This is a genomic window from Dictyobacter alpinus, from assembly GCF_003967575.1.
GTDB classification, from domain to species: domain Bacteria; phylum Chloroflexota; class Ktedonobacteria; order Ktedonobacterales; family Ktedonobacteraceae; genus Dictyobacter; species Dictyobacter alpinus.
The window spans coordinates 4,556,047-4,613,717 of the sequence record NZ_BIFT01000001.1 but is presented as its reverse complement, the minus strand read 5'-3'; the positions used below and the strand labels follow the sequence as shown (position 1 = coordinate 4,613,717).

At 51.5% G+C, this 57,671-nt stretch carries 43 protein-coding genes (2 of these 43 only partly in view); 23 read left to right on the top strand and 20 right to left on the bottom strand.

The annotated features are described in order from the left end of the window. On the top strand, positions 1 to 822 hold the 3' portion of the coding sequence (locus tag EL633_RS18275; RefSeq protein ID WP_126628562.1) for a peptidoglycan recognition protein family protein. The gene continues 330 nt to the left of window position 1, outside the view; the window shows 822 of its 1,152 coding nt (coding positions 331-1,152); its start codon lies off the left edge, out of view; the stop codon is at positions 820 to 822. 403 nt (positions 823 to 1,225) lie between these two features. On the opposite strand, the gene EL633_RS18270 is transcribed toward EL633_RS18275, so the two are convergent. Beyond that, positions 1,226 to 1,897 carry a peptidase C39 family protein gene (locus tag EL633_RS18270; protein ID WP_126628561.1) on the bottom strand — a complete coding sequence of 224 codons (672 nt, stop codon included), beginning with the start codon at positions 1,895 to 1,897 and terminating at the stop codon, positions 1,226 to 1,228. 346 nt (positions 1,898 to 2,243) lie between these two features. After that, the gene (fxsT, locus tag EL633_RS18265) at positions 2,244 to 4,637 is read right to left on the bottom strand and encodes an FxSxx-COOH system tetratricopeptide repeat protein (RefSeq protein WP_126628560.1); all 2,394 of its coding nucleotides are present in this window, start codon (positions 4,635 to 4,637) and stop codon (positions 2,244 to 2,246) included. Between the two features lie 454 nt (positions 4,638 to 5,091). Here fxsT and EL633_RS36600 point away from each other — a divergent pair, with 454 nt between their 5' ends. From EL633_RS36600 to EL633_RS18230, 8 genes are all read left to right on the top strand, one after another. Continuing rightward, on the top strand, positions 5,092 to 5,241 hold the full coding sequence (locus EL633_RS36600; RefSeq protein WP_161982232.1) for a hypothetical protein: 150 nt from the start codon (positions 5,092 to 5,094) through the stop codon (positions 5,239 to 5,241). Between the two features lie 74 nt (positions 5,242 to 5,315). Then, entirely contained in the window at positions 5,316 to 6,659 is a 1,344-nt protein-coding gene (locus EL633_RS18260; protein WP_126628559.1) for an ABC transporter substrate-binding protein, read from the top strand. Between the two features lie 83 nt (positions 6,660 to 6,742). Continuing rightward, on the top strand, positions 6,743 to 7,681 hold the full coding sequence (locus tag EL633_RS18255) for a carbohydrate ABC transporter permease (RefSeq protein WP_126628558.1): 939 nt from the start codon (positions 6,743 to 6,745) through the stop codon (positions 7,679 to 7,681). 1 nt (position 7,682) lies between these two features. Further along, on the top strand, positions 7,683 to 8,606 hold the full coding sequence (locus EL633_RS18250; protein WP_126628557.1) for a carbohydrate ABC transporter permease: 924 nt from the start codon (positions 7,683 to 7,685) through the stop codon (positions 8,604 to 8,606). 201 nt (positions 8,607 to 8,807) lie between these two features. Further along, positions 8,808 to 9,407 carry a dihydrofolate reductase family protein gene (locus EL633_RS18245; RefSeq protein ID WP_126628556.1) on the top strand — a complete coding sequence of 200 codons (600 nt, stop codon included), beginning with the start codon at positions 8,808 to 8,810 and terminating at the stop codon, positions 9,405 to 9,407. Positions 9,408 to 9,814: 407 nt separating this feature from the next. Continuing rightward, positions 9,815 to 11,587, top strand: a complete 1,773-nt coding sequence (locus EL633_RS18240; RefSeq protein ID WP_126628555.1) for a serine/threonine protein kinase — start codon at positions 9,815 to 9,817, stop codon at positions 11,585 to 11,587. Positions 11,588 to 11,589: 2 nt separating this feature from the next. Further along, entirely contained in the window at positions 11,590 to 13,269 is a 1,680-nt protein-coding gene (locus EL633_RS18235; RefSeq protein WP_126628554.1) for a serine/threonine protein kinase, read from the top strand. A gap of 50 nt (positions 13,270 to 13,319) precedes the next feature. Then, the gene (locus tag EL633_RS18230; protein WP_161982231.1) at positions 13,320 to 15,002 is read left to right on the top strand and encodes a serine/threonine protein kinase; all 1,683 of its coding nucleotides are present in this window, start codon (positions 13,320 to 13,322) and stop codon (positions 15,000 to 15,002) included. Between the two features lie 192 nt (positions 15,003 to 15,194). Here the strand turns inward: EL633_RS18230 and EL633_RS18225 are convergent, their stop codons facing one another. Next, positions 15,195 to 15,614: a nitroreductase family deazaflavin-dependent oxidoreductase gene (locus EL633_RS18225; protein WP_126628552.1), complete on the bottom strand. Its 420-nt coding sequence runs from the start codon at positions 15,612 to 15,614 to the stop codon at positions 15,195 to 15,197. 360 nt (positions 15,615 to 15,974) lie between these two features. Then, complete coding sequence (locus EL633_RS18220; protein WP_126628551.1) at positions 15,975 to 16,787, bottom strand: cyclase family protein; 813 nt, start codon at positions 16,785 to 16,787, stop codon at positions 15,975 to 15,977. 244 nt (positions 16,788 to 17,031) lie between these two features. Between EL633_RS18220 and EL633_RS18215 the strand changes: the two genes are divergently transcribed. The 4 genes from EL633_RS18215 (at position 17,032) to cutA (ending at position 22,395) form a co-directional block, all read left to right on the top strand. Continuing rightward, the gene (locus tag EL633_RS18215; protein ID WP_126628550.1) at positions 17,032 to 18,360 is read left to right on the top strand and encodes an amidase; all 1,329 of its coding nucleotides are present in this window, start codon (positions 17,032 to 17,034) and stop codon (positions 18,358 to 18,360) included. Next, complete coding sequence (locus EL633_RS18210; RefSeq protein WP_161982230.1) at positions 18,357 to 19,226, top strand: FAD binding domain-containing protein; 870 nt, start codon at positions 18,357 to 18,359, stop codon at positions 19,224 to 19,226. The genes EL633_RS18215 and EL633_RS18210 overlap by 4 nt, the downstream gene beginning before the upstream one ends. 175 nt (positions 19,227 to 19,401) lie before the next feature. Continuing rightward, positions 19,402 to 19,968 carry a (2Fe-2S)-binding protein gene (locus tag EL633_RS18205; RefSeq protein WP_246039165.1) on the top strand — a complete coding sequence of 189 codons (567 nt, stop codon included), beginning with the start codon at positions 19,402 to 19,404 and terminating at the stop codon, positions 19,966 to 19,968. A gap of 24 nt (positions 19,969 to 19,992) precedes the next feature. Next, positions 19,993 to 22,395, top strand: coding sequence for an aerobic carbon-monoxide dehydrogenase large subunit (gene cutA / locus EL633_RS18200; RefSeq protein ID WP_126628548.1), 2,403 nt, complete (start codon positions 19,993 to 19,995; stop codon positions 22,393 to 22,395). Between the two features lie 156 nt (positions 22,396 to 22,551). Here cutA and EL633_RS18195 read toward each other — a convergent pair whose 3' ends face one another. The 3 genes from EL633_RS18195 to EL633_RS18185 all read right to left on the bottom strand — a co-directional run bounded on the left by EL633_RS18195 (position 22,552) and on the right by EL633_RS18185 (position 25,942). Continuing rightward, positions 22,552 to 23,574: a CHAP domain-containing protein gene (locus EL633_RS18195; RefSeq protein ID WP_126628547.1), complete on the bottom strand. Its 1,023-nt coding sequence runs from the start codon at positions 23,572 to 23,574 to the stop codon at positions 22,552 to 22,554. 1,085 nt (positions 23,575 to 24,659) lie between these two features. After that, positions 24,660 to 25,184, bottom strand: a complete 525-nt coding sequence (locus EL633_RS18190) for a DinB family protein (protein WP_161982229.1) — start codon at positions 25,182 to 25,184, stop codon at positions 24,660 to 24,662. Positions 25,185 to 25,393: 209 nt separating this feature from the next. Further along, the gene (locus EL633_RS18185) at positions 25,394 to 25,942 is read right to left on the bottom strand and encodes a hypothetical protein (RefSeq protein ID WP_126628545.1); all 549 of its coding nucleotides are present in this window, start codon (positions 25,940 to 25,942) and stop codon (positions 25,394 to 25,396) included. 629 nt (positions 25,943 to 26,571) lie between these two features. Between EL633_RS18185 and EL633_RS18180 the strand changes: the two genes are divergently transcribed. Both EL633_RS18180 and EL633_RS18175 read left to right on the top strand, forming a co-directional pair. Continuing rightward, entirely contained in the window at positions 26,572 to 26,892 is a 321-nt protein-coding gene (locus EL633_RS18180) for an alkaline phosphatase family protein (RefSeq protein ID WP_126628544.1), read from the top strand. Between the two features lies 1 nt (position 26,893). Beyond that, positions 26,894 to 27,322, top strand: coding sequence for a hypothetical protein (locus EL633_RS18175; protein WP_126628543.1), 429 nt, complete (start codon positions 26,894 to 26,896; stop codon positions 27,320 to 27,322). A gap of 96 nt (positions 27,323 to 27,418) precedes the next feature. On the opposite strand, the gene EL633_RS18170 is transcribed toward EL633_RS18175, so the two are convergent. Beyond that, positions 27,419 to 28,099, bottom strand: coding sequence for an IclR family transcriptional regulator (locus EL633_RS18170; RefSeq protein ID WP_161982228.1), 681 nt, complete (start codon positions 28,097 to 28,099; stop codon positions 27,419 to 27,421). Between the two features lie 315 nt (positions 28,100 to 28,414). Here EL633_RS18170 and EL633_RS18165 point away from each other — a divergent pair, with 315 nt between their 5' ends. The 6 genes from EL633_RS18165 (at position 28,415) to EL633_RS18140 (ending at position 37,349) form a co-directional block, all read left to right on the top strand. Then, positions 28,415 to 29,710 carry a formimidoylglutamate deiminase gene (locus tag EL633_RS18165; RefSeq protein WP_126628541.1) on the top strand — a complete coding sequence of 432 codons (1,296 nt, stop codon included), beginning with the start codon at positions 28,415 to 28,417 and terminating at the stop codon, positions 29,708 to 29,710. Between the two features lie 35 nt (positions 29,711 to 29,745). Continuing rightward, the gene (gene hutU / locus EL633_RS18160; RefSeq protein ID WP_126628540.1) at positions 29,746 to 31,401 is read left to right on the top strand and encodes a urocanate hydratase; all 1,656 of its coding nucleotides are present in this window, start codon (positions 29,746 to 29,748) and stop codon (positions 31,399 to 31,401) included. 90 nt (positions 31,402 to 31,491) lie between these two features. Then, a complete protein-coding gene (gene hutH, locus EL633_RS18155) occupies positions 31,492 to 33,051 on the top strand; it encodes a histidine ammonia-lyase (RefSeq protein ID WP_126628539.1) in 1,560 nt (519 codons plus the stop codon). A gap of 196 nt (positions 33,052 to 33,247) precedes the next feature. Beyond that, positions 33,248 to 34,507, top strand: a complete 1,260-nt coding sequence (gene hutI, locus EL633_RS18150; protein ID WP_126628538.1) for an imidazolonepropionase — start codon at positions 33,248 to 33,250, stop codon at positions 34,505 to 34,507. 513 nt (positions 34,508 to 35,020) lie between these two features. Continuing rightward, positions 35,021 to 35,677, top strand: coding sequence for a TetR/AcrR family transcriptional regulator (locus tag EL633_RS18145; protein ID WP_218027515.1), 657 nt, complete (start codon positions 35,021 to 35,023; stop codon positions 35,675 to 35,677). 1 nt (position 35,678) lies between these two features. Further along, positions 35,679 to 37,349 carry an FAD-dependent monooxygenase gene (locus EL633_RS18140; RefSeq protein WP_161982227.1) on the top strand — a complete coding sequence of 557 codons (1,671 nt, stop codon included), beginning with the start codon at positions 35,679 to 35,681 and terminating at the stop codon, positions 37,347 to 37,349. Between the two features lie 99 nt (positions 37,350 to 37,448). Here the strand turns inward: EL633_RS18140 and EL633_RS18135 are convergent, their stop codons facing one another. Continuing rightward, complete coding sequence (locus EL633_RS18135) at positions 37,449 to 39,050, bottom strand: cellulose-binding protein (RefSeq protein WP_126628535.1); 1,602 nt, start codon at positions 39,048 to 39,050, stop codon at positions 37,449 to 37,451. Between the two features lie 379 nt (positions 39,051 to 39,429). Between EL633_RS18135 and EL633_RS18130 the strand changes: the two genes are divergently transcribed. Further along, complete coding sequence (locus EL633_RS18130; RefSeq protein WP_126628534.1) at positions 39,430 to 40,821, top strand: DUF2252 domain-containing protein; 1,392 nt, start codon at positions 39,430 to 39,432, stop codon at positions 40,819 to 40,821. 127 nt (positions 40,822 to 40,948) lie between these two features. Here the strand turns inward: EL633_RS18130 and EL633_RS18125 are convergent, their stop codons facing one another. From EL633_RS18125 to EL633_RS18080, 11 genes are all read right to left on the bottom strand, one after another. Further along, positions 40,949 to 42,370, bottom strand: a complete 1,422-nt coding sequence (locus EL633_RS18125) for an alkaline phosphatase family protein (RefSeq protein ID WP_218027514.1) — start codon at positions 42,368 to 42,370, stop codon at positions 40,949 to 40,951. 21 nt (positions 42,371 to 42,391) lie between these two features. Further along, a complete protein-coding gene (locus EL633_RS18120) occupies positions 42,392 to 42,889 on the bottom strand; it encodes a hypothetical protein (protein ID WP_126628533.1) in 498 nt (165 codons plus the stop codon). A gap of 316 nt (positions 42,890 to 43,205) precedes the next feature. Then, entirely contained in the window at positions 43,206 to 44,117 is a 912-nt protein-coding gene (locus EL633_RS18115) for a CPBP family intramembrane glutamic endopeptidase (protein WP_126628532.1), read from the bottom strand. 196 nt (positions 44,118 to 44,313) lie between these two features. After that, positions 44,314 to 45,741 carry a cellulose binding domain-containing protein gene (locus EL633_RS38370; RefSeq protein WP_161982226.1) on the bottom strand — a complete coding sequence of 476 codons (1,428 nt, stop codon included), beginning with the start codon at positions 45,739 to 45,741 and terminating at the stop codon, positions 44,314 to 44,316. Between the two features lie 498 nt (positions 45,742 to 46,239). Beyond that, positions 46,240 to 48,036, bottom strand: coding sequence for a cellulase family glycosylhydrolase (locus tag EL633_RS18105; protein WP_161982225.1), 1,797 nt, complete (start codon positions 48,034 to 48,036; stop codon positions 46,240 to 46,242). A 20-nt stretch (positions 48,037 to 48,056) separates the two neighbouring features. Beyond that, positions 48,057 to 49,997 carry an ArnT family glycosyltransferase gene (locus EL633_RS18100; protein ID WP_126628530.1) on the bottom strand — a complete coding sequence of 647 codons (1,941 nt, stop codon included), beginning with the start codon at positions 49,995 to 49,997 and terminating at the stop codon, positions 48,057 to 48,059. 34 nt (positions 49,998 to 50,031) lie between these two features. After that, positions 50,032 to 51,318 (bottom strand): glycosyltransferase, encoded by a 1,287-nt coding sequence (locus EL633_RS18095; RefSeq protein WP_126628529.1) that lies wholly within the window; start codon positions 51,316 to 51,318, stop codon positions 50,032 to 50,034. Between the two features lie 10 nt (positions 51,319 to 51,328). After that, on the bottom strand, positions 51,329 to 52,918 hold the full coding sequence (locus EL633_RS18090; protein ID WP_161982224.1) for a glycoside hydrolase family 44 protein: 1,590 nt from the start codon (positions 52,916 to 52,918) through the stop codon (positions 51,329 to 51,331). Positions 52,919 to 52,933: 15 nt separating this feature from the next. Continuing rightward, entirely contained in the window at positions 52,934 to 55,159 is a 2,226-nt protein-coding gene (locus EL633_RS18085) for a serine/threonine-protein kinase (RefSeq protein ID WP_126628527.1), read from the bottom strand. 601 nt (positions 55,160 to 55,760) lie between these two features. Beyond that, on the bottom strand, positions 55,761 to 55,910 hold the full coding sequence (locus EL633_RS36595; protein ID WP_161982223.1) for a hypothetical protein: 150 nt from the start codon (positions 55,908 to 55,910) through the stop codon (positions 55,761 to 55,763). A gap of 161 nt (positions 55,911 to 56,071) precedes the next feature. Further along, positions 56,072 to 57,166, bottom strand: a complete 1,095-nt coding sequence (locus EL633_RS18080; RefSeq protein WP_126628526.1) for a hypothetical protein — start codon at positions 57,164 to 57,166, stop codon at positions 56,072 to 56,074. A gap of 377 nt (positions 57,167 to 57,543) precedes the next feature. On the opposite strand from EL633_RS18080, the gene EL633_RS18075 reads away from it, so the two are divergent. Next, positions 57,544 to 57,671 carry the 5' portion of an SGNH/GDSL hydrolase family protein gene (locus tag EL633_RS18075; RefSeq protein WP_161982222.1) on the top strand. Its footprint extends 691 nt past the window's final position, so only the first 128 of its 819 coding nucleotides appear in the window; the start codon lies at positions 57,544 to 57,546; the stop codon falls past the right edge of the window.

The window sequence follows — 57,671 nt, the reverse complement described above, 5'->3', positions numbered from 1 at the left end:
GACCTGCACATGGATACCAATGGATGGATCGATACGGGCCAACACTTTACGGTGACCCGTGGCGGCTATATCCTGGAGGGACGCCATCGCAGTCTGGAGGCCCTGCAGAACGGCAACGAGCACATCGTCAGCGCGCACTGTCCCGGACTGAACACGGAGGCCATCGGTATTGAGAACGAGGGCACTTATTTTACCGAAACTCCACCGGACGCGCTGCTGGACTCACTCGAAGATCTCTGCGTATACATCTGCCAACAATACGGCCTCAACGCCAATAATATTTTCGGACACTGGGACTTCACTGATACCGACTGCCCTGGCCAGAGATTCTATTCGATGCTGCCCGCGTTCCGCCGACGTATCGCGTGGCGCCTGAAGCAGATCCAGAATATTCCGGCGCGCACCTGGCCCGATCATCGCGAGCGCACCAGCGGAGTGGTAGTCCAGACCATTCAATATCTGCTCAAAAATAAGGGCTATACCCTCGATGTCAGTGGAGACTTCGACACCGACACCGATACGGTTGTACGCCAGTTCCAGACCGATCAACAGATCGCGGTTGACGGACACGTCAATAACCAGACCTGGGAGGCGCTGGTCGAGCCTTTGCACTTTGGCAGCACCGGGGACCTGGTAACCGCCCTGCAGAGTCTGCTCAAGCGCAACGGCTATGACGTGACCGTGAGCGGCACATTTGATCAGGCCACTATCAAAGCTGTGCGCAAACTGCAGTTGATGCACTTCATCCTGCCTCTGGGCAACGTTGATCTCAACACCTGGTGCGTCGCCGTCGGCGGCAACCTGCACCGCGAATTCATTTAAATAAAAGCCCACGGCGAATTTCGTGGCGCCACCGTTCTGTGGCAAGGCGGAAGCGGCTCTAACTATGTAGCTGCATCCGCCTTACCTTGCATCCCTGCTTCGATGTGAGAACCCCTCACTCAGTGATTTGCTTCCATCATGTATGTTGTGATCTCTGGCTCGAAACAGTGGATTATCCCTTCCTTATCCTGCATAAAAGATAAGCTTTTGCTGGATTTGAAAGAGCGATAAAGAATACATTGTTAAACTAGCTGTAGATAAGAATATACAGATCCCTTGTTATTCATCTCCCAGGTATTTCGTCATGAAAGATGGATAACAAGGGATGCATGCCGGGAACCGTCCACAATGTTTTGTACGCTAAGGACTTCAGATCATCAAAATTTTCATAGTAGCGTTTCTGCTAGTTATTCACAATGATCCCATAAGAACCTGTAGGAGCATCATATAAGGCTTGACTAACAGTATTATAAGCTACCTGGATGGGGCCACCGACAATCCAGTTGCTAGATTTTGCAGTCTGATCATCAGGGTCATTGATATAGAAGATATTTCTGGTGGGATTGTAGCCAGTAATAACGATCCAATGCCCATCGTAGTTACGGCCAAAATCATATGCATTGATTAAGGCAATTACTGGATGACCTGACTTTGTCGCATTCTGGATCTGCAGAATCTGCGCAGCCGGCTGGGGTGATTTAGCATTCGTAATCTCTGTATAAGACGATTTATAGTAACTTATCGCTCTTTCAAGATCCGCAAAGCCAGTGTCACCAGAGCCACCGATAACACTGCGCACCGCAGCAATATTGGTGTGGGGACCCTTATGAAAAGCTGCTTCAACCATAGCTACTGCGGCCGGCCCACAATCATTGTTCTGGGTCAATTGTCGCTGATACTGGCTATAATAAGGGACCTGTACAGAGTAGTGAGGCACGACACTTGATTTAACTGAGGCTGAAGCTGCATGCGCTGGTGCATGGACGGCAAAGATGTTGCCCAAAACAAGTAAACCTAATAAAAACGTGAATAATCCTGCTTTGCACCGCTTCATTGTAACGATACTCTTATTCATCTACATGCCCTTTACATTTTTGCCTCTTTCACTGTATATATTTTTAAATCAATATATATGCATTCACAAATGCTCAAGAGGCGTACGACACGCTAATGTCTTACTCCATCAGTATGCCCGCTCAGCCATCCAAAACAAATAGCCATTGGGTATCCATTAATGGATCCATTAATGGATACCCAATGGGATGTATATACATAACATATTCTCATTTTCTGTTCTCCATGTTCATTCATCATTCCATCCAAAAATACAAAGAAAAACAGCATTTACAACATAGATGGTAAATGCTGTTTTTATTCCTTAGATATATTTGCCGCTTTTACATATATTTAATCTTTTGCTCTTATTCCATACGCTGAAGTACCTCAAAATAGTCAGCACGAGTAGCTACTGTTTCCTGATGCTGCATACCAAAGATCTGCTCCTTTATGGTCAGAGCACGTTGGTACAATGATTTCGCCTCCATAAGATTGCCTTGCTCTTGCCGCAATGCCGCCAAATCACACAATAATTGCGCCAGGTCAGGGGAATCTTGTGCTCGAATATTTTCTTTAATGCGTAAAGCTCGTAGATAGAATGAATCCGCTTGCGGATATTTCTGCTGTTTACGGTAAATATTTGCTAACCCATTCAGCGGGTAGGCCAGGTAAGGATGATTGACTCCTAATGATTGCTCCCAAATGTGCAGTGCCCGCAGAAAGAATACCTCTGCATTCTCATCTTGATTCTGCTCTTCATAAAATGAAGCAATATTATTAAGTGAAGCAGCCATATCAGGATGTTCAGTTCCCAAAACTTGTTCACGGATATTCAAGGCCCTATGGAAAAGGGGGCCTGCTTGCTCGTATTTCTTCTGGGTGGTCCAAAGGATTGCTAATCCATCAATAGGAATTGCCAGTTCGAGATGGTCAGATCCCAACGCCTGTTCAAACGTGTGTATGGATTGCTTGAACAAGGGCTCTGCTTGCTCATATTTCCCCTGCATCGCAAAAAGTGTTGCCAATCGATTGAGTGAAGCTCCTACATCAGGATGATCCAACCCCAAACATTTTTCTCGGATCTGTAAGGCTCGCTGGCAAAGTGGCACTGCTTGCTCGTATTGCCCTTTTTGGCTGTAAAGGCTGCTTAAAAAGTGGCAAACCTGAGCGATCTCAGAATGGTTCGGCTCTAAACTCTGCTCTTGAATACGCAGGGCTTGCTGGTACAAGGGTTCAGCTTGCTCATAAAGCGCATGATCCTGTAAATAGTTTGCAGTACGAAGGAGCAAAGATGGCGCCTCCTCTAACATAACCTGGTAGCTTTGGATCAAGCCTGCACAATTCTGAGCCTGGGAAAGATAACGCAGACAATGTGACCAGTTTGTCGCCTCCACACTCGCAGGAAATATGGCATTCGTCATCCTTATCGCTCGCTCTGCCCATTGCTGTTGTTCTGAGGCTTCCATACCATCTTTGAGAACCGCTTGCACCAGGCGATGGATACGCAATGTCCTGGTTCCGGCATCCCTTCGTAGCAGAGAGAATATACGCAATTCTTTGATAGCCTCATCCAACAACAGCGGATTTAAGGCTGAAAAAGCGGGATCTCTACCTTCGCTAACGAGTTCTTCAGGGATAGCATCAGGCTCCAAAAAAGCACAGAGGCGTAATAGATTAGCCGCAATAAGATTCGCCTGCTCAACTTTCTGAAAAGAGAGAGACAACGTCGTTGTCACCGACTCAGGGTGATCAGTTGGTATGTGACTTCGCCGCCCCAGGAGTTCCTTACGATGTACTCGATAAAGCTCCAGGTAGGCAGCGAGGCTACATCCAACTTCTTCAATATAAGCTCCAGCTTGATCAAGCGCGAGCGGAAGAAAATCCATTTCGATGACGATAGCTTCGGCTGCTGCAAGGTCTGCTTCAGCCACTTGATCAAGCGAAGCCTCAGAAGACAGGAACTTGGCTCGACGCAATAGGAATAGCGTTCCTTCGACCATCCCCATCGTCTCAATCTCGATCCGTTGTGCCAATGATCCTAACGCTTGTGCGCGGGTAGTAAAGAGCAGGTGTCCCGGTTGTCCGCTTGGTATAACATCATAGATAGCGGTAATATCATCCGCATTGTCCAGAATTAACAGCCATCCTTTATGGGAAACAAACCATTGCTTGACCGCTTGAATTACCCGATTTTGATCACGCTCTTCCTTCTCTGGAAGTTGCAAAGTCTCTGCAATAGTTACCAAACCAGTGCGAAGGCTTTCCTGTGTCGCAGCACTTACCCAAAATACGAAACGATAATCCTGGCGATGTTGATACGCATATTCAAGCGCTACCTGAGTTTTACCAATGCCACCTAGTCCACTAAGAGCCCAGGATTGTGTAAGTGCCAGTGTATGATCCTGGTTGAGCCGTTCATGAAGAGTCTGTAAGATCTCCGCTCGACCAGTAAAAAATGGATTGCGGCTGTAAGGGATATTCCAGATAGGTAAATTCGCCACTTCTGCGTCATCTTGTGGGATAGTTGCTTGCGTTACCTCAACCTGCAGCCCTAGCTCAACAGCAGTTTTGCCAAACAACTCACACAAGCGAGTCCAATAGAAACGCCGAGGGGTACGTTCTCCGCGTTCCCAGCGCCCTACGACGAGCTTTGTGGTTCCAAGAGCATCTGCCACCTCTAGCTGCGTCCAATTGCGTGCTTCACGTGCTTGGCGCAGCTTCAAATTTGGTGCATGGTGCCTTTTCTGCTTTAACATCATTTAAACCTTCCTCCTTCCCTATTTAGACTGCCATGAGTATAACAAAAGCCGCAAAAAAATACAAGAGCAGTACATTGGGATGTAAATTGCAAAGAGATCCTGGAATGGATATACGTTGGCTATCTTTTGGGCAGGTTCATCCATGGCGGCTTCCCAAACAGTAAGCATACATTGGCCAGTCCAATGGTAAGGGCTGGTCACCCCAAACGATAAGCCCTTAAACTCAGACATCGCCAACTTCATCCAGCAAAGTAATCTCAATGAACGCTACGTTCAAGCAACTCATTTGTTCTATGTACATACCATAAACCCATCAATGCATTAAAAAATCCAACATTGACTCATTTATCTTAATCTGGTATAATTTATATATTCTGTATTTCATGTTCAACAATGTTGTTGTCTACGTATTTCGTCGCTTCATCCACGGTGGCCATTACTGGTGGAGGTATACATGACGACGATCTGTACAGTGCTGGTTGGTGGTCATATCTTTGCAACCGCCTCCTGCCACAATAAGTGTCCGGTTCAGCACTACCTCGACGAACCACGCTCTCATCATGTGAATGGTATCTTTTCTCTCTCTGAGGTACCCTTCCAGTAAAAACCCCCCATCTTCATCCATACTATGGTTGTAATTCAGTTTGCCCATACGCTCAAAGGTGAAAGGAAATCACCATGCCAGATCATTTTGCATTTTCAAAGCTGAAAGTTGTACCGTTAGTGTTACTGGCTGCGTTACTGCTCGGAATACTGTCTGCGTGTGATAGTAGCCCGAGTACCAGTCCGGGATCAGGTTCTACTGGTAGTAGCACGTCTGGAGGCCCGGTCACCCTGACGTTCTGGAACTGGGTTGCCGGTGTCGATAAGGCGGCCGCCCTGTACAATAAGCTCCATCCAGATATACACGTGAATGTGGTCAATGTAGGCGGTGGTGCAAACGAATACAATAAGCTCTATACAGCGATCAAAGCCAATAACGAACCTGACATGGCGCAGATCGAGTATCAGATTCTACCAACCTTTGAAACAACTGGCGCCTTGATCGATCTTTCCAAATATGGTGCGAACTCGCTCAAAAGTCAGTTTGTGCCCTGGACATGGAATCAGGTATCGCTAGGCAATTCAGTCTATGCCATCCCGCAGGACACCGGCCCTCTGGTTCTGTACTATCGGGCTGACCTCTTCCAAAAATATAACCTGCCCGTGCCTACCACCTGGGCTCAGTATGCCGATGACGCCGTCAAACTCCATGCCGCCGACCCCAGCGCATATATTACCGATTTCCCGGCCAGGGACCCTGGATGGTTCAATGGGCTTGTGTGGCAGGCTGGCGGCCAGATGTTCAGCATTGATGGCCAGTCCTGGAAGGTTGCCGTTAATAATCCCCAGGCCCAGAAAGTCGCATCTTACTGGCAGGGTCTGCTCAGCAAGAAACTCATCAAGACCGAGCCGGACTTCGCGGATGCCTGGTATCACGATCTGGGAACCGGCACCCTGGCGACCTGGATTTCTGCTGCCTGGGGTGCGGGTACCATCAAGCCTAATGCTCCACAGACGGAGGGCAAATGGCGCGTAGCTCCCCTTCCGCAGTGGGAGGAAGGCCAGTATGCCAATGGCAACTGGGGCGGGTCAACGACCACCGTGTTCAATAACACCAAACATCCGAAAGAGGCCGCCGAGTTCGCCATGTGGCTCAATACCAATAAACAGGCCGTTGAAGAGATGATCAAGGGAAATGCCATTTATCCCGCCAGCGAAGCAAATCTAGACTCGCCCCTCGTGAACGGCCCCCAGGCTTTCTTTGGCAATCAGAACGTTGGTGCTATGTTTAAAAGTGCCTCAGAACATGTGAATGCCACCTATCAGTGGGGACCAACCATTAACCAGGTGTACAACGATTTCGGTGATAATTTTGCTGGTGCTGTCAATGATCAGGATACTCTGCCGAACGGGCTGAATTCAGTTCAGCAGAGCACAATTCTGTTCATGCAAAACCAGGGCTTTAATGTCCGTTCCTGAGCAAGGAACGCTGCTATCTCATAGACAACTGCCGCGCCTTCTGAGCTGAAGGCGCGGCACGCAAAGGATAGGAGAAAAAAGCAATGGCACTCGCAACAACTTCCCGTGCGTCCACTCGGGGAACGGCACATGCTACCCCCTGGAAACGACGACTGACACCCTACCTGTTTATACTTCCATTCGGACTACTCTTTATCCTGTTCTTTATCGTCCCTATCCTCTATGCCATCGTCCAGAGTACCTTCCATTTCCAACGTACCGGACTGGGACTGAGCGGGGCCAGCGTTGGCTTCAGCGGCTTGAGCAACTATGGGGCGGTGCTCAGCGACACAAAATTCTATTCCAGCCTCGGTCGCATGCTGCTTTATGGCATTGTCCAGGTCCCAATTATGTTGCTTTTAGCACTTGTGCTGGCTCTGCTGCTGGACTCAACGGTGGTACGCCTCAAGTCCTTGTTCCGCCTGGCCTTCTTCGTACCCTATGCGGTACCCGGCATTATCGCCGCCCTGCTGTGGGGCTACCTCTATGATCCAGCCCTCTCACCCATTGTCAAAGGATTGCAGGCGCTGAATTTACCGGCACCGGACTTCCTGGGCTATAGCACTGTGCTCTGGTCAATCGCAAACATCGCCATCTGGTCCTGGACCGGCTACAATATGCTGATTATCTTTGCGGCCCTGCAGGCCATCCCCCAGGAGATTTATGAGTCCGCGCGCCTGGATGGCTGTTCGGGATTGAACATCGCCCGGTTCATCAAAGTCCCCCTGGTAGCCCCGGCCCTGGTTCTAACGGGCGTTTTCTCGATCATCGGCACCCTGCAACTCTTCGCAGAACCACAGGTACTCTCGGCGATCTCAATTAACATTTCAACATCCTTCACGCCGGTACTGTATGCCTACAATGCCGCTTTCTCTTACAACAATTACTATTATGCGGCCGCGTTATCGGTAATACTGGCCCTGATAACCTTCGTCTTCTCTTTCGGCTTCTTGCGCGTGACACGACGCCAGGCAGGAGTGTAAAATGAGTCAACAAACCTCTTCAATTCCTGTGTCCATCGGTCAGGAAAAGGCAGCCACGCAGGTCAAAAGCCCGGGTTCGCGCCAGTTTTCTGGCAGCAGCATAGGGGCAATGACATTCCTGATCATCTGCGCGCTCTACTTCCTGATTCCTTTCTTCTGGTTAATCGTCTCGGCAACCAAGAACACGGGAGATCTGTTCAACACCTTTGGCCTCTGGTTCTCTTCCAGCTTTAATCTGTGGAGCAACCTGCAGCAGTTGTTCACCTACAGCGATGGCCTCTATGTACGCTGGCTACTCAATACCTTGCTCTACGCAGGAGTAGGCTCGATTGTCGGCACGTTCCTGGCGGCCATGGCTGGCTACGCCCTGGCAAAATATGATTTCCATGGTCGCGACCTTATCTTCGCGGCGATCCTGGGATCTATCCTGATTCCGGCAACAGCGCTGGCGTTGCCATTATACTTGATGATGAGCGGAGTAGGCCTGACCAACACCATCTGGTCGGTCCTCTTACCCAGCCTCGTCAGTCCCTTTGGGGTCTATCTCTCACGCATCTATGTAGCGTCGTCCGTACCCGATGAACTCCTGGAAGCGGCCCGCATCGATGGAGCGAGCGAGTTTCACACGTTCTTAACGGTAGCGATGCGACTCATGGTCCCTGCACTGGTGACGATCCTGCTGTTCCAGTTCGTAGCGATCTGGAACAACTACTTCCTGCCATTGATCATGCTAAGCAATCAAAATCTCTTCCCGATCTCGGTCGGCCTGGAGACCTGGAATATCACCACGGGTGGAGCGAATAACTTCCTCTATCCCCTGATCGTAACCGGGGCCCTGGTCTCCTCAATCCCATTGCTCATCGGCTGTATCCTCCTGCAACGCTTCTGGCGCGGCGGCCTGGGTGCTGGTAGCGTCAAAGGATAATTCTTCAACCATCCTCTATCCACCCTCAAAACCTGGCAAGAGACAGGCTACCTCTTGCCAGGTTTTGCGCTTCGTAGCTCTTCTTTTCCCGCGCGCAAAAAGAGAGGTTGAGCTTTTACCATATTTGCAAGAACGACAAAGAATACGTTGCCAGAGCCTATTTATTGTGCAGCTAGATCAATTCATAGAGGAATATGGCAAATGAGAAGAATCATCGTCCTGACGTTCGTCACACTTGACGGCATCATGCAAGGACCTGGCGGTCCAACAGAAGATACCAGTGGAAACTTTAGCTATGGCGGCTGGACAGTTCCCTATTTTGATGAGTTCCTTGGCAAGATCATGGAAGAGCAAATGGGCCGGCCCTTTGATCTGCTCTTAGGCAGAAAAACGTTTGAGCTATTTGCCTCATATTGGCCAGATCATGAGGAAGAAGGCCCGGGCATCAATAAAGCCACCAAATATGTGGCTTCAAATACACTTACCTCACATGAATGGAATAAATCAGTCTTTTTAAAACATAACATCGTAGATGAAATCAAGCATCTCAAACAACAGGATGGTCCAGACATACAGGTACATGGGAGTAGTGATCTCATCCAGACCTTATTAAGTTATGACCTGATCGATGAATTCTGGCTCAAAATATTTCCAGTGACAATCGGTACAGGAAAACGCCTCTTTCACAGCGGGACGCTGCCAGCATCCTACACCCTGACTGATTCTCAAATGTCACCACATGGAGTGATAGCTGCGACCTTCAAACGCGCAGGCAAAATACAAACAGGATCATTTGCCTGAACGCTCACAATATAACAAGCCCAAACGTAGTACAGAATCGCGCACAAAGAGGCGCCTCATCCTGAAAAGTAGGATGAGGCGCCTCTTTGTGCGCAGGGCTTTTTCATTTTCAGCCGGGAGTAACTGTCAGGCAAATCATATACAGAGTATTTCTGGTGTGGTGTGTGTTCTATGGGCGGCCGCGGCCGCCCATAGAACACACACCACACCAGACTCCGGCGCCGTAGGCGCCAGGAAGAGGAAAATTAAAAAACCCTGCTGTGTGCGCAGAAGTCTTGACGGGATTAAAGTGCAGACATACAATAAGAGTAGAGGAATTTTTCATACATAGCAGGTTCCTTGCGCCAGAAAACTTGTAATTCTCTGTTTCCTTGAAATCCTCATATGTAATAGGAAAAGAGGTTTTGATGGCCAGTTCAACTGGAGATCTAACGGGTCAGCGACTCGGCAACTATCAATTGAAACAGGTCATAGGGCAGGGCGGGTTCGCGGAAGTGTATCTTGGCGAACATGTTTATCTCAAAACGTTGGTAGCGATCAAAGTCTTATCGATGCAACTTGCCAGAGAAGATCAGCAAGATTTTCTGTACGAGGCACGTACCATCGCTAATCTTAAACATCCCAATATTGTCTCAATACTTGAGTTGGGTGTGCAGGAGGGAACTCCTTTTCTGGTCATGGATTATGCAGCCAATGGGAGCTTGCGAGAGCGTTATCGCAGACATACCCATCTCACACCCATCACAGTCTTACCTGCGATCAAGCAAGTGGCGGCCGCACTACAGTTTGCCCACCAGGCGCATATCATGCATCGCGATATAAAACCAGAAAATATGCTGCTGGATACTCATGGTGAGGTCTTGCTCAGTGATTTTGGTATGGCACTGGGAACACAGAGTTCGCGCGCACAAAATATGCAAGCTATCGCCGGCACGGTTGCTTATATGGCGCCAGAGGTTTTGCAAGGTAGACCTGTGGCCGCCAGCGATCAGTATGCCTTAGGCATCGTGCTCTATGAATGGCTTAGCGGAGATTATCCATTTCACGGTACCTTCACCGAGATCGCCAGCCAGCAGGTTATGGCCCCACCACCAACCATAAAAACGCCCGCCGTCTCTCCCGAAGTTGAGGCGGTTATTCTACGTGCTCTGGCCAAGCGTCCTGAACAACGTTTTGAGAGCGTACAAGCATTCGCAGATGCCTTTGAGCAGGCCATACTGGATGTAGCAGGAACCTTCAGAGCCCCCTCAGGCTGGCGCCCATCCGGCGCCTACCAGCAGATCAAACCTGTCTCCTCTCCCATAGAGCCACAACCAACGTATAGAGAGGAACAACCAACACTGCGTACTGATCATCGGCCAGCACAAAAGCACGTGTCTCAATTATCAATGGAGGTTATCACACAGCCACCAACAAAAATCGTAAAAAACCAGCGGCGGCTATCGCGTGCTCTGCTGATAATGCTCTCTCTTCTCGCACTACTGATAGTTGTCAGCGGACTTACTTTTGCCTATGTAAACATCAGCACCAACCAACCAGATCGCAAGGTACATCCTCAAGGGCCAATCCTGACCAATAATGCCCTACCCAATGCAGCAGCATGGCAGCGCAAGTATGAGCAGGTAGCGAGTAGCAAACCAGCGCTTACAGATCCACTCAAGCAGAATGTAAACGGATGGGCCAATGATACAAGGAAAGATCGTAGCTGTCTGTTTGCAAAAGGCGCCTATCATACAAGCGCGCTGATCCCATATGCCGAGGGATTCTGTGGCAGCAGTGTGAACAGCAGCTTCCACAACATTGGCTATCAGGTCCAGATGATCATTCTACGTGGTAATGAAGGTGGACTATACTTCCGCTTCAGTGCCGCAAATCAACAGGTCTTCATGTATATTTTTAGTGTAAATCGCAATGGATCCTATAATCTATGGGCCATTAATGGCCATCACTATAAAACCCTGCTCTATAGAAGTAGTCCAGTCATCAAAACTGGTCTGAATCAACCCAACCTGCTGTGTGTGATTGCGCAGGAAAAACAAATCGCACTCTATATAAACAAACAGTATATTGCCAGTGTTGTCGATTCATCCGCGACAAGCGGCTACATTGGCCTGCTGGCAAGAAGCTTGCCTGAATCCACAGAAGTGGCATTCAATAACCTGACAGTTTGGAGTTTATAGCGATGTCGGAAGAGGTCAGCGTAAATACCTACATAGGACAGGAATTTGGCAACTATCGCCTTACCAGACTGATAGGAAGAGGAGGCTTTGCCGAGGTCTATCTTGGTGAACATATCTATCTGAAGACTCAGGCCGCCATCAAAATCTTGCAGACCCGCTTATCAGATGACGAACAGGAAAGATTTTATGCTGAAGCACGTACAGTGGCGCATCTGCAACACGAATACATTGTGCGCGTGCTGGAATTTGGTCTGAAGGATGGCAATATTCCTTACCTGGTTATGGAATACGCCCCTGATGGAACGCTGCGTGAACGCTTTCCCAGGGGAAACGCCATGCCGCTGACACACATTTTACCTTCATTTAAGCAGGTAGCCGCGGCATTACAATATGCCCATGAGCAGCATCTGGTGCATCGCGATATCAAGCCGGAAAATATGCTGCTAGGTACGCATGGCGAAGTTCTACTCAGCGATTTCGGTATCGCTCTGATGATCAAGGGGTCACAACGACAGGATGCGCAGGAGGTCGCCGGGACGGTCACATATATGGCCCCTGAACAGCTGATGGGACAGCCGACGCAGGCTAGCGACCAGTACGCACTTGGCGTGGTTGTCTATGAATGGTTATGCGGCCAGCGCCTCTTCACTGGATCATTTACGTCTATTGCTACCCAACATATGCTTGCGCCTCCCACTTCATTGAAAGAGCGCAACCCTGACATTCCAGCTAGCGTCGATCGCGTGGTCTTAAAGGTCCTGGCAAAAGACCCACAACAGCGCTTCTCCAGCGTCCAGGACTTTGCGCATGCCCTGGAGGCCGCTGCGCAGGGTGACAGCAACGATGGTGCCGACGCAACTTGTTCTACCGCTGTACGCGCAAGTACGGCCTATAAAACACCGGTGCTGACAGCACCGGTTCAGCAGCAAGGGTATGCGTCCAGCAAATCACACGTTCAATCTTCAGCACGCAAACTCAAAATTATATTGCCTGTTGTGGCTCTGCTTCTGGTCATTGGAAGTATTCTGGCATTCTCGTTATTGCATAACAACCAGCCCATGAAGACAAACACACCACCAGACATGTATGCATTGTATAGTAACGCGACCCGGGGAGAGCCGCAAATACAGGACTCTTTACGCGCAGAGGGCCCCCTGGCATGGCAGAATGGCACCGCTAATACCTGCAAGTTTCAGGACAATACCCTTCACGTAGCAAACAAGGGGGTTGCACTCTGTAACACAGCCTATACAAACCTCAACGACTTCGCTTATCAGGCGGAGATGACCATTATTCAGGGGACCAATGGCGGCCTGATTTTTCGCAACGAATTATTACCTGACCCGAACGGTGGCGTCTACTATTTTACCGTCACCGCACAAGGCCAATTCAGCCTGAGTGTGAGAAAGATAACCTATATTGATGGACAATTCTCTTCTTCTCCCTTGAAGACATTGCTCCAGCATCAGAGCACGGCCATTAAGACGGGCCTGCATCAGACCAATCTTCTGACGGTCATTGCACGCGGCTCTACGATTGCCTTATATATCAACAAACAATTCGTTGGTAGCGCACAAGACACAACTTCCCTATCTGGCACCATCGGCCTGTTTAGCCAGGGCAATGCGGCCAACCAGGTTCTTGAGGTCACGTTTAAAAATCTGCAGGTATGGAATCTATAACGCCATACAGGTTTTCCACCAGTCACAAGCATTGTAAAGGATCTACAGCTATGGCCGATTTGGTAGAAGAGCGCATAGGAAAACAACTTGGAAATTACCGGTTACTCCGTCTGTTGCGTCATAATCTTGCGACGGATGTGTATCTGGGAGAACATATCTTTCTAAAAACATTAGCCGCGATTAAAGTGTTGCGCGCACAACTCCAACCGGAAGTGCTAGAAGAGTTCCTTGCAGAGACGCGCAGATTTGCACAGTTGAAGCATCCTAATATTGTGCGTGTGTTGGAATTTGGCGTGGAGGACAAGATTCCTTTCCTGGTCACCGATTATACACCTGACGGCACATTACGCCAGATCCATCCCAGAGGCACACGCGTTTCAGAGGTCCATGTTAGCTCCTATGTCAAACAAATCGCCACGGCACTACAATACATTCACGATCAAGGCTTAAGCCATCGCGCGGTCAGACCAGAGCATATGTGGCTCGCATCCAGGATTCGTGTGCTACTCAGCGACTTCAGCCTGTCCATTGATACCCTGGACCAGGATCTCAAGAACCGCGAAGAAGAATCCGGAGAATTGATGTATGTGGCACCGGAACAACGTCAGGGAAATCCCGGTCCAGCTAGTGATCAATATGCCCTGGCCGTGGTTGTCTATGAATGGTTAAGTGGAGAGCTTCCTTTTCAGGACACTTCCGGCCAATTGTCGCAACAGACAACCTTTACACCAATCACACTGGACACAAAAATGTCCTCCGTCTCAACCGAGGTCATAAGGATACTTACAACTGCACTGGCCCAGGAACCTGAACACCGTTTCAGTAGTGTAACGGCATTCGCCCACGCATTAGAACAAGTCCTTGAGCCAGTACCATCACCGGATACTACTACCCGGAATAACGTCAACCAGATAGCACTTACACAGCCACTATCACCAGATCAGCAAACACGCAAAAAACGCAGCCTTACTGTATGGCTGACCATTAGCCTGATCCTGCTTGTCCTGCTCACGAGTGGAGGTATCCTCAGTTACAATACCGGGCTCTTCCCTTTTACCCGACAAGCTACCTCCACGCTTAGCACCAGCCGAGCGGCCACACAGACCATGAGTGTCAGAGGCACACAACATGCGGTTGCCACCTTCACAGCCAAATCGCCACAAGGAATTTACACAGCCGCGACCAGTGGCAGTCCATTCATTAGCAATGCACTCACAAGTACATGGCAAAATACACAGAAAAAGACCTCTAGCTGCACCTTTGCTAACGGCACCTATCATATGCAGAACTCGGGCGTTTACTCTGACCTCATCTGCACTGAACGCCAAAATACGTTGCATAATTTTGCCTTTGAAGTCGAAATGAATATCATCAAAGGCAATATGGCCGGTATTGCTTTCCGTTCGAATAACGCCGGGAATCATTTTTATCTGGCAATATTGACAGCAAATGGTTCATCATCTTACCTGGATATGGCCATCTATCATGATAATAACAATCAAAATCTTCTAGAAGATTTGCAGGATACCGTTGCACCCGTCAACGCACATACGTATAATCTGCTTACCATCGTTGCCTATGAGCAAGCTTTTTATCTTTACTTGAATAAGAAATACATGCTGACGGTCCAGGATGCCACATTGACTACTGGCATCCTGGGCCTCTACATGTCAAATAACAACAATGTCGCAACGCAAGTAAACTTCCGCAATGCCAGAATATGGAAGTTATAGCACGTAAAAACAAAAAAAGCAGTAGCGGCAGGTCTTGTACCTGCGACCTGTAGACGTACGATCATGCACACGATCACGTGTCTGAGGGCGTTTCGTACGTGAAGTGGTCGCAGGTACAAGACCTGCCGCTACTTTGTATTATCTGCCGACCAATATGTTTTGCTGGCTACGAATGTGTCCTCACGAGCAGGATTATTTTATACGCTCCAATACCACGACTGGAATGATACGTGTGGTATTTTTCTGATACTCACCGAAGCCCGACATCTGCGATACGATGTGGTTGAAGAGGCGATCCCGCTCCTCCCCCTGGGGTACCGTAGCCTGCGCCTCAAAACGCTCGCTCCCCAGTTCAACAGTAACGCGAGGATTGGCGACCAGATTGTGATACCAATCAGGATGAGTTGGCGCCCCCGCTTTAGAGGCCACGATCAGGATACGGTCGCCATCTGGAATATAGGCTACCGGTGATGTATGTGGCTGGCCGCTTTTGGCGCCTACGGTGGTAAGCAAGATCAAGGGCGCTCCGGCAAATTGGCCCGAGGTTATTTTCCCGCCGTTGGCACGGAACTCAGCAATCAATTGCTTGTTGAAATCTTTATACTCATTCATGCAAACACTCCTTATGCACGGATAGATGACCTGCTGCTCAATATATCTCACCGTAAGAGAAAATATATCTCGTTACACCATGTATCCTACCACATAGTGCTGAGCTGCTGCGCTGTTAAATGGTGTTTGTTGGCGATGCTCGGTAAGGAACATACAAGCAGTCACACTCGGGCCCTGACGGGCACACGCAAAAGCGTTAGACCTCCTTCGGAGCGTCCAGAAATTTTTAACTGTGGTGTGAAATTGTGCGCACCGCGCACAATTTCACATCACAGTTAAAAAAAATATGGGCCCGTCAGGGCCCGAGTGCGGCTGGCTGTACGCTCCACGGTGAGAGTAGACAACAAACACTTATTGGGTTCATTGCTGATGCTCAACGAAGGCGACAAGGCGACAGAAGGCTGCTTCACCGCCGTTGAATTTCCAGGGGAAGCAGCCAATCCATACGCGTTGGTCGAGGACTTCGTCGATCATGCCACCGGCATTTTCTACGTGGAAGACGCCATGGGGAAACATAGCATAGTGCATGATTTGCAGATCGTCGTCGGGCCAGATCTCTTCAAGGGGTTGGCCCAGTTTCTGCGCGCACTTTATGGCCAGGTCGGGGCGCACCTTGCGAATAACGGTGTTCATTGGATGATCCATTGAACCGGCATCAATGGCAAACCAGGAGATCTGGCGCTCCAGGACCCAGTTAACGAACTCGCGGGTTGGGCCAGGATGCTTGATGAAGTAGCGGGTCTCATCCGCTTGCGTTTCACCATACCAGTTGCTGGGATAGTATTTGTGATAACCGGTGTGGACAACCACGATATCGTGGGGCTGAATACGTAGTCCGGTTTTGCGCTCCCATTGCTCAAAGTGGGCCGAGGTATAAATATCGTAATCACCAAGACCCAGCGTTTCAAGGTCCACTACTACCGCAGGACCAACCAGTTTATCCAGGGGAATACTGCCAATATCCTGTCCATTTGTCAGAAAGTGCAGCGGCGCGTCCAGGTGTGTGCCCACGTGCAGTGTGGATGAGATATGCTGACCGCCTACTTTATCAAAGGCAACCCGTTTGATCCATTTAATCGTTGGGCCTTCATAGGTTGCAAAGCCAGGTGTATGCATGTCCCAGTTCTGTGAGAGATCAAGCACACGCATGTTACTCAGATCAAGCTGCTTCATCTCGGGTCCTCCCCTACTACATGATTGAACGCCATAGCTCTTACGTTGATAGCAGTGTTTTTTACTGTTGTATCTTTCGGCATGAGTGGTATACTTTTTATTATATCATCTCAGCCATTATTTTAATTCTCTTATCTTATAATATATTGCATTTTTACGTATTTAAACACTATTGAAACGTGCGTAGACTATGCGCTTTTCTGCCTTTGTATGCTAGATGTAGTAGTAAAGAGGAGGTTAGCTTTTGATTCTTCCGACATCACTGACGGCGACCGCCGCTGCACTTCGTAGTGGTCAACTGGATGCGTTTGCGTATATCGCTACCATCTGCGAACGGCTCGATGAGGTTGATCCACAGATACACGCGCTCTTGCCTGAGCAGGATCGCCGTGGTCGCTTGAAAGCTGACATAGCTGCCTTGCAAAAGCGTTTCCCTGATCCCGGTAGCCGCCCGGCACTTTATGCTATTCCTGTGGGCATCAAAGATACCTTTCGTGTCGATGGCTTTGCGACCAGAGCAGGATCACGATTGCCGGAAGAATTATTCGCAGGAGCCGAAGCTTCGTGTGTCAGTATGCTCAAAGCGGCCGGTGCCTGTATCCTTGGCAAGACTGTCAGCACTGAATTTGCCTATTTTGAGCCAGGAGAGACACGCAATCCTCATAACCTCAAACATACTCCAGGTGGCTCCAGTAGTGGCTCGGTGGCAGCGGTCGCCGCGGGATTGTGTCCGCTGGCGCTGGGAACCCAGGTCATTGGCTCAACGATTCGGCCGGCGGCCTTTTGTGGTATTGTGGGCTTCAAGCCAACGTACGGCCGCATTCCTATTGATGGCCTGGTACAATGCGCTGACTCCGTCGAGCATGTCGGATATTTTACGCAGAGCGTCGCCGACTGCTCCCTGGTTGCCCCGATCCTGTGCCGTGACTGGCGCGGTGAAGATAGCCTCCCGCTTGAACGTGTACCTGTACTCGGTGTCCCTGAAGGACCCTATCTTGCCCAGGCCTCAGATGAGGCTCTGACGGCCTTCGAGGATCAGTTGACGCTCCTGAAAAACGCCGGCTATCGCGTCTGTCGTGTATCCGTTTTCCCCGATATCGAGAGGATCAAGCGTCTACACATGCGTATGGTTTTCGCTGAAATGGCTCAGGTACATGCGCCATGGCTCGCGCGCTACAAAACGCTCTATCGACCGCGAACGCTGGCCGCGCTTCATGAAGGGCAGACGGTAAGTGACGAAGAACGTGCGCAAGGGCGGGCCGGTCGTGCGCTATTACGCGAGGTCTTAGAGGCTCAGATGAAGGAGGCAGACATTGATCTCTGGGTCTGTCCCGCAACGCAGGGCCCGGCACCCGAGGGATTAGCATCGACCGGTAGTCCAATGATGAATCTGCCCTGGACCTATGCTGGATTACCTGCGATTACTGTTCCGGCCGGACTGGCGGCGAATAAGTTGCCGCTTGGATTACAGTGCGTGGGCGCGGCCATGACGGATGAGCAGCTATTAGCATGGGTCGCGCCCATGGCGGATATATTGGCCAGCCAGTTATACATCGAGGAATACACAACATGAAACCACCACCATTTCAGTACTGCGCGCCAGGTGTACTGGATGAGGCGCTGGAATTGATAGACCAATGTGGCACGGATGCAAAGGTGTTAGCGGGCGGACAGAGTCTGATCCCGCTCTTGAATATGCGCATGGCCGCCCCGCTTTATCTGATCGATATCAACCGTGTTAGCGCGCTGGATTATATTAGCGCCAGAGAGGACCATCTCGCGGTCGGGGCCACCGTGCGGCAACGCAGCGTTGAACAATCGGCACTGGTGCGGCAACGACATCCACTCCTGATAGAAGCCATCGCACATATTGGACATATGCAAATCCGTAATCGCGGCACCCTGGCAGGCAGTATTGCCCATGCCGATCCTGCCGCAGAGTTGCCGGCACTCCTTGGCTGTCTGGATGGTGAGGTGGTAGCCCGTAGTAGCGCTGGTGAGCGTAGCATCAAAGCCGAGCAATTTTTTATAGATTATCTCACAACCACATTGGATGCCCGGGAGATCCTCACGGAAATTCGTTTTCCCTGGCTACCGCCACAGGCGGGTTGGGCCTGCATCGAGTTTGCGCGCCGTGCTGGCGACTATGCACTCGCAGGCGCTATTGCCGTCGTGATACCTACACCCGAGGGAACGTGCCAATCGGCACGCATCAGCTATTTTGGCATCTCCACAACACCTGTGCGCGGCTATGAGATTGAGCAGATGCTGGCAGGTACAACACTTGATGACACAATAGTGCAGGCCGCCGCGGAGGCCGCCGAAGACCTGGTCAATGATGAACTCAGTGATATCCATGCGACCTCTACATATCGTCGCGCCCTGACAGCAGAGGCAACCAGACGCGTCCTGAAAAGCGCCTGGCAACGCAAAACGTAACGGCAGGGCTTGTCCCTGCGACCGGTACACGTATGATCTGCCGCTCAAACACGTGTTCCGGAGGCTGGCAGATCGAAGCGCGCCCCGTGTATGGCTTGGACTTGGTCGTACGTTGGGCAGGTAGCAGGGACAAGCCCTGCCGCTACTGTGAATTATGTTTGAGGAGGTCTGTATTATGGTTACGATCAAGCAAACGCCCAGAGCAGCTTTAAGTGATATGTGCCCACTTAGCCTGACCGTGAATGGTCGGTGCTATGAACGGCTTGTGCCCGCTCGCTTGCTGCTCTCGGATTTCTTGCGCCACGAACTGCACCTTACCGGGACACATGTCGGATGTGAGCATGGTATCTGTGGCTGCTGCACCATCCTCCTCAATGGCGAGCCTGTCCGTTCCTGCCTGATGCTAGCGGTGCAGGCCAATGATATGCAACTCACCACCATTGAAGGTTTCGCCGGACCACAAGAACCATTGCATCCGATCCAACAGGCATTCCAGGAGAAACATGGGCTGCAATGTGGCTTTTGTACACCAGGCATTATTGTCTCAGTACATGCACTGTTACGTGAACATCCGATGCCAACAGAAGAAGAGATTCGGCATGGACTCTCCGGCAATCTCTGTCGCTGTACCGGCTATCAAAATATCGTGGCGGCAGTCAAATGCGCGGCCGCGTCTATGGCGGAGCAAGAAACAATGGATTCCAATGAGCATGAAAATAAGCAGCCGGGCGAAAACCCGTAGATTGTGATGAAAGGCAAGGGAAACATGGCTACACGTTGGTTTGGCGCTCCTGTTCAGCGTAATGAGGATCCCCGGCTTCTCCGTGGGCAGGGCGTCTATGTCGATGATATTGACTTGCCGGAGATGCTGCATGCGGCAGTGTTACGTAGTCCTTATGCGCACGCCAGGATTGCGCGTATCGACACGCAGGCGGCCAGCAGTTTGCCGGGTGTACATCTGGTGCTGACCGCGGCTGATCTGGGTGATGTACTGGAACCATCGCCGCTGCTGATACCACATCAAGCATTAACGCAGCCCAGGACACAGCTTCCGCTGGCCCTTCACGAGGTACGCTATGTGGGAGAAGCCATAGCTTTTATTGTGGCGGATAGCCGCTATCTTGCCGAGGATGCACTGGAGTTGATCGACATAGAGTACGAACCGTTGCCGGTGGTTCATAGTCTGACAATAGCCTCGGCTCCTGATGCTCCACTTGTGCACGAAGGTGTTCAGGGTAATATCGCGGCCCACCTGGTACAAAGCGTGGGCAAGCCTGATGAAGTGCTGGCCAATGCTCCCCATGTCATCCGCGAGACATTCCAGATAGAGCGGGGCGCGGCCATGCCAATGGAGTGTCGTGGCATCGTGGCACGCTGGGACCAGTATGAGCAGATGCTTACCTGCTGGATATCCACGCAGGCCCCCATTCCTATTCGCAATGGCCTGTCCGCAATTTTCCATCTGCCAGAACACAAAGTACGCGTGATTGCCCCCGATGTTGGTGGTGGGTTTGGCGCGAAAATCATGCTCTTCTATCCCGAGGAGATCCTGGCTCCATTTGCTACCATGCGCCTGGGGCGGCCCGTCAAGTGGATTGAGGATCGGCGGGAGAACTTTATCTCGACCAACCAGGAACGTGGTCAACGACACGAGGTGGAATACGCTTTTGATGAGCAGGGATTATTGCTGGCGGTACGCGACATATTTCTACACGATACGGGTGCCTATATTCCTTACGGCATTATTGTGCCCGTTATTACTGCTTGCTCTTTGCCAGGTCCCTATCGCCTCAAGCACTATGCCAGCGACTGCCGGGTCGTCTATACCAACAAAGTTCCGGTCAGCCCATATCGCGGCGCCGGTCGCCCACAGGCTGTTTTTGTGATGGAGCGTATCATGGATCGTATCGCCCTTGAATTGCAGCTGGATCGCCTGGAGGTACGCGCACGCAACTTTATTCGCCCCGATGAGTTTCCCTGGGACGTTGGGCTGGTTTACCAGGATGGCGGACCTACACGCTATGATAGTGGAAACTACCAGGCGGCCCTGGATAAACTCAAGCTGGCCCTTGATTATGGCAGCTTTGCAACGCGACAGGCACAGGCTCGCTTGCAGGGACGCTACCTTGGAATTGGTATAGCCTATTACGTTGAAGGAACATCGATTGGTCCTTACGAGGGAGCCCGTGTGCGTGTCGAGCCCGATGGTCGTGTCCTGGTTGCTACTGGAGTGACGTCACAGGGACAGTCCCACCAGACGGTTTTCGCGCAGATTGTGGCCGACCAGCTCGGGATTGAGCCACAGGCTGTGCTGGTAACAGCCGGAGACACGCAGGCCTTCAACTGGGGTGTAGGCACCTTTGCCAGTCGTGCCGGAACGGTGGCTGGTTCAGCGGTACATCTGGCCGCCGTCAAAGTGCGTGAAAAAGTAAAGGCGCTGGCCGCAGAGCTGTTTGAAGCCTCAGCCGCTGATATAGAGCTGGCTAAAGGCAAAGTGTTTGTCAGGGGAGCCCCTCAGCGCTCGCTGACATTGGGACAGATGGCGATTAAAGCGAATCCTTTGCGCTACACATACGGTGAAAGCGCGCGTACGCTGGCCGCCATGAACCTGGCTGCCGCTCGACCAGGGCCAGCCCTCCCACCGGAACGTGGTGCCCCTGGACTGGAGGCCGATGGATTTTACAGTCCAGCCCATGGAAGCTTTGCCAGCGGTGTGCATGGAGCGATCATTGAGGTTGATCTGCCCACCGGAATGGTCTCGTTCATAAAGTATGTCGCGGTCCACGACTGCGGACGACTGATCAATCCACTGGTCGTCGAAGGACAGGTCCATGGTGGTGTGGCACAAGGCATCGGCGGTGCCTTTTATGAACGCTTAGTCTTTGACGAGACAGCGCAGTTGCTCAGCTCAACCTTCATGGATTATCTGCTCCCAACCGCTGTTGAGATCCCCCACATCACCGTCGAGCATATCGAGACACCATCGCCCCTCAATCCGCTAGGCATGAAGGGAGTCGGTGAAGCCGGTACTATTCCTGTTGCCGCCCTCTTTGCCTCAGCCCTCGATGACGCGCTCTCACCATGGCAGATACGCATCCGCGAGATGCCTCTACATCCATGCCGCTTACATGAAATCTTACAGGCAGCCAGGGAGCAGCCAGACAGCTAGCACATGGATAATAATCAGCAAAGAAAAAGGGCCCTGAAGATACATCGAATGGAGTCAAATCAACCATTTTACGTTCTTCAGGGCCCTTTTTAGTGATCTCGTAGATGCTTAAGTACTACCTGTATTCCAGCTTCAGAAAAATATCTTTCATGAGCTTTATGGATGCCAGACAAAAGTAACGCCGGCACCGGGATGAAATGTCCAGTAACTTACCTGGTTCCAACCGCCATTCCAGTTCATATTGCTGACACTTACACCATTGGCATTCGCATTGGCCGCGCTCACACCTGACTCGACAACGCCGACATGCCCATAGGCGCCGGCACCCTGTGTATAGGCTTGCAACACAATAATTGAAGGTCCATTTGGATTAGGTTCAGCAGAAGTGACCCAACCTGAAGACGCGGCTCCACCTGCCCATGCATTGGCGTTTCCTAACCAGGGGACCCACCATCCGCTTAATCCATGATAGTGGATATTCGCCCATGAGGTACATTGGCCGGTAAAGAAGCGAGCCGAACTATCAACATTTCCCGGAACGTTCGTCACAACTGGAGCGGGGGCCGACTGTACTGGTGCTGGCTGTACCGGCGCTTGTGTTGGAGCGGGAGCCGGCTCGATCGGAATCTTGGTCTGCACCACACCAGCGTAGGACACATTACCTGGATCAAATCCATCCTGGGTCACGGCCGTTGCGGTCGCAGACTGTGCCGCGATCAAGGCTGTATTGTTTATCTTTGAAGTCCCCCCACTCACCGCCGGCTGAAAGGGCGAATTCATGCGAAATGCCTGGCTATTTCCATTCGGAAGCAGGGCGAATAAGGCTCCAACGGCCACAACAATGAGGATCAGTGCAGAGCCAGCATAAATAACTGCACTTCGTCCCTTTGGTGGGCGCATCGCACCTGAACTCTTTTTTCCATTGCCAGGAATAACGACTGGCATGCGTACCGAAGTTGTCGTAAGCTTGTGCTGTGTCGTACTCGGCATCTTCGAAGAGTCTAGAGCAGTAGAAACAGAGGCTGGTTTCGCCTTAGCAGGAACGGCCAGCGCGGCATCAGTATCAGGGAATGATAGTTGCTCAACTAGCAAGCTCTCATCCCCTCCTGTTTTCTCTGCTGGAACAGCACTATGTTGAGCTTCAGTAGTGACTTTACGATTACGATCTCTAAACATCATACGAATTACCTTCAATCCTACACAGTTAGATGCTACTTATTCACATTCAGTTGACTATTCACTTCAACCTCTCAGTAATCTGAATGCAAAGAAATACAACATACGACAAATGACACTAGTTAGTATTTACATTTACCAACTTTAATCAATAACCTGATAATGAGTCAAATGACCTACCAAAATACAGGACTATATAACTATGACATCCTTGCATCTTTTATGGCATAAAATAGTATAGAATATGCTTTTAAAGCCGCAAAAAAAGCCAGATCCGCTAAGGTCTGACCAATTTATCTTTATGCTTGACAGATATTTATAGTGGATGAACGCCCATCCCACCTACGTTTACACCTGATATATCTGGTTCGCAGGAGACAACAAAAACGACCAGGAGATGAAGATAAAAGTAAATATCACCATCTTAACCTCTGGCTGAGGTGCTCGCTGCTATTAACACGTCTCCCCACGTACCGGCAGGGCTTGTCCCCAATACTTTTCAGTTAAGCACGTTGGGGACCACGAAAACGGCGTGAAAAGCAGCGAATCGTCCATCGAGGAGTGAGAAGCCGGCGTGACGTACGTCGAGTGGGCGCCACACGCAAGGCCGGCATGCTACTTTATCAACGGCGATACGTGTTAAAAAAGCATCGCATGCCTGTGGCGCCTACACCACTCTTGTTTCTTCAGGCATGGTCGCTCCGCAATGGTGTGGCGTGCGATCATAGGATCTTGCCTCACACACGTTCCCACATGATCAGGCCACATCCAACGAGATTGGTGTAGGCGCCACAGCACTGCGAGTCGTTCTCGCACCTCGGCCCACGTCAACCCAGCAGTGCGGCCTTGCGTGTGGCGCCCACTCGGCGTACGCAACACTGGCTCATGCCCCTACTCGACGTACACGACGCCACGCCATGGAACTGGGCTAACCGAAAAGTATTGGGGCTTGTCCCTGCGACTGTTCAACGTCTGACCAGGCACAAGCCAGAGGCCAGACGCGCCCGGGTAGGCTCGCTTCAAAACGAACACGTGTTTAAGGGATATTTTTTACGTGAACAGGTGGCAGGTGCAAGACCTGCCGTTACTTATGGCTTTGGCGCTTCCAGTTCGTGGTCTCGGAAGAAGGTGCGCCAGGGACCACTGGCCTGCATGAATGGTTGCATGAGTGCTCGTTCGGCCTGGATGGTGTGATTCAAGTCGTGAGCGGCCCATGTATGCAGGAGTTCGCCCAGATGTACGGTGCCAAAGTTTGGATGTTGTGTGCTCCGTTCCAGATCATCATCCTTTATGTCTCGGAGCAGGACCAGACTCTCTTGACGATCACGCGCAAACGTAGCGGCAAGTTGTTCAGGAGTCTGGGAAACGGTCTCTGCATGCTGCTGCTGCGGATCGAAATCGCTAAAATTCTGTCCCACCAGCAAGGCACGGCAGCGGACAGGAAAGAGCATGCGTTCCGCGTCAACTAAATGCTGTAAACAGTTGAGCGCCGACCACTCTCCTGCGGCAGGTGCACGTGTTAATAGCTCAGTAGGAAGAGTGCTAACCAACTTCTGCCAGCGCTCAGGAGTCGTGGAGAGGATAGCCTGTACCTTCACCAACGATGTATGCAAAATAACCTCCTTTGTTGGTCCAAGCATCAATGCTCATGATAAATTCCATCTACAATTATTTTGCCATAAATAAAATATCTCTACCAGTGGCTGTTTATACTTAGATTTATTAATATATATAGCTTTTTCAGGTGCTGAATTTTTTTGTGACAAGAAAATAGCGAGGCGGCCATGATCGCCTCGCTATTTTCTTCTGCAAAGTCAGTCGCTTAGCTTTTGCTTTTGGCTGTTAAGATGGAAATTGTCCCATCAGCCTGACAGTTAAACGCGTTCAACATATTTTGCGTTTTGGTAAATGAGGCGCAGATATACACTGCATTTACTTTCGCGGGACGTGGTATGACACGTGTTTGCATTCTTTCGGTAACCTGACATCCGGACGCGCCTTTTTGTACCCGAAAGGTGTGGGTCTTTACGGTATCAACACTGGTCAATACATAGTCAAGAACGGCCGGTTGACATTGTTGATAGGCATTCCAGAAACAATCCCCGGCTTTAGCTGGATCACCCGTCGTTGGACCTTTGGCACTTTCAGCTTTAGTGATATTGCCGCATGCAATGATCCTCGACATAGGACCACCTGTGGTAGAAGGTTGTGCTGTCGGCGAAGGTTGTGCTGTCGGCGAAGGCTTTGCTGCTGCTGTCGATGAGGTCGTTGTATCGTCTTTATTCATACAAGCGGTCAGGCCAATTGTGCACATGAGCACGAGATACAGCAACGAAACAAAACGTAACGGGGAAAGATGTTTCTTCTTCATTATTTTTCCTCATGTTCTGCCAGGCATGGTGTCTTTTTTCTACGTTACCGATACGCAACTAGTACTACAATGAACGCTTCTTCATATACTTCGCAGGTAAGCTGCAAATAATTGCGAACATTTACATGACGTGGTTACCAGGAAAAAAGTTCCCACTGATCATGTAGAACATTGCTGCGTTTCTCGTTTATTGTTGCAATGCGTGTCCACACACTATCAAATGATTCTGAAGCCAATCACCTGAAACGCTCCCCTGGATCACTTTCGATTTTCCCTATTTAACGCCATGTGCAATTTTTCCACATACCCACTCTTTTGAGGAGGAACATGGCGAGGCGGTCGCGACCGCCTCGCCATGTTCCTCCTCAAAAGAAGCGAGAGCCATAGGCACGAGGTGGAGGGATAAAAATTGCACATGGCGTTATTTAACAATTATTTAATATTTTTATCCATGATTATTAATATATAGGTTCTATGCTTACGTATAGTGCACTTAGCATGTAAAATGGTTAGATAATACTTTTCTTCATATGAAGAGCCATTTGGCAACATGGAGTAAGCGCTTATGAGGTGGATAGATTGCACCCTATCTCTTATATCTATCTGTAGTTTCTACAAAAGGGAGCACTATGAAAAAGTATTGGGGAATAGCATTGATTGTGGCAACCGTGCTTGCAATCAGTTTGACCAGCATTCCTTTTATCCAAAACAATGTACGAGCATCTTCTAATGATGACCATAACAACAAACATCATGTTCTGCTGTTAAGCATTGATGGATTTCATGCACAAGATCTGGCACGCTACGTCCGTCTAAATCCCACTTCGGCCCTGGCAAAATTGTCGAAGATGGGAGTTACCTACACAAATACATCCACCTCTAAACCATCAGACTCATTATCTGGTAAACAGTGTACAGCCTGGATTGCTGGCACAGGCAACACAGGATGACGTGAGCCTGATCTGGCTGACAGACTCTAGCAAGACCAATGCGGTCGTGGCAAAGTTGAGTGCCAATGCGGCTCAAGCCAATATTGGTCAGATTATCAGCGGTGATCAACTCAAACAGTTCTACAACGATCCGCTGCATGACTCACGCACACCTGATGTTGTGGTTCTGCCCAATCAGGGTGTGATCTATACAAAACCTACGGCAACAAAAATTGCCGAGCACGGTGGCTTCAGTGATGATGATACACATGTTGCTCTGCTGGTTGCCAATCCTAAATTAAAGGCGACATCTGTCTATACCCCAGTCTCCACCACACAGATCGCCCCCAGCATCTTACAGATCTTAGATCTGAACCCACGATCATTGCAAGCAGTACGTATAGAGAATACACAGCTACTTCCCGGTTTTTCTTCAAAGAAGGACGACTAGTAAGCGGCTTTTTGTGACCGGTTCGCGAGGATGAGTTATCATCCTCGCGTGCTGCGAGCAGTACCTTGATTGATGTTCTCGTATGTGTGGCATCGATTACGGGTTGATGGGAGCGCCGAGGGCAAGGGAGATCTGGTGAGCGTGGTCGGCGACAAGGCTACCCAGATGGGCGAGTTGTTCGTCTGAAATACGATAGGTAGGACCAATAATGTTAATAGCTCCAACGATCGTATTAGTCTGATCGTAAATGGGGGCGGCAGCCGATGAGACATCAGGTTCAACGGCATCACGACGGGCAACATATCCGGCGCGCTCAACACGACCCTGGATGGCAGCCCCAATGGCGGTATTGCTGACCGGCACAGTGCGACCGATCCACACACCGGCCTGGACCGCCTGGCGGCTGGACACCTGATCTACATAGAGCACACTACTCTCTCCCAGCAAGATACCGAGATGGGCGTTTTCGCCGCTCTCTTCAGCCAGTTGACGCAGATATGGACGGGCAATTTCGTACAGCGACATCTCCTGTAGCGCGGTCAGGCCTAGCTGCATGACCTGCGGGCCCAGACGATAAAGGCGATCAGGTCCACGTCGAATAAACTCATAGCGCTCCAGAACCCTCAGCAGTCGCGTCGCGGTCGCCGGCGACAAATTTGTCATCTTCGCCAGTTCGGTCAGGGATATGCCATCACCATGCGTTTGAAAACAGATCAGGAGATGCAGAACTCTTTCGACCGGACCTACGGCCTGGGTCATGTCCAGAGCTTCTTTCAATGTGCGCTCCTTGTTCATTACGCAAGCAGAGGATGCCTGCGGCAGATTACACCATGTCTGCTTGTAGTAGACATAGACATGTACCATATCACGATTTTCACTCAGTGAAAAGAAAATCTTAGCCCCGGCAATATAGCATATATCCTCGTTCAGCGTCAAGGAAGCCATCCTCCCCACCAGTGAGCTATATTCCCACGCTATACGCCGCCTTGACAGGGGCTTTCTTTTCAGGTACATTTTCATTATATGATATTTACTTTCACTGAGTGAAATTTTTAAGTGGGCAACGGCACTATTCTCACATGGAGTTGTTGTATGAAGGTTCTGGCCCCTGATTATATCTATACGCCTCAAGGTTTGTTGCGCAACCAGGTTGTGCAGATCTCCGATGAAGGTGTGATCCTGGCGGTCACTGAGCGCGAGAACGGCGTGGAGGTGACGGAGGCGCTACCTGATATGGTGCTGCTGCCCGGCTTTGTGAATACGCATAGCCATGCCTTTCAAAGGGCATTGCGTGGACATACACAGCGTCGACTGTCCAACCACGATACATTCTGGACCTGGCGCAACGCAATGTATGCAGAGGCCGGGCGCCTGAATCCAGAGCTGATCTATGAGCAGAGCCGGCAGGTTTATCGCGAGATGCTCGCCGCCGGCTATACGAGCGTTGGCGAGTTCCACTATATCCATCATCAGCCCGACGGTCAGCCTTATGAGCAGCCCAATATCCTGGCGGAAGCGGTCGTCCAGGCCGGCCGGGACGCGGGTATCCGTGTGGTCTTGTTGTTGACGGCCTATGCGCAGGGCAACTTTAAACAACCTCCCTCCCCCGAACAACGCCGCTTCTGTGATCGCTCGCTTGGTGCTTATCTTGAACGCGCCGAGGCACTGCGTGTCAACGGCATTCCCTTCGGAGTAGCTCCCCATTCTGTGCGTGCCGTGCCTGCTGACTGGCTTGAGGCCATTGCGGATTATAGCCGACAACACCACATCCCATTTCATATCCATGCAGATGAACAGCGAGCCGAGATCGAGCAATGCCTGGCAGCCGAGCATTGTACGCCAATTGAGTTGCTACAGCGCAGCGCGGCTCTCGGTCCCCTGACAACGGTAGTGCATGCCACGCATGCCAATGAGCAAGAGATCGCACTGCTGGCACAGGCCGGCGCCAGCGTCTGTGTCTGTCCTACCACTGAAGGCGATCTGGGTGATGGTATCGCTCCCTATGCCGAACTGATCAAGGCAAACATCCCCCTCACGATCGGCTCGGATAGCAATACACGCCTGGATCCTTTTGAAGAGTTACGCTGGGCCGAATATTCCGCTCGGATGCGCTACCAGCGCCGACGCGTGCTGATCCCTGATGATCTGGGTTCGCCTGGTCCTTTGCTTTTTTCGTATGGCACGCAATCCGGTGCTCAGGCCCTGGGATTACCAACCGGCCTGATCACTCCCGGTCTGGCCGCCGATTTTATCGCGCTTGATCTCAAGGCACCCGCGCTGGCTGGTTGGACGCCTGAAGATTTATTAGATGTCCTCTGCTTCGGTGCCTCTGCAAGTCAGGTCATCAAGCACACATGGGTCCAGGGCCAGAAGGTCTGGTCGGCCTGAATACAGATATTTCACCAACGAAAGGAATTTGGAATATGCAACAGAGAACACAGATTCGCGCACCGCGCGGGACGACCATCAGTTGTAAGGGCTGGCCGCAAGAGGCGGCTATGCGTATGTTGATGAATAACCTGGACCCCGATGTGGCTGAGCGGCCGGAGGATCTGGTGGTCTATGGTGGTTCTGGCCGGGCCGCTCGCTCCTGGGAGGCCTATGAGGCGATTGTACGCTCTTTACAACAGTTGGAGGGCGATGAGACGCTACTGGTACAATCAGGCAAGCCGGTTGGGATTATGCGTACCCATGCCAATGCGCCACGTGTACTGATCGCGAACTCCAATCTGGTGCCGCACTGGGCCAACTGGGATGAGTTTCGGCGCCTGGAAGCACTGGGCCTGACAATGTATGGGCAGATGACCGCTGGCTCCTGGATCTATATTGGTTCACAGGGCATCTTACAGGGAACCTTCGAGACCTTTGCGGAGGCGGCCCGCCAGCATTTTGGGACGACCTTGAAAGGTAAATTTGTATTGACCGCTGGCCTGGGCGGTATGGGTGGTGCCCAGCCACTAGCCGTGACCATGAACGAAGGCGTCTGCCTGGCCGTAGAAGTTGATGAGTCGCATATCCAGCGCCGCGTCGCCACCGGCTATTGTGATAAGATCGCCTACACACTGGATGAGGCACTGGCACAGGTACGTGAAGCCTGCGCACAGGGCCAGCCACTCTCCATCGGCCTGATCGGCAATGCCGCCGAGATCTATCCTGAACTGGTACGGCGCAATATTATTCCAGATATGGTAACCGATCAAACCTCGGCCCATGATGCCCTCAATGGCTATATTCCGGCTGGACTCACACTGGAAGCGGCCGAGCAACTACGCAAACAGGATCCACAGGACTATATTCAGCGTGCTAAAGCATCGATGGTGACACATGTACGCGCCATGCTGGACTTACAGAAGCGCGGCTCTATTGTGTTCGACTATGGTAATAACCTGCGTGGTCAGGCACTGGAGGCCGGTGAAACGCATGCCCTTGACTTCCCGGGCTTTGTGCCAGCCTATATTCGCTCGCTCTTCTGTCGTGGCAAAGGTCCATTCCGCTGGGTCGCGCTCTCCGGTGATCCAGAAGATATCTATCGCACCGATGAAGCGCTACTAGAACTATTTCCAGAAGACCAGCATCTCAAGCGCTGGCTGACCCTGGCGCGCCAGAAGGTGCAGTTCCAGGGTCTCCCCGCCCGCATCTGCTGGCTGGGATATGGTGAACGGGATAAGGCAGGATTGGCCTTTAATGAACTGGTGGCCAAAGGCATCGTCAAGGCACCCATCGTGATTGGACGGGATCACCTGGATAGTGGCTCGGTCGCTTCTCCCTATCGCGAAACCGAAGGCATGAAGGATGGTAGTGATGCCATCGCGGACTGGCCGCTGCTCAATGCCCTGGTCAATACCGCATCTGGCGCCACCTGGGTCTCGCTACACCATGGCGGTGGCGTCGGAATCGGCTACTCAATGCATGCCGGACAGGTCACTGTAGCGGATGGTACACCAGAGGCGGCGGAACGGCTCGCCCGTGTCCTCAGCAATGATCCCGGTATGGGTGTCATTCGACACGTCGATGCGGGTTATGAAGAAGCATTGACACACGCGCAACAATATAATGTGAAGATCCCCATGCAAGGATAATCTTCCGGTCAGTGGCGATTACTCATCGTTAAGGGGCTACCAGTTATGGTGCCCCTGGTGTGCTTCTAGCACGAAGGTGTCAGAAAGGATATGGTTACATTGAGCGTAGATTATCTTTCAGAGATTCCAACTCAGGTCATTATCAGTGGACAGGCATTGAGCTTTGCCGATATTGTGGCGGTCGCCAGACAGCATGCTCCAGTCACTATCAGCAACAAGGCACTGGAGAAGATCAGGGCTGCGCGCATGGTTATTGATCGCCTGGCTGTGGACGATAGTAAGAAGGTCTATGGCATCACCACAGGCTTTGGACACCTGAGCAAGATGCGTATCTCCTCCGATCAACAGGTTGAGCTACAATACAACCTGATCCGCAGCCATGCCGCTGGCGTCGGCGAACCACTTACAGAAGAGGTGACACGTGCCATGATGGTCCTGCTGGCCGCCAGCCTGGCCCGTGGCCATTCCGGCGTACATGCCGAAATCGTTTTGACACTGGCAGAGATGCTTAACGCAGGCATCTGTCCGCTGATCCCATCACGCGGCTCGGTCGGGGCCAGTGGCGACCTGGCTCCATTATCACATCTCGCCCTGACCCTGATTGGCGAGGGAGAAGCTATCTATCAAGGAAACAAGCTCAGTGGTGAGCAGGCCCTCCAGCAAGCAGGAATCAAGCCGGTCAGCCTGCACACAAAAGAAGGTCTGGCGCTGATCAATGGCACACATTTGATGGAGGCAATCGCGGTCCTGGCCATCGTTGATGCGCAGGTCGCGGTGCGTAGCGCCGAGGTCGCCTGTGCCATGAGCCTGGAAGGACTCCTGGGCAGCCATGTCCCACTGGACGCACGTATCCACGAGCGCCGGGGACAGGTAGGGCAGATCGTCAGCGCGACCCGGCTGCGCCACCTGCTACGAGAGAGCGCGCTGAATGCCAGCCACCAAAACTGCGCACGCGTGCAAGATCCCTATACGCTACGCTGTGCCCCACAGGTCATCGGGGCTGTACGCGACGCCGTCGAGTACTGTGCCACTATTTTTGAGCGCGAGCTACATGCCGTCACCGATAATCCACTTATTTTTCCTGACGAAGGCGACGTACTCAGCGGCGGCAACTTCCATGGGCAACCACTGGCCCTGGCACTGGACATGCTGGCCATCGCGCTGGCCCAGTTAGCCAGCTTCTCCGAACGCCGCGTCTACAACGTCATTGGTCCACACGACTGGGAAGAAAAAGGCTCTGAAACCACCCTCTTCCTCACGCCACATCCCGGCCTGCACTCAGGCCTGATGATCGCCCAGTATGTGGCCGCCTCGCTGGTCAACGAAATCAAGGTCATGGCCCATCCTGCCAGTATCGACTCGATTCCGACCTCAGCCGGCATGGAAGACTTTGTCAGCATGGGAGTGACCAGCGCCCACAAGCTACGTCGCGTCATCGAACAGACCCAACAAGTACTCGCGATCGAACTCCTCTGCGCAGCCCAGCTCCTCGACTTCCGGCTCCCACTCCTACCCGGAACAGGAGTCCAGCAGGCCAGACAACTGGTGCGCATCCATGTCGAAACCCTGACAAAGGACCGCGTGCTCTCCCACGACATCGAGGCACTCGTCCAACTCATTCAATCCGGCCAGATAGCCGCAATCGAATAAAAAAGACAGGCTGGCAATCATCTCAGTGTAACGGCAGGGCTCGTCCCTGCGACCGGTCCAACGTACGACCTGGGACAAGTTATCGGCTGGACGCACTCAGATCTGCCAACCTCAAGAATACGTGATCGAGCAGCATATCAGACGTGTACCGGTCGCAGGGACGAGCCCTGCCGCTACGCTATTGAGGGGGATATAAGTGGAAAAACAGCAGTTACAAGCCAGAGCTATCGTACGCAATATTGGGCAATTGGTTAGCATAGCTCAGGCTCCTATTGTGGGGGCCAGTGGCTCATTACAGGTGTATACGAACGCGGCCATCATAGTCGATAATGAGGGCGCGATCAGCTGGATCGGGCCGGATCATGAAATTGATGAACTGCTGGCCTGTTCTGAACAGCAAACGGTGAATATTGTAGATGCTTATGGGTGTGTGGTCACACCAGGCTTTGTAGACTCGCATACGCATCTGGTCTTTGCGGGCGATCGGGCCGAAGAGTTCCATCTGCGCCGCCAGGGCATGAGCTATGGTGAGCTATTGCGGCAGGGGCGCGGTATTTTGACGACTATGAATGCTACGCGCAATGCCAGCCAGGAGGTGTTGCTGGACCTGGCGGTCGAACGGCTGGCGTCTGTACGCGCCCACGGCACGACCACCGTTGAGATCAAAACTGGCTATGGACTGAACATGGAAGTCGAAGAGCGTTGTTTGCAGATCATCAACAGTCTGAACTGTAATCCCTCTCTTCCCCATGAGCATATCCGTGTCGTACCAACATTTTTGGGCGCCCATAGTGTTCCTCCTGAATACCGTACACAGCGCGCAGCCTATGTAGAGCTGGTGGTCGAAGAGATGTTGCCAGCCTTTGCCGAGATGGCCCGCTTCTGCGATGTCTACTGTGAAAACGAAGCCTTCTCGGTGGAGGAGTGCCGACGCATCCTGACACGGGCCAGAGATCTGGGTTATCAGCTAAAGGTCCATGCCGATCAACTCAATCCATCGGGCGGTAGCCGGCTGGCCGCTGAACTGGGGGCAGTCTCTGCAGATCATCTGGATCATGCCAGCGATGCCGACCTGGATGCAATGCGCGAGGCTGGTGTAATCGCTACCTTGCTGCCCGGCTGCTCATATACCCTGCGCAGTCCCTATCCTTCCGCGCGCCGCCTGCTTGACCACGGACTTACAGTCGCCCTGGCCACCGATTATAATCCTGGCACCTCATACAGCGAAAACATGCAAATGATGCTCGGCCTCGCCATGTCTGCCATGGGCATGAGCCTGGAAGAAGCCTTGACTGCCACCACCATCAACGGTGCCCGCGCCCTGGCCCTCCAGGACCAGATTGGTAGCATCGAAGTTGGGAAACGCTGTGAACTGGCGCTCTGGTCAATCCACGATTATCATGAGATTGGCTATCATTTCGGAGTCAACCTCATTCAATCCATCCTGGTCCTCTAATAATCGGTTAGACATCCTTTGATGGGAAAGCGGGGATGCAAGGGGCAAACACATCTATGAATATGAAGAGAGGATCCCTTCCCTTATTATGATCACGTCCACGTAGTTACGACTCTCAGCAGTCGTTTGCACCCGCCGCAGTGTGGTGGCCCAGTCTCCCCGCGATTTCGCTGCCCTCCTCTGACTCGTTAGCTCACGCGGTGCCCAAACGGGACATTCCTCTGATCGCACCTTGCAGAACCACCCGGCGTTATCGCAGGGGCTCCCTCTCAGGGCAAGGTAACGACGGTGGGGGAGCCAAACCGGCCAGATACTGGGCCACCACGCTGCGGCGGGTGGCAAGCGACCGCTGAGGGTCGCATCTACGTGGTGTTTTTCATGGGACGCATGGCTTTGTGAAAAAATGAATGATATCCAGAGGCGGCGAAACCCTTGACTATTCTGTTCTTTCCATGCTATTATCTTTATATGAAACGGTACGGTTTAGTTTACTTAGAAGGTGTAATGATGGAGATGGAATTAAAGGAGGAGGATGCTCGGTCACGGGCAAAGCGTGAGCAGGTACTGGCGGGCGCTCAGCGCGTCTTTTTGCGCGAGGGCTTCTCGGCCGTAAGCACAGACACACTGGCCCGCGAGGCTGGTGTCTCCAAGCGCACGCTTTACGCTTATTATCCGAGTAAAGAGGAACTTTTTGTCGATGCGATACGTGGACTGACGCTTGAGCAACCAGAGACACGTGTGCTTGCTTTCATACGGAGCATACGTCCAGATACGGTTGAAGAACTGCATGAGGCACTTGTCATGCTAGCGAAAAGGATTATCGCGGCCACCATGAATCCAACATACCTGGCCCTGATGCGTACAATCATCGCCGATTCGCACCGCTTCCCCCAGCTTATCGAGGTAGTGCGCTCTACGATTCCTGAACTGGCTCTCAAAGAGATTGGAGACGTGATCCAGCGAGCACAGGATCGTGGTCTGACGGTTCCTGGTGATAAAGAAGTCATGACGCGTATGTATTTAGGACCGCTATTCAGCTATCCCTTGCTCGATGGCCTGTTACGACCTTTGAGCCAGCCACAGCCACCCGAGGAGCAGAAACTCCGGCAGATAGTAGACCTGTATATAAAGGCAATTGCGGCAGATGAAAGTACCAGAAAGGCAGAATAACATGATGGCATCTACAACCGATGTGCTTGTGGTTGGCGCAGGACCCACAGGCCTGACGATGGCGAACCTGCTGGCCTACCACAACATAAACGTTAGAATTCTAGATAAAAGGGCTGGCCCCACCGAGGAGACACGTGCGCTGGTGATGCATGCCAGAATCCTGGAACTACTGGACAAACTGGGGCTGGCCGAGCAGGCAATTAATGAGGGGCAAAAACTCAGAGCGGCCGAGCTCCTTGCCAGGGGCAAGCGTTTTGGAAAACTCTCTTTCCAGGGCGAGGAGGAGCGTACGCCTTATCCTTTTGCCTTGATCTATACTCAGGACCAGACCGAACATCTGCTGCAGCGTAATCTAGAGAAAACCACAGTCAGGGTTGAGTGGAACACCGAACTACTAAACCTGGAACAGACATCAAATGGCATACGAGCCACCGTTCGTCAGACCAATGGTAGCGAGGAAATCATCGAGGCGGGCTGGATCGTTGGCGCGGACGGCGCACATAGTCCTGTGCGGCACGCGCTCTCTCTGGGTTTTGAGGGGGAAAGCTACAAACAGGCACTGTTTCTGGCGGACTTAGAGCTGGAAGGAGATTTGAATAAGGACCAACTCTCCATTGGCTTCACAAAGTTGGGTTTCCTCGCCTTCTTTCCCATGCATGGAGAGCGACGCTTCCGCGTGGTGAGCACACTTCCCCTGGAGTTTACAAACAGGGAGACCCTCACCCCCGATGAGATTCAACAGGTCATCAATACCTACCGAGGTCCCTATATTACGATCAAGCGAGCACACTGGATCTCTGTGTACCGTATCCACCATCGGATGAGCAAACGCTTCCGCGTCGGCAACGTCTTCCTGGTTGGCGATGCGGCCCACATTCATAGTCCTGCGGGGGGACAGGGAATGAACACAGGTATTGGCGATGCCTATAATCTGGCCTGGAAACTGGCATTGGTCATCAAAGGACAAGCCCAGACAACACTGCTCGACTCCTACGAGGATGAACGCATGCCTTTCGCCCGTGCCATCTTGAATGGTTCAGACAAAGGCTTTGAATTGATGACCATGTCCCAACCACTTGTACAGCAACTCAAGGTATCCGGGCTACCCCGCCTTTTCCGCTTCGTGTCAAGTGTGCCAGCACTCAGGCAACGGGCGTTCTGGCTCCTCTCTCAGCTCTGGACCAGCTACCGTAGTAGTTCAGCCGTCATGCAGTCGGCAGCACCCGAAAAAAAACGCGTGCAGGCTGGTGACCGCGCCCCTTATGGCATCTATGAGATCGGACCGGACACAGGAAAAAGTATCTTTAGCACGCTTGGTGGACTAGATCATCACCTGCTCCTCTTCGCGGGCAGCGACCCTGGCACGGCATCTAGCAATCTGCAAGAGATAGCCAGCAAAGTATGCAAACTTGTTAGCACCTACGCCGCCCCGATCCATGTGCATATTGTGGAGGCTGGCAACCGCCGCCTGCATCAACGCTATGAGGCCAACACCCCGGCCCTGTTCCTGGTCCGGCCAGACGGCCATATCGCCTATCGTGGCAGCGCTGAAGATAGCGCCCGCCTGGAAGCGTATCTCGACAGAATATTCAACAAAGAGGTCCCACAGCCTGGCATTGATAGTCGGCGCGCATCGAGCTCTCAGTTAGCAAGCACAGGAGAAGGCGAATAGAAAGAAAGCGAGCCATGCTATGGTTGTAAAGCAACTACAACCGCAGCATGGCTCTTCTCACCTATTATCAGTAACGTTCAGTAACGTAAGTTATCCTATTTAATGTGTAGAAGCATCGTCATCACCAGAGTGTAATACGACCGTCGTCAGCGAATATGGAGCAAGCGTGACACTGGACGCTGATCCTGACTGAGAGGTAATGGCACTACTCTGTTGACCGTAGGTATAGATGGTGGCATGTTTAGAAACATGATAACCATTGAACGCTAGAGAGACGGTATAACTGTTCGCTGGATCTTTGTTGATCAGTAATATGGCCAGTTTGCCACCACGCTGCTTGACCGCATGTACAGCGACCAGGCTCTGATTTGAAGAGGCGGAGACCATGGTATCACCTGGCCTGCCCAACTTGCTCAGCATCTGTAAGCCATAATATGCAGGAAAAGGCGTATTGGCCGCCGGCTCACAGATATTTGAAGTGGCGCTGATACAGGTTCCATTGGATAGAACACCATAATCACCATCTTGAGCATCGCCATAGAGAGCTGCACTATTGTTGTTGCCACCACTTGCACTATTATGCAAATCCCACCAATCAACGTTAGCAACCCCATTTTCCAGCCAGCTCATGTAATTGTCCGCGAGGAACAAGGCATTGACCAGTCCAACCGTTTGCTTGCCTGGATTATAAGAGACCGAATTTGTTTCTGTGACCATAATCTGGATATGGCTGGCACGTGAGCCACAATACTGATTGATTTGGGCACGCAGCGTTGCGGTCATGCTCGCGATCTGACTGGTGCTGGACAGCAATCCTGCATCGGTTTCCGCGCCCGGACCCTGTGGATACCAGTGGGCCACCACAAAATCGACTGAAGGACAGACTGCTGGCAATACGGTATCATTCCATGGCTGTGGTGATGATGCGCTCACCTGACCATCCGGCCAGTTGCCGGGGGCCGTAAGCACCGCACCAACGTGAATACCGGCATCGACAGCTTTCATGGCCTGACTATAGGCCACAACATTACTGGCATAGGTTGCGGGCCCCATGGCATGCGTATCATATTCCCATGTCGCCCCATAGGTGCCATTGCCATACAGCTCATTGCCGATTTCCCAATACTTAACACCATAGCGATGCCCACTTGTAGAGGCTCCGCTATAGGTCGGGACCGGTCCATTGTAGCCATGGCCGCCTTTATTGGCATATTGTACCCATGCGGCCGCCTCTTCAGGAGTACCCGAACCATAGTTGGCCGTAATCACCGGCTGCGTACCGGTTTTCTGCACAACCTTCATAAAGGCATCAAAGGTATTGGCAGGATTAGCATAGCCCTGGTTCGGCACAGTGTTATTGGACTGCCAGTGATAAACATCTGAGGTTGAACCACCTGGATAACGTAAAACCTGTACGTTGGTATTTTTAATCGCCTTAGCAGCGGCGCTATCAAGCAGATTGCCATCCCAGACCGCCGTATTGAGGCCTCGGCTTATATCCGTCAATTTGCCTGCGGACTGCGCCGTGTTGACCGTAACTTGAGCCGTGCCTGCCGATGCGGCGGCATGCGCGCTAAACTGTGAGCCACTTTGCGGTAAAGCGATCGCGATAAGAGAGACCAGCAGGCACAGCAATACTGTACAGCAGATCCCCCCAACGCGATCATAGGATGACAAGTGGCCTGCGAACTTCCTTGCCATGACACGTTCCCCTTCCTGGAGAGAAAATATACAACTTTGTAGCAATAAGAGATAAAAATATCAGCTATCTCGTTTTTCAGTCTAGCATAAGCAGATCGAGATCTTGAGTAGTTTTCTCTTCGGTTTTTATTCAGTTTATGCCCTCGCCTACAAAAAGAGAAGCAGGTATAAGCTAATGCACCTCACTCTTCGCCTTCTCTGTGGTATAGGACATACGATAAAAAGCAGAATGGAAGAGTATAATCTGGATATGACATAGTATTGATAGCTTGCCAGGCTATAAGAAGGAGCATTGTCGCAATGATTTGCTTGTTACACAGGTATGTAGGCGAGAAACTTTTAAGATGCGATCAATGATGGGCAAAGAAAGGACAAAATTATGAGTGTGGTATTTAAAGCAAAGGATGCTCCCTCTCTGGAGGAGCGTCTTGCCGAGGGAAAAGCTCTGCGGCAGCGTGTTCCACGTACAAGCCATGCGGAATGGAAGCCGGCACCTGAACGACCTGATCCTGTCGTTGTGCTTGAGCAATCCAATAGTTCTCGCCTGGAGTCTCTTATTCCGATTCAATATAGTCGGATGCTCCTCTCACCATTCGCATTTTTGCGTGGCTCGGCACTCATTATGGCCCTTGATCTCTCTACTACCCCTTATACTGGCATTCAAGTACAATTATGTGGCGATGCGCACCTCTCTAACTTTGGCACCTATGCCACACCGGAACGGCGCCAGGTGTTTGATGTGAATGATTTTGATGAAACGCTGCCTGGTCCGTGGGAGTGGGATATTAAAAGGCTCGCCACCAGCGTGGTTGTCGCCGGTCAATCACTCGGCCTTTCTGAGGAGATTGTCAGGCATGCGACGCTGCAGAGTATACAGGCATACCGAGAACATTTGTGGACCTATGCTTTTATGCATCCCCTGGATATGTGGTATACACAAATACGGGTCGAGCAAACGCTCAAGCGTATGCATCCAAGGGCGCAGACCTATATGGGGAAAGAACTGAGCAAAGCACGGCAGCGCACAAGCACACAAATTTTCCCCAAACTTACTGAAGAGATACGCGGACACTATTGTATCAAGGATGAGCCTCCCTATACGATGCGGCAGACCGGCAAAAAAGTCATTCATCAACTTGACGAGATCATGCAAAACTATACGACCTCGCTGGCCGATGATCGAAAAATCCTGCTCAGTCGTTATCGTCTGGTGGATTATGCATTAAAGGTAGTAGGGGTTGGCAGCGTCGGGACACGTTGCTATATTGCCTTATTATTAGGGGTTGATGACACGGATCCGCTCTTTTTGCAAATCAAGGAAGCTCAGGCATCAGTACTGGAACCTTACCTCGAATCCAGCCGTTACAATAATCATGCCCAACGCGTGGTCGCTGGACAACAGCTTATTCAGGGGTCCAGCGATATCTTTCTAGGATGGGCAAGTAGTGAAGCGCGTACCTTCTATGTTCGGCAACTACGTGATATGTCGAGCTCTCCACGTATTGAACATATGCAGAAAGGTGACTTTATCACCTACGTGGGCTTATGCGGATGGGCCCTGGCACGCGCGCATGCACGCTCAGGTGATCCGGCCCACATCTGTGGCTATCTCGGCAAAAATGATGTGTTTGACAACGCGGTTACAGATTTTGCCTTTCTCTATGCCAAACAGGTTGATAGTGATCATACAGCGCTCACCAAGGCGGCAAAGGCTGGTCGTATTCCGGTTGAACAGAATGAAGATGCAATAGCTGAAGCTTCGGCCACATAAGAGGCATAATCGGGCCAAAGCGTTTGCTTAAGCGAAAATGCAGACCCATCATCCTACATGTGACGATGGGTCATTTCATCTACAGTTCAATTTGCCCCTTAAAACTCGGGTTGAAACGTGTCTCTGCTTAGCTGGTTTTGGGAGTGGTAGATAACATCAGTGGCTTACGCGGAGCTTGCTTAAAGTCAAAATCGTTAACAAGATTTCCTAGTATGGCTGCGTTCTCCCGTACATCGGGCCGTGGATCTGGTCGTCCATCGGTCTTGGGGTCGAGACGTGAGCCATTTAAGAAATCATCTTCAATAAATTTCAGATATGCATCGAAGCTCAAAGTCTGATGGTCGATATAGCCCTGACGCGCATAGGCGCTGATCACTAATCCAGGTACACGCAGGCCATAACCATTCTGGTCGACGGTTGGCGGCTTGACGTGATCATAGAAACCACCCCAGTCATCCCAGGAGAGGAAGATGGCGGTACTATCCCAATCTGGACCACTCATGACGGCGTTGACTAACTGGGTGACATAGGACTCACCAGTGCTGACCAATGCCGGTGGATGCTCGCTGTTTTTGCCGTTAGGCGTAATCCAGGATACCGCTGGAAGTGTCCCTTGTTTGGCGGCGCTATAGAAATTGTCGAGCGATTGCACGTTTTTCAGCTGACCATCTTGCTTGACAGTATCAAAGTCCGGCAGTGGATTCCAGATACCTGGTGTCGCGGCTTTCTGCTTGACACTCTGGCAGGAGGCCGCATTATCCTCACAATCGGGCTCGGTGCCCGGCGCTACATAATAAGCCCAGCCAATATTGGCCTTATGCAGAAGATACGTCAGATCAGTCCAGGCGTAGTCCGCCGTGTATTTATTGGCCTGCTTCAGGGTCACAGGTCCCTTGTTATTATTTGTACAACTGGACGCGTTGCCTGGTCGGCTACAGTAAGCGGACCAGCCAGAAACCATAAATAGGTGCGAGGGCAGGCTCCAGGATGAGTTTGGCTCAAACATATGGTCCTGCAACACAAAGTTTTTGGCATAAGACCAGTAATTAGGGATCTCATTACCATCATGATAGCCCATCACATCTGTTTGACCCTTCACACTACAGGCTGGATCATTAGGCGTGTTACAGCTCCCTTTCCCTTTTTCTGCCTGCCCGATAAAGCCATCCATCTTTCCCTGGTTGATATCATTCGCGGCATTCGCCTCACCATGCGGACCACCATGATTGAGGTCCTGGGTATCATGATATGGCTTGACACACTGATTCGTCTTTGGATCGTTGATACATACACTGGGGGCACCATTCTTCATAGGAATACCGTCCGCGCCTGGATAGGTGCCAAAGTATGAGTCGAATGAACGGTTCTCTTGCATGACGACAATCACATGCTTGATTTTATGAATATCGCTAGTAGCCGTAGTACTGGTTGGCGTGCTGGACGCGGATGGTGTCGCCTGACTGCTACACGCCATCAGACCGGTTGCCATAATGAGACAGACCAGTCCCATCTGCCAGACACGACGCGACAATCTACCTATGTGCTGCATCGACAATGATCCTTTCTTTTTTTATTGTTCATATGGCTGGGAAGCTTCCTTTGGAGAGGCTTCTTGCGCCAATTCAGTTGTTTTTTCCTGGAATTGCTTTAAGCGTTCCGCGCGAAGCAGTGCGCGGATAAAGGGGCCTCCACCATGAAGTTTGATCCATTCCTTTAGAGATGGATCGATACGTAGCTCATAGCGTTCGGTGAGATCGGGTTCATCATCTTCATCTTCTACTACAGGCATGGGAAAACCTGAGCGTTCATGGAGATAACCGAGCGCGAAGGCGCCCTGCTCACGACGATTTAAGGGACCATTAAAAGCATCAATGGGAAGCAATTGTGTTAATGGATAGAGTTGCTCTTCTCTCCCCCGTTCGATAGCCAGTGCGAGTGCGGCTGGCAAAATCTGTGGCGGTACGGTGGATGCTAGACGATAACTATGTTCGGGCTGCTCTTGTAGCACCTCTTGCTGTGCAAGCAATACAAAGAGTCTTCCTAGCAGATATCCACGATTGTGCGGCATTTTATCCCTTCCTTCTTAAGGCGTCTCTCATCACTGTGTCCGTACGCCTCTGTACGTAACTATAGCGGTTTAGCCTCAAGGAAAGATAAAGATTTACTCAAATTACCGTTTATTTGGGTGCCATGTATTTTTTTGCAGCGGCACGTGCCCAATAGGAGCGCAGGGCTTGCTTGTGATGAGGGAGGGGGTCGTTGGGGTATGGATGGGTTTTCTTCTCATGGTTGTGCGCTTGAAAATAATGCATTACACCCACCGCCCATTGCGTCCCTGCCTGGTCATCACATGATGGCTGGCAGGCTATTAGATTAGGTTTATGCTAGATAGCACGTCTCTCCCAATGACCGCTGAGGAAGAGGTAGGCTAAGGCGATCATCAGGACCGCGACCAGGATGCCAGACTCGCCTGTCCAATGGGAGGCATCGCCATCGCGGTTGAGTGAGTTAAAGATCTCTACGATAAAACTGTTCCAGGCGGCATGCAGAACTACTGAGGGCCAGATGCTGCCGGTTTGCAGGCGCAACCTTGCTTCCAGACAGCCAAGGCTGGTGATGGTAAGCAGGAAGATACAGGCGGAGAAGACGACGGGCCAGCCGATGGAGGGCGCGGTCAGAAAGATCAGCGGCCAATGCCAGAGGGACCAGATGAGGCCACTGACCAGGATCGGCTGCGGTACGCCGGCATCGATCAGACGGGTCAGCATGTAGCCACGCCAGCCAAGCTCTTCGCCCGTGGCATTGACCAGTTCGGCTCCGAAAAAGGTTGCAATCAAGAGAAAGGTAAGCGGCCAGGCGGCGTGGGCACCAAAGAGGGTAATCGCAATGCCCAGGCTGGCAGATGCTCGAAAAGGAACGATCTGTGCCAGTCCGGTCGACCAGGCCAGTCCATAAGCTAGCAGCGCGACCGCAAGTGGGGTTATGAGCGCTACAACTATAGCATACCAGGTGCGTCGCCCTCCCCATTGAAAAGAGATGTCGCGCCATCCCTCATGCCAGATCCAGCGCGTCGCCAGGGCCGCACAGCCCGGGGACCACATCCAGAAGAAACTACTTATGGCACTATGGGTAGCCAGGGTAAAACAGACGGCACATGTCGAGAAGACGATCAAGAGAATGAAGAAGAGGAGTAAGCCACGGCGGGCGGCAACTTTAGCAGCTATGCCCTCATCAATCGCAGGCTGGTCAGTCATACTGGCCATCAATGAGGAACTATTTTCTTGTGGCAGGGACATCTATGTATATCCTTTTGGGCAGACCTGATATTCCTATGTAAACACAACTATTGTAGCATAGGCAGCAGTGAGCAACAACAAGCGCCCACCTGCCCTTGCTACAGGGGTCGGTGGGCGCCTGTTTTCGTAAAGGGCCAGAAAGCGCTGGATGCTTCATGGCTACGCTGGTGGGTACAGGCAGCCATGAAGGCAACCATTACGACGTTGTATAAGCAACGTTTACCAGGGGTGCCGAGCACGATGAACCACAGCTACTGGGATATGAGAAGTTATAAATGCGACCGTTGTTGATCGGTTGGTTGGATGCATCGAATACTTTGATCTGATAGTCCTTGCCACCTGAGGTGGTCGGGAGGATGATGTAATCCTGGCCCAGATCGCTATCCATGGGAGCGTTGACCCAGGTACCATTCTGATAATATTCTACGCCATGAATACCATTGGCCAGGTGGTTAACAGAGATAGCAGACCAGTATGAACTGGCTCCCTGCAAGAATCCAATCTGGATATCACCGGTATAGTTGGGGGCAGGAATAAATTGCCAGTTGACATGTCGATTCTGCCAGGAATTAGGATACATATCACCAACTGGCTGCCCGTTAAGGACAAACTTGTTCAGCGAGTCCTGCGCCAGGTCCAGGTGATTAGGATCATCACGGCACCAGGCGTTGCCATCCTGACAGCTATCGGCTACCAGCATGTCGAGGGTCGCACCGTTATATTTATCTTGTACCCAACTGCCGTTGCGGCAAAATGGCATATTCTGGGCGCCATCATTGATGCCAGTACAGAAATCGCTGATAGTTACACGCACCCAGCGACCACAATTGAGTCCATTGCTAAACATGCTAATCTTGCTGGCATTTTGCGACCCGATAGGACGTGTGAGATAGGTATTGTAATCTCCCGGTGTATTCTGTACGTTCATGGCGACAAAATTCTGCGTATCCAGGTTAGCCTGGGGTATGCCACACCCGCCATAAGGGCTACCAAGCGAGGAGAACCAGGTCGCGTTACCGGTATGGCTGCCCGTGAGCGTCAATGGGGTGGAAGCAACGACTGGCACAAAGGAGCCCTGTGTGGGAGTCGGAGTTGGTGTCGGTGTGTTTCCAGGTGTTGGTGTCGGGGTTGGTGTATTTCCAGGTGTCGGGGTTGGAGTCGTTCCGGGTGTTGGCGTTGGTGTGGGTACGCCGCTGCCATTACAGGCATTGCCGTTAACGCTGAAAGCGGTAGGAATAGGATTGCTGGAACCGTTACTCCCATTAAAACCCGGTACGGCGGTCGCATTTACGCCAACGTTGCCATTATAACTGGCATTGACAACCGTTACATGCTGCCCCGACTGGGTAAACGTGCCGCTCCACCCCTGCGTAATGCTCTGGTTGCTAGCAGGAAAATCGAAGCCAAGGGTCCAGTTTGTCCAGGCCGTGTTGCTGGTATTCTGGATGTTAATATTCGCGCTAAAGCCACCCGACCACTGATTGGTCACAGTATAGGTGACCTGACAGTATGGCGATGCAGCGTGTGTGGCCTGGAGGCTTATAAATGAGACACCCACAAGACAACAGGTCAGCAGGATGGCCAGGGTACGGACAATGAAGCGAATAGATAGTCTATCTTTCATCACTTCTCCCCTTTGAAAATTTGGGCCGTGCTGGATCATTCCAATTATTCATGTATATTCTCAGTTCGTTCATTGAACCAAATACAGCACTGGCAGGATTGTGTTCATGAAAAATATTTGTGTCCATGAACTACGATACAGGTTTCTATGCATACTTTTATACATCCATATATCCTTCACCGTCAATGCTATTTAAGGTGATATTGTATGCAATAATTATTCAGTTTTTGTTCACGAGCAAAAAAAATGGGCAAACCTCCACTGTATTGTTCATTGTATCAATGAATTGCCCCATTGATACAATGAACAACACAACACGGACGAAGTCCCAAAGTAGCGGCAGGGCTTGTCCCTGCTACCTGTGCACGTATGAAATGTTCCTCAAAAATGTTCGAACAATAAAGATAACCTATCCAGGCATGTATTGCTTATGCTTGTTCTTACGCCAACAGGTAGCAGGGACAAGCCCTGCCGCTACTGCTGTTATCCTCTGATCGGTCAGGCGGCGGGTTCGTTGCCGCTGAGCAGTTTTCCCTGGTTGTAGAGGCCAATTTGTTGGGTTGGGCTGTAATTGGTTGCTGCACCTATGAATGAGTAGTCATTGCTCTGATCGTAGTTTGACCAGTCGCTTTTGTGTATGCGTAGCTTGATTTCTGTACTGGCTCCGCCGGATAGAGAGCCTGCGCTAAAGCTGATCTCAAGGTAGGTGTCGGCTTTGGAGCGGGCAGGCTGCATGGGTACGATTTTGTCCTGGATGTTCTGACAGTCAACGGTGGCATAGTCGCAGGTGATAACTTGTTCCTGGGCGGTGTCTGCGGTATACCAGTAGCGAATTGTGAGATCTGTCAGATTGATTGTACTATTCCCTGTGTTGGTGAGCTTGATGGCGGGTTGGATCTGGTTGGATTGCGCCGCTGGATTGCCGTTCTGGTACTCCAGTGTGAGTATGCCTTGACTGAGGGTAGATGTGGCAGTTGGGGTAGCCAGTGAGATTGAACCTCGCTGAGGAGCCGGACTACTCTGCGGGCTATTGATGGCAAATTGGATCGGTTTTAGCTGATCCTGTTTCGCGGTATCGATGGTCTGCCAGTCAGGATTTAGAAGTCCACCTGTGTCGGCTGAATCAGGATTCCAACTCCAGTAGGTCCAGTTGAAGCCATTGGCGCCTGTGCCAAGATAGCCGATGAGCGCACTGAACCATTGCTTGTCCTGTGCCGACTCCAATTTTGTACCAAACTCGCCAATCCAGACGGGCGCGATATTCTGCTTCTGGATATAGCCCCAGTTGCTATCCCAGACCTGGGTGAGGTTGGCGGGATAATCTGCGGCACTAAACCATGCTTGCTGGTGGACCGATGATGGATAGTCGTGGACCGAGTAGACAAGTCGATTGGGAACATTCAACACAACAGGATGGGTTTTGACACCCTGGAGATTTCCTCCCCACCAGTAGCAGTCGGCGCTATTGGCTTGCGCGATACCATTCGCTCCATAACAATCGGTGCCTTCGACAAAGATGAGCCAGTCAGGATTTTTGGCGAGAATGGCGTTGCCGCCACGCTCGGCGGCTAGCATCCAGTCGGTAGCTTTGTCGCCACACCCCCAGCAGGCTGGCGCATGAGGCTCATTGTGCAGGTCCGCTCCGATGACCGCCGCATTGCCTTTATAATGCTCCGCCAGCATCTGCCAGTCGGAAATCCAGCGTGTCTCTGGATAGGCATTTGTATACCACAAGTTCGATTGCGCCCCGGCGTCCGGACGATGCTGATCCAGAATAATATGTAAGCCATCGCTGGCCGCATAATCGATGATCTTATCCATAAGCTGTATACCCCGAAGTGACTGTAAGTCGGGATTCTTGCTATAGTCGATGCCGGTTGGCTGGCTATTCGGATCAAAAAGCTGGTTGGAGTAAGGGAGCCGAATAGTATTATAGCCCTGGCCCTTGATCTGATCCAGCATATCTTTGTAATTGCGATTTTGTAGTCCGTGTACCACAAAGGTATTTGTCTCAAAACCAAACCAGTTGACGCCTGTAATGCGCACCGGCTGGTTGTTGGCATCCAGAATCTGAGCGCCATTGGTATGCCAGGGATACTTTGTGGCGGCCCCATTCGGATTGGTAGGAGTCGCGGTTCTTTGGATCCAGAAGATGACGGCTCCCAGCACGACGAGCAGTAGGACAGCACTAAGGATGATTATGCCTCGCGAAAAGCGGCGCGGCGACTGTGCGGGTTTCCCTTGTGGGGGATCTGGTGGCAGCAACGGCGCCGTCGGTTCATTATGCTGTGACATGATTACCTCTTTTGTGGAGATTATGCACGGATAACCTCATAGATCTGTAGAAGTGTTCCATCATTTTTGGAACCAACTGCCAGTCTTACAATGCCATGGTGGAGCGCCTGATTCAGGAGCGCATAGCGTTGATCGGCTCTAATCTGGGTGAGCATACTACTATCAACTACGAGAAAGTTGATCTGCTGCCAGTCTCCTTTCAACTCCACATTAGCGACCTCGGGATCGAGGGCGATGCTGGAATAGATCTGGGCATGGCTAAAAGGTGTTCCGTTGCCGACACTGACACCACCAGGCTCGCGTAGATCGGTGAACATATAACTATTGGTGATCAGGACCGCGTTACGTGGCACATTATTGCGGATCCAGAGCATCGCCTGCTGCTGAGGCTGGGCCGTATTCCTGGTCTGAAGTGGCAACGCCTGCTGAATACTCGCCGGAATTAAGGCTCCGATGATGATGAAGCAGAGTAGCGCGCGAGCCAGATCGAAACCGATGCGCGTCGTTAGCCAGCGCAGTGGAGCGTTGAGCGCCATGGCAATGTTGAGTGCCAGGAATGGGAGCAAGGGCACAATCGAGGTTGGATAGACAACAGGCAGGACGAGCAGGAAAATTGTGTAGGTCGCAACCAGCAGGGCCGCAAGTAGTTGCAAGCGCCTCACCGTGCCCCCCAGAATATTCATGAACATGGCGACAATGCCTGCGGCCAGGATCAGCCAGTCGGTCTGCACCCAGATGTTCCAACTGGCACGAAACTGTCCACCAATCAGAGGCGGTTGCAGCTTTTGTAGTAGTGCGGTAATCAGGTCTGGATGTGGATTCGTGTCCCCGGGCCAGAGGCCGGAAGGCAGCAACTGTCCCTGCAAGAGCGCCAGTAAGACATAGACAGAGGAGATCGCCAGCGCAATGTAGAGAAAGGTGAGCATCGAGAACTTCCGTTGAAATTCTGTCGCATAGAGCCAAACCGCATACAATACTACCGGCAGGAAGAGGAGCATGGCCTCCTGTGAGAGGACAGCCAGGCCCATGGTGACGGCGGCCAGCACAAATGTACTGAGTCGGCTCTTTCCAGCCGTGATCAGGGCGAGGGTGAGTAGCAGCCAGAACATGCCAATATTATCAAGCAGGACCTCACGCCGATAGAGCAGGCTTAAGGGCGAGAGGGAATAAATGAGCATGGCTAACAGTGCCGCGCTGCGGCTGCCGCTGACCCGACTGGTAATCAGGTAGAGAAACAACGAACTGGCGGCGGCCAGCACGAGCATCAGCACACGCCCACTATTGATCGCGTTCCCGAAACTGGTGATCCCGCCCGTGACTTGCGTCCATATGGCGATCAGCAGCCAGCCAATAGGAGGATGATCGTAGCTATAGGCATATGGCTCAATTTTTCCATGCAGGATAGCCCAGGCATTGGACATCAGTGAGCCTTCATCCGCCGTATAGGCTGGATAATTAAACATGTTGCTGGCCTGGAGGAAGAGAGGAAGAGCCAGGATCACCAGGACCACCAGCAGCTCCAACCAGGTAGGGACGGCGATCTCACGCCATTGCGCCGTATTGATCGGTTCGGCCTGTGGCAGCAGACGCGTCTGCGCCGCCATCAAGCGATCCTTCTCCACCGAGGTCCAACGGATACGCTCCAGAATAGTTTCACCACCCCCGCCTGGCTTACGCAGCGCACTGGTACCAGTACGCAAAGCTCCGGTCTTGAGTACACCGGTCTGGATCGTGTTCAGGAGAGGAGACACAATATGGACAAAGAAGTTGCCGGTACGGAACAGGGTAACGTTGCCTTCATTTTTCTCCTCCGGCTCAGGCGCCGACTGAATCCATCGGCTCCCAGGAGATCCAGATCCAGGCACAATTGGAGGCTGCGGCGGCTGATTGCCGGCGGGCTGCCCGCCCTGAACAGGTTGGGAAGGCGGCCCCTGCTGATTTGATTGAGACGATCCCATCATGGTATTTCAACCCTTTCTCAGTACAAGCGTGAGCTTAATGACCCCTATGTTGTCCCGTATGGGCCGTTTTCTCCCAGTTAGACGCGCCGCGAAGCTGGCGCCATACCGCTCGTACCGCTCCAATGTCTAGCAACAACTGGTAGGGAATAAAGGCGATGAGCAGTGTTAAAGCTTCGCTCCATTTCCATTGACGATGGTGCACCTTCACAAATTCATGCAGGCCGGCCACACTGATGAACAGTCCAAAGATCAAACAGTAGAGGGGCATAAAGGTCAGAATGGCCATCCATACCGGCATCTCGATGAGAATAGAGATGATGATTGAGAGCGGTATCATCAAGGCAAAGAGGGCCTGTAACTCGGGCTGGATCAGCACATAGAGGGCCAGCAGTTTCTGCGATAGCTTCTCCAGTTGCATCCAACGACCAGAGAAGAGGATCTGGATAAAGCCTTGATTCCAGCGGGTGCGCTGTTTGATGAACTGATCAATCGTGGCCGGCGTCTCTTCTTTGGTGACAAACTCATCATCGTAAAGGATACGCACGCGGGACTTAGCGATACACAGGCGGATCCCCAGATCGGCGTCTTCGGTCAGGGTGGTGTGATCCCAGCCACCTAACTGCTGCATCAGTTCACGCTTCACAAAGACGGTATTGCCACCCAGGGGCGTCATGCCGCAGCGAGCGAAAAAGTGCAGGGCGGACTTGAACCAGAAGAAGTATTCAAGCACATTCAGAAAACTGAACCATCTGGAATTATGATTCATTAACTGGACTCCGCTCTGCACTACGTCCACCGGCTCGTTCAGGAAGGTGGTATTGATCACTTGCAGGATGTCGGGATGCGGTCCATCTTCGGCATCAAAAATGGTCACGATATCGCCTTTGGCCATACGCAGGCCCAGGTTCAGTTGATGCGGCTTGCCACCATGCTTATCATTGGTCACCAGCAGTTGAACATTGGGTGCACGCAACTCATTCAGCTTTTCCTGCGCGACCTTGATGGTGCCTGTATCGTGCTCACGCAGCAGGGCCAGGATCTGTACCATTTTCTTGGGATAATTCAAATCGTAGACCTTCTGGATGGTGTCGGCATAGACATCCTCTTCATGATAGGCGGGCAACAGGATCGTAAAGGAGAGTTGTGGTGGCCGATAGACCGTCGGGGCACTATTCAGCCAGGCCTGCTCCGGTTCCTCCCAAATATAGAGGAAGAGCCGAATATTAAAGATGGCCTGCACGGTCATCAAGATCATAATAACCAGGTAGGTATACGCAATTACGATCACCACCGGATTATCCAAATGAAACAAATGATGCATGAGTTCCCCCCTAACAGACGAGCGTGGCGTCTGTGGTGCTCTGGCAGACAAGATGCTGTACATCTGGAACAGCTTTTTGCGTATCCTGGGTATTACTAAAGCTAAAGGCCTCGTCACTCCCACCCTGGTGGAGCGTTACGACCAGCAGGCCATAGGCATGCAGTGTGAGCGTGGCGGCACGCCACGGACTCCATGGCAGGATGGTCGCGGCATGCAGCTTGACTTGCTGGTCCTGGTTGGTCTTATTGATCAGCAGTACACTGACGACCGTCTGTGCTTGATTCTGGGTGGCATACATACTGACTGGTCCCGCGTTCCCCTGAGTGGGAATAAGATTTTGCTGGAGCCGCGTAAACAACTGCATGCTGCGCAGCATCGCGGTCTCCTTGAGGCCCGTGCGGGTAAAGAGCGGATAGGGTGCATCAACACCTTCGGTCGAGAAGAAAGCCACATACTCAACCTGATTAGCCATCAGTTTTCCAACAGTATCAGCCCACCAGGTCGCGGCCAGGGCTGGCGACGAGACGTTTTTCGTTGAGTTGCTATTGATCTCGGTAATGGCTAACGGCAGGTCCGCGCCAAACTTCTGCCTGATAAACTGGCGCAATGGTGGCAAAAGGCGATCTAATTGCGCGGAACTATTCAATAGCGCGTCGGGCTCTTCCTTTTGATGGTCAAATGGATAATAATGCAATGAGACCCCATCGAGAAGATGGAATGGGAGCGCATGAGTATGCTGATAGTTGCTAATATCCGTTAAAAACTTCTCCATCCATAGCTGTCCAGCAGCATCCTTTGGTCCTGCCTGTCCCAGATATTGACTGAGTTCAGGTCCAAAGATCTTAATGGTTGGATCTTTTTGATGCATGGCCAGAGAATAGGTGATAAATGCCTGTGTATAGCCTGCCACAGTATAAGTCTTCTGTGTATCCGGATCGGTCAGCAGGTCCGGCTGATTACCAATAGACCAGTACTTGATAGCATGAAATGGAGCACGCGTATCTGTGCGCTGAATACTCTGACGATTATTCATATAATCGACCAGCAGCGCGGCGCGACTCGCTCGGGTTTCCAGTTGAACCGGTACCAGATCATCGGGATCTGAGAGTGGAACCTGCATGCTGCCCTCAGCTCCCACCTGATTCAGCAAGCCACTAAAGTCGTTCAGTTGCTCGGTCGAGGGCGTGTGCTGCTCGCCCCAGTTGCCACCTGGAAAGCGGAGCAGTTTAATATTGGCGGAACGTAATCCCGAGATGACCGCTTGCTCATAGCTCATCATCCCTTGCCCCGCCTGGTCCTGTGCAGTGGTTCCGGTCTGTGGAAAGACATTGCTCCCATAGAGGTAAGGGCTGATCGCAATACTCTGACCAAGATCTAGCGCGACGTCTGGCTGGCCTCCGACCTGCATGCTCAGGGTGGTGCTACCCCGCTTAAAGTCGGCTGCCGCGAGGACAGCGACCACAATTAAGATAATTACCAGCAGGAGCAAAACAAGCTGCCAGCGCGACTTCCGCGTTTTCTGTCGTTGCCCACCAGGCGCTGTCTTTGGCTGCGCGTTCATCCAACTGCCTGGCTGCGGCATAGGTGGCTTTGCGTTCATCGTATCCCTCTCCATTTAGCTCGTTTGCCAGACCTGAACGGTATTGTCCGCACTGGCCGAAGCCAGCGTTTTACCATCAGGTGACCATGCCACTGCATTGACAGCCTTCTTATGCCCCTGGTACGTGAAAACCGTCTTGCGGCCGGCAACTTTCCACACATACACATTCCCATCCGTATCACCAGAGACGATGAAATTTCCGTCCGGCGACCAGGCAACCGAGCGCACCGGATTGACATGTTGCTTCCGTTGATGGCCTGTGAAGAATACCGGTCTGGGTGTACCATCATCACCATTTGAGAGTTGGACCGTCTGATCGGCGCCGGCAGAGGCGATAAAATTTCCATCCGGTGACCAGGAGAGTGCATAGACTTCATTCTTGCCATGTCCGGCATAGGCGAAAATCTGATCGCCCGCGTTAAAGTGATCGCCATGCTGCACGGTCGCCCAGTCCCGCAACGTACCATCCCAGGAACCAGAGGCGACACTACTATTGCCGAACTGCCAGCCAACACACAACACACCCGCAGTATGTCCGAGAAAGTTGAAGCCCAGGGTGCCATCGGCTGCGTTCCAGACCTGCACCGTCTTATCCTCACTGCCAGATGCCACCTGCTGACTATCGCTTGACCAGGAGAGCGCATTCACCCGATCCTTGTGTCCTTTATAAGTGAAGAGTTTTTTCCCGGTGGTCGCATCCCACACCTGGGCGCTGCCATCCTGACTACCTGAGACAATATGTTTGCCGTCAGGCGACCAGGCGACCGACGCTACTTCCTCTGTATGGCCGGAGTAAATGAGCTTGCGCTTCCCACTTTTCGCGTCCCAGACCTGGACAAATTTATCGTCGCTCGCGGAGGCGATTAACTTGCCATCGGGCGACCAGGACAACGCATTCACGCTGGCCAGATGACCACTGAAGACCAGGACGTTCTTGTTATTGACCAGCACAGGTGCCGCTGGTGGGGTCGCATCAGCCGCGAGCGTAGGAGATGGCGATACGGTTACCAGTCTTTTGGAAAGGACATACCAGCCGCCAGCCCCGCCTAAGGCCGCCAGACCAACCAGCCCCATGGCGAAGACGCGTCGGCTCAGCGTATTACTGTCACGCCGCCGTGCCAGTGGGCTATCTTTCACTGGCTGGGGAAGCGATGGCGGAGCTACCGGTAGAGATGGCGGTGGACTCTGGGGTGCCCTGGCCGTCACTGGTGATGGAGCAACCGGGGGTGGAGACCAGGTTGGCACGCTCAGTGTCGGCGGTGGTGCCGTGGAAGATTTAACCATCCCTGGTACAGGCGCAGGCTTCACCGGTGGAGAGATAGGCACCGGTGGAATAACTGGTGGTGCCGCAAGCGGGGGTGGCGGCGTCCGGCGGCCGCCAGAGCTCTTAAAGCTCTCATTGTGTTCCTGTTCCAGTGCGCCAACGAACGCTTCAACCGTCTTAAAACGCTCCGCAGGATTTTTTGCCAGCGCGGTCATGATAACACGCTCGATGCGCGCAGAGATCGCTGGTACCTTCACCCGCAATGGGGGCGGCGGTGTATGTAGCTGTTGATTGGCAACCTCAATATATGAACCGCTAAACGGCAACTGTCCACAGAGCAATTTATAGACCATAACTGCCAGCGAATATTGATCACTGGCCAGCACAGCTTTCCCTCGTATCTGTTCCGGCGCGGTATAGAAAATCGTCCGATTAACATCCTCGATACCCTGATGCGTGAGTCGATCCCGGTTCTTCATGATCGCCCCAGGCACAAATCCTTGCAGGAGAATAGCATTATTTCTATTGAGCAGCACATTTTCCGGCCGGATATCTCCATGCTTGATGTCCTGACCATGCGCATATTGGAGCGCCGAAGCAATCTGCTTAAGGTAAGGCAAGAGCACTGTGAGCGACGGCTTCTTGCTCGCTGAATATATGTCCTGAAAGGTTAAATGTGGTACATATTCGGTGATAAGAAATGGATAATAATTCTCAACACCACAGTCCGCTATACGCAGAATATGTGGATGATCCAGCTTCATAAGGACCTGTGCCTGTGCCAGAAAACTCTCCTTCAACTCGACTGTAAGTTGAGGATGGAATATTTCCATTACCATAGAGGTCTTGTTATGTATTGACTGAACCAGATATTTATGCGCTGTCTTGCCCTGGTTAAGTCCCTCGATGATATAGTACTGCCCAAAGTGCTGGCCTTTTTGAAAAACAGTATCGTTTTCCTGGGGTTCGCCGCCCATGATTTTATACCCTTCTTTACTATTTTACAGCTAAATGAACAATATAAAATTATTCGCATCAAAAAATATGTAAAGAGCGGCTTCCGTGCATCTGTTTTAGTGTAACTGAATTAATGGATATCGTTGATCTTCAAACGAAGTATAAATGATTTTTGCTGAGATAAAAATTTAGCGTATCACAAGAATCATGTGACTTTACTCACATGAAGATCCACTGTCCATACCACATTTATAGGAATCAGGCAGAAGCAGATAAATATTACAGGATATATTAAGCGAGGATAGGCAAGCCTGATCATTTTGAAGCTACCGTCCAAAATAGCGAAGGCACAGCGATCATGATCGTAAACAACAACCTTAACGTAGGGCGAGGAGACGGTCTACGTTAAAACGCGTGCTTAAGGGACGTATCATATGTCGAGAGTGTGATAAGCCAGCTTGACGTACGTAGAGTGGGCGCCACACGCAAGGCCGGCATGCGGCACGATCAACGGCGATACGTGTTGAGAAAGCATCGCATGCCTGTGGCGCCTACACCACTCTTGTTTCTTCAGGCATAATCGCTCCAGAATGTTTTGGTGGGCGATCATGGGATCTTGCCTCACACACGCTCCAACATGCTCAGGCCACATCCAACGAGATTGATGTAGGCGCCACAGCACTGTGAGTTGTTCTGACAGCCTGGCCCACGAAAACCCAGCGGTGCGGCCTTGCGTGTGGCGCCCACTCGACGTACGCTCGGCTCGCTCATGGAGTCAGGGGCATTCCTCATCCCCCTTAACCGAAAGGTATTGGAAGCAAGCCCTGACGATACGATAGAAAAGGAAGCGTCTCGATAGAGGGGTAAGTTGATACTATACCGAATCCGGTGAGAGGCGGTCGTGACCACCTCTCATCAAAGTACGTAAGGCATCAAGCTCGTGAGGGTCGGTCAGGGCCGGGAGAAGGTTGTAAGAGATAGCGGCCAGACAGGTTTTTCAAGAGCGGGTCGAGCAGCGTGCCGGATGGCATAAGGCGTAGAGGAACGCGCTTGACCTCTGCCTCTCTGGCGATGGTTACCAGGCGTAGGACTTCGCTACGGATGCGCTGCAGCTCTTGCTCGGATTGGTTGGAGCGTTGCAGGCGCGCCAGCAGGGTATTAAGTGAGGAAGCTACCGTCCAGAGTACATTCTCTTGCGCCAATGGTGTACGCACGGAGAAATTGCCGTTGGCCGCCTCAACCAGAGCCTGCTGGATCTGCTGGATACCAAATTCCAGGTCGCGTTTCTGCTCGGCTAGCGCATATTGTAACCGCTCAACTTCTTCGATCCGGTCGACGCGCTTAAAGGCTCGCAAGGCTCCACGCACCCATAAAAAGGTGACGACGGCAACGACAATCTGCAAGGCAATCGGGCGCACAAGCAAGGTATAGGACTCCACACGCCATAAATGTTCGAGATCGGGAGCGTGCGCTTGCAGGAAGACATCAACACAAATACAAGCTATATTGAGGGCCGCCACAAAAAAGACACTGCTCGGTGGCAACAAGGATACTGCGAGTAGCTCTGAGAAGACAAGTAAGTCAAAGGTGAGGAAGCCGTCCATAGACAGATGTCCGCTTGGCGAGGTTATCAGGTTGAGTAGAATAGCTGTATTCACAGTAATAACACTGATAATTCCAACGGTGTTCACATGCCCAAGGCGATTAAGAAAAATAGAGAACAGGCAAAGCGCGATCCCTGCTACAATAATAGGAAATAACAAAGGATTCTTGCTCAGAAGCGCGAGACGAATAAAAGATACGAGGATAACAAGCATCAGAAGAAGGATAATGCTAGCGAGGCGTAAACGACGCAGCCTGTCCTGTACAGCGAAAGAAGCTTTCACCTCGGCATCAGATGGGGTCGCAACACTATACCATAATCTCAATGGCTTCATTGAACTGGTCGTCTGGGCTGTTTGAGAGGGAGTAGGGTTCCAGATATCATTACTTTTTTCTGCAAAGCGGGATGAATTCCTGCTATCCATGCAAATTAGCTCCTCACGCCACAAGGCTCTGCCTTCATCTATTATTTTCATAGAAAATAGTTTTTTGTATGCCATAGTTATTTTCCTACATATTTTCATATAAAACAAGGAAATATAGTACTTTTTGTAAGGTTAGATATTGTTGGCTTTATTGGGCTGTGCAAATACACTGAAAATATCTATGAATGTGTAAATAGATAGCATAGTGTTATAGTATAACAACATAATGTATATATCATAAAAGCTTGTAATTTTCCCATTTAATACTTATACTATAAAGGAGATGTGTACATTTTATTTTCTCCTCCTTAGGATTAGTGCCACTTGTACAATCATCAAATAAGGTTCAGACTGGTATGTTTTTCAAGGAGGAAAATATGCCCAGAAACATGTTACGACATTTTCTTCGCATCGTTGCGCCAGTCGTTTTCGTAGGTAGTCTGCTCCTCTTCTCTGCTCCATCAGCACACGCCGCTACGGTTGGTCCTAAGTCTCATTATCTGGC

Bases quoted from the DNA above. Each gene is read 5' to 3' on its own strand.
- EL633_RS18125 (WP_218027514.1), bottom strand. From the start codon at position 42,370: ATGCAGCACATAGGTAGATTGTCGCGTCGTGTCTGGCAGATGGGACTG.
- EL633_RS18250 (WP_126628557.1), top strand. From the start codon at position 7,683: ATGAGTCAACAAACCTCTTCAATTCCTGTGTCCATCGGTCAGGAAAAG.
- EL633_RS18180 (WP_126628544.1), top strand. From the start codon at position 26,572: ATGAAAAAGTATTGGGGAATAGCATTGATTGTGGCAACCGTGCTTGCA.
- EL633_RS36595 (WP_161982223.1), bottom strand. From the start codon at position 55,910: ATGAGCGAGCCGAGCGTACGTCGAGTGGGCGCCACACGCAAGGCCGCA.
- EL633_RS18100 (WP_126628530.1), bottom strand. From the start codon at position 49,997: ATGATGGGATCGTCTCAATCAAATCAGCAGGGGCCGCCTTCCCAACCT.
- EL633_RS18120 (WP_126628533.1), bottom strand. From the start codon at position 42,889: ATGCCGCACAATCGTGGATATCTGCTAGGAAGACTCTTTGTATTGCTT.
- EL633_RS18240 (WP_126628555.1), top strand. From the start codon at position 9,815: ATGGCCAGTTCAACTGGAGATCTAACGGGTCAGCGACTCGGCAACTAT.
- EL633_RS18210 (WP_161982230.1), top strand. From the start codon at position 18,357: ATGAAACCACCACCATTTCAGTACTGCGCGCCAGGTGTACTGGATGAG.
- EL633_RS18080 (WP_126628526.1), bottom strand. From the start codon at position 57,166: ATGGATAGCAGGAATTCATCCCGCTTTGCAGAAAAAAGTAATGATATC.
- EL633_RS18185 (WP_126628545.1), bottom strand. From the start codon at position 25,942: ATGAAGAAGAAACATCTTTCCCCGTTACGTTTTGTTTCGTTGCTGTAT.
- EL633_RS18145 (WP_218027515.1), top strand. From the start codon at position 35,021: ATGGAATTAAAGGAGGAGGATGCTCGGTCACGGGCAAAGCGTGAGCAG.
- EL633_RS18270 (WP_126628561.1), bottom strand. From the start codon at position 1,897: ATGAATAAGAGTATCGTTACAATGAAGCGGTGCAAAGCAGGATTATTC.
- EL633_RS36600 (WP_161982232.1), top strand. From the start codon at position 5,092: ATGACGACGATCTGTACAGTGCTGGTTGGTGGTCATATCTTTGCAACC.
- EL633_RS18085 (WP_126628527.1), bottom strand. From the start codon at position 55,159: ATGGGCGGCGAACCCCAGGAAAACGATACTGTTTTTCAAAAAGGCCAG.
- EL633_RS18140 (WP_161982227.1), top strand. From the start codon at position 35,679: ATGATGGCATCTACAACCGATGTGCTTGTGGTTGGCGCAGGACCCACA.
- EL633_RS18195 (WP_126628547.1), bottom strand. From the start codon at position 23,574: ATGATGTTTAGAGATCGTAATCGTAAAGTCACTACTGAAGCTCAACAT.
- EL633_RS18205 (WP_246039165.1), top strand. From the start codon at position 19,402: ATGGTTACGATCAAGCAAACGCCCAGAGCAGCTTTAAGTGATATGTGC.
- hutU (WP_126628540.1), top strand. From the start codon at position 29,746: ATGCAACAGAGAACACAGATTCGCGCACCGCGCGGGACGACCATCAGT.
- EL633_RS18165 (WP_126628541.1), top strand. From the start codon at position 28,415: ATGAAGGTTCTGGCCCCTGATTATATCTATACGCCTCAAGGTTTGTTG.
- EL633_RS18230 (WP_161982231.1), top strand. From the start codon at position 13,320: ATGGCCGATTTGGTAGAAGAGCGCATAGGAAAACAACTTGGAAATTAC.
- EL633_RS18225 (WP_126628552.1), bottom strand. From the start codon at position 15,614: ATGAATGAGTATAAAGATTTCAACAAGCAATTGATTGCTGAGTTCCGT.
- EL633_RS18115 (WP_126628532.1), bottom strand. From the start codon at position 44,117: ATGTCCCTGCCACAAGAAAATAGTTCCTCATTGATGGCCAGTATGACT.
- EL633_RS18220 (WP_126628551.1), bottom strand. From the start codon at position 16,787: ATGAAGCAGCTTGATCTGAGTAACATGCGTGTGCTTGATCTCTCACAG.
- cutA (WP_126628548.1), top strand. From the start codon at position 19,993: ATGGCTACACGTTGGTTTGGCGCTCCTGTTCAGCGTAATGAGGATCCC.
- EL633_RS18260 (WP_126628559.1), top strand. From the start codon at position 5,316: ATGCCAGATCATTTTGCATTTTCAAAGCTGAAAGTTGTACCGTTAGTG.
- EL633_RS38370 (WP_161982226.1), bottom strand. From the start codon at position 45,741: ATGAAAGATAGACTATCTATTCGCTTCATTGTCCGTACCCTGGCCATC.
- EL633_RS18245 (WP_126628556.1), top strand. From the start codon at position 8,808: ATGAGAAGAATCATCGTCCTGACGTTCGTCACACTTGACGGCATCATG.
- EL633_RS18235 (WP_126628554.1), top strand. From the start codon at position 11,590: ATGTCGGAAGAGGTCAGCGTAAATACCTACATAGGACAGGAATTTGGC.
- EL633_RS18255 (WP_126628558.1), top strand. From the start codon at position 6,743: ATGGCACTCGCAACAACTTCCCGTGCGTCCACTCGGGGAACGGCACAT.
- fxsT (WP_126628560.1), bottom strand. From the start codon at position 4,637: ATGATGTTAAAGCAGAAAAGGCACCATGCACCAAATTTGAAGCTGCGC.
- EL633_RS18095 (WP_126628529.1), bottom strand. From the start codon at position 51,318: ATGCATCATTTGTTTCATTTGGATAATCCGGTGGTGATCGTAATTGCG.
- EL633_RS18090 (WP_161982224.1), bottom strand. From the start codon at position 52,918: ATGAACGCAAAGCCACCTATGCCGCAGCCAGGCAGTTGGATGAACGCG.
- EL633_RS18135 (WP_126628535.1), bottom strand. From the start codon at position 39,050: ATGGCAAGGAAGTTCGCAGGCCACTTGTCATCCTATGATCGCGTTGGG.
- hutH (WP_126628539.1), top strand. From the start codon at position 31,492: ATGGTTACATTGAGCGTAGATTATCTTTCAGAGATTCCAACTCAGGTC.
- EL633_RS18130 (WP_126628534.1), top strand. From the start codon at position 39,430: ATGAGTGTGGTATTTAAAGCAAAGGATGCTCCCTCTCTGGAGGAGCGT.
- EL633_RS18105 (WP_161982225.1), bottom strand. From the start codon at position 48,036: ATGTCACAGCATAATGAACCGACGGCGCCGTTGCTGCCACCAGATCCC.